40 protein-coding genes, 1 pseudogene and 1 riboswitch are annotated in these 46793 nt (G+C 72.1%); of the genes and pseudogenes, 19 read left to right on the forward strand and 22 right to left on the reverse strand.

Annotated elements, in window-relative coordinates; all coding sequences use genetic code 11:
- From F8A92_RS10970 to F8A92_RS10995, 6 genes and pseudogenes are all read left to right on the forward strand, one after another.
- The coding region (locus tag F8A92_RS10970; RefSeq protein WP_153505204.1) for an HAD-IC family P-type ATPase at positions 1-996 on the forward strand (996 nt) is incomplete at its 5' end.
- Complete coding sequence (locus F8A92_RS10975; RefSeq protein WP_153505205.1) at positions 993-3533, forward strand: cation-translocating P-type ATPase; 2541 nt, start codon at positions 993-995, stop codon at positions 3531-3533. The genes F8A92_RS10970 and F8A92_RS10975, both read left to right, overlap by 4 nt.
- A 111-nt stretch (positions 3534-3644) precedes the next feature.
- Complete coding sequence (locus tag F8A92_RS10980; RefSeq protein ID WP_153505206.1) at positions 3645-5225, forward strand: ABC transporter substrate-binding protein; 1581 nt, start codon at positions 3645-3647, stop codon at positions 5223-5225.
- A 31-nt stretch (positions 5226-5256) separates the two neighbouring features.
- Complete coding sequence (locus tag F8A92_RS10985; RefSeq protein ID WP_153505207.1) at positions 5257-6345, forward strand: branched-chain amino acid aminotransferase; 1089 nt, start codon at positions 5257-5259, stop codon at positions 6343-6345.
- 50 nt (positions 6346-6395) lie between these two features.
- Entirely contained in the window at positions 6396-7808 is a 1413-nt protein-coding gene (locus F8A92_RS10990) for an amidase (RefSeq protein ID WP_153505208.1), read from the forward strand.
- 65 nt (positions 7809-7873) lie between these two features.
- Positions 7874-8110: pseudogene (locus F8A92_RS10995) on the forward strand (transglutaminase-like domain-containing protein); the annotation flags it as partial.
- Positions 8111-8180: 70 nt separating this feature from the next.
- On the opposite strand, the gene F8A92_RS11000 reads toward F8A92_RS10995, so the two are convergent.
- Positions 8181-8384, reverse strand: a complete 204-nt coding sequence (locus tag F8A92_RS11000; RefSeq protein WP_153505209.1) for a cold-shock protein — start codon at positions 8382-8384, stop codon at positions 8181-8183.
- A 229-nt stretch (positions 8385-8613) separates the two neighbouring features.
- Positions 8614-8731, forward strand: a riboswitch (SAM riboswitch).
- A gap of 45 nt (positions 8732-8776) precedes the next feature.
- Between F8A92_RS11000 and F8A92_RS11005 the strand changes: the two genes are divergently transcribed.
- The 5 genes from F8A92_RS11005 (at position 8777) to F8A92_RS11025 (ending at position 14618) form a co-directional block, all read left to right on the forward strand.
- Positions 8777-10096, forward strand: a complete 1320-nt coding sequence (locus tag F8A92_RS11005; protein WP_153505210.1) for a bifunctional o-acetylhomoserine/o-acetylserine sulfhydrylase — start codon at positions 8777-8779, stop codon at positions 10094-10096.
- 95 nt (positions 10097-10191) lie between these two features.
- A complete protein-coding gene (locus F8A92_RS11010; protein ID WP_153505211.1) occupies positions 10192-10734 on the forward strand; it encodes a hypothetical protein in 543 nt (180 codons plus the stop codon).
- A gap of 19 nt (positions 10735-10753) precedes the next feature.
- Positions 10754-12259, forward strand: coding sequence for a flotillin family protein (locus F8A92_RS11015; RefSeq protein WP_153505212.1), 1506 nt, complete (start codon positions 10754-10756; stop codon positions 12257-12259).
- Between the two features lie 119 nt (positions 12260-12378).
- Positions 12379-12831 (forward strand): MarR family winged helix-turn-helix transcriptional regulator, encoded by a 453-nt coding sequence (locus F8A92_RS11020; protein WP_153505213.1) that lies wholly within the window; start codon positions 12379-12381, stop codon positions 12829-12831.
- Positions 12832-12896: 65 nt separating this feature from the next.
- The gene (locus F8A92_RS11025; protein WP_153505214.1) at positions 12897-14618 is read left to right on the forward strand and encodes a DHA2 family efflux MFS transporter permease subunit; all 1722 of its coding nucleotides are present in this window, start codon (positions 12897-12899) and stop codon (positions 14616-14618) included.
- 88 nt (positions 14619-14706) lie between these two features.
- Here F8A92_RS11025 and F8A92_RS11030 read toward each other — a convergent pair whose 3' ends face one another.
- The 5 genes from F8A92_RS11030 to F8A92_RS11050 form a co-directional block, all read right to left on the reverse strand.
- Positions 14707-15675, reverse strand: coding sequence for a PDDEXK family nuclease (locus tag F8A92_RS11030; RefSeq protein ID WP_153505215.1), 969 nt, complete (start codon positions 15673-15675; stop codon positions 14707-14709).
- 177 nt (positions 15676-15852) lie between these two features.
- Entirely contained in the window at positions 15853-16710 is an 858-nt protein-coding gene (locus F8A92_RS11035; protein WP_153505216.1) for an ABC transporter permease, read from the reverse strand.
- Positions 16707-19490, reverse strand: coding sequence for an alpha/beta fold hydrolase (locus tag F8A92_RS11040; protein ID WP_153505217.1), 2784 nt, complete (start codon positions 19488-19490; stop codon positions 16707-16709). Before F8A92_RS11040 ends, F8A92_RS11035 begins: the two co-directional genes overlap by 4 nt.
- 88 nt (positions 19491-19578) lie before the next feature.
- The gene (locus F8A92_RS11045; protein ID WP_153505218.1) at positions 19579-20232 is read right to left on the reverse strand and encodes an FMN reductase; all 654 of its coding nucleotides are present in this window, start codon (positions 20230-20232) and stop codon (positions 19579-19581) included.
- Positions 20232-21368 (reverse strand): LLM class flavin-dependent oxidoreductase, encoded by a 1137-nt coding sequence (locus tag F8A92_RS11050; RefSeq protein WP_153505219.1) that lies wholly within the window; start codon positions 21366-21368, stop codon positions 20232-20234. Before F8A92_RS11050 ends, F8A92_RS11045 begins: the two co-directional genes overlap by 1 nt.
- A gap of 154 nt (positions 21369-21522) precedes the next feature.
- Between F8A92_RS11050 and F8A92_RS11055 the strand changes: the two genes are divergently transcribed.
- Complete coding sequence (locus F8A92_RS11055) at positions 21523-22062, forward strand: NADPH-dependent FMN reductase (protein WP_153505220.1); 540 nt, start codon at positions 21523-21525, stop codon at positions 22060-22062.
- Positions 22063-22101: 39 nt separating this feature from the next.
- Positions 22102-24495 carry an AAA family ATPase gene (locus tag F8A92_RS11060; protein WP_228389378.1) on the forward strand — a complete coding sequence of 798 codons (2394 nt, stop codon included), beginning with the start codon at positions 22102-22104 and terminating at the stop codon, positions 24493-24495.
- A gap of 10 nt (positions 24496-24505) precedes the next feature.
- Here F8A92_RS11060 and F8A92_RS11065 read toward each other — a convergent pair whose 3' ends face one another.
- From F8A92_RS11065 to F8A92_RS11090, 6 genes are all read right to left on the reverse strand, one after another.
- A complete protein-coding gene (locus F8A92_RS11065; RefSeq protein WP_153505222.1) occupies positions 24506-25003 on the reverse strand; it encodes a LytR C-terminal domain-containing protein in 498 nt (165 codons plus the stop codon).
- Positions 25004-25008: 5 nt separating this feature from the next.
- Positions 25009-25314 (reverse strand): DUF3263 domain-containing protein, encoded by a 306-nt coding sequence (locus F8A92_RS11070; protein WP_153505223.1) that lies wholly within the window; start codon positions 25312-25314, stop codon positions 25009-25011.
- A 132-nt stretch (positions 25315-25446) separates the two neighbouring features.
- Entirely contained in the window at positions 25447-26370 is a 924-nt protein-coding gene (gene rarD, locus F8A92_RS11075; protein ID WP_153505224.1) for an EamA family transporter RarD, read from the reverse strand.
- Positions 26363-27469: a trans-sulfuration enzyme family protein gene (locus tag F8A92_RS11080; RefSeq protein ID WP_153505225.1), complete on the reverse strand. Its 1107-nt coding sequence runs from the start codon at positions 27467-27469 to the stop codon at positions 26363-26365. Before F8A92_RS11080 ends, rarD begins: the two co-directional genes overlap by 8 nt.
- 22 nt (positions 27470-27491) lie before the next feature.
- Positions 27492-29207: a GMC oxidoreductase gene (locus F8A92_RS11085; protein ID WP_153505226.1), complete on the reverse strand. Its 1716-nt coding sequence runs from the start codon at positions 29205-29207 to the stop codon at positions 27492-27494.
- Complete coding sequence (locus F8A92_RS11090) at positions 29208-29879, reverse strand: uracil-DNA glycosylase (protein ID WP_153505227.1); 672 nt, start codon at positions 29877-29879, stop codon at positions 29208-29210. It lies immediately after the preceding gene.
- 24 nt (positions 29880-29903) lie between these two features.
- Between F8A92_RS11090 and F8A92_RS11095 the strand changes: the two genes are divergently transcribed.
- Positions 29904-30800: an LLM class flavin-dependent oxidoreductase gene (locus tag F8A92_RS11095; RefSeq protein WP_153505228.1), complete on the forward strand. Its 897-nt coding sequence runs from the start codon at positions 29904-29906 to the stop codon at positions 30798-30800.
- A complete protein-coding gene (locus F8A92_RS11100; protein WP_153505229.1) occupies positions 30797-31294 on the forward strand; it encodes a flavin reductase family protein in 498 nt (165 codons plus the stop codon). Before F8A92_RS11095 ends, F8A92_RS11100 begins: the two co-directional genes overlap by 4 nt.
- Before the next feature lie 24 nt (positions 31295-31318).
- Here F8A92_RS11100 and F8A92_RS11105 read toward each other — a convergent pair whose 3' ends face one another.
- The 3 genes from F8A92_RS11105 to trxA form a co-directional block, all read right to left on the reverse strand.
- Positions 31319-32107, reverse strand: coding sequence for an enoyl-CoA hydratase-related protein (locus tag F8A92_RS11105; protein WP_153505230.1), 789 nt, complete (start codon positions 32105-32107; stop codon positions 31319-31321).
- Between the two features lie 104 nt (positions 32108-32211).
- Positions 32212-32682, reverse strand: a complete 471-nt coding sequence (locus tag F8A92_RS11110) for an OsmC family protein (protein WP_228389379.1) — start codon at positions 32680-32682, stop codon at positions 32212-32214.
- Positions 32679-33047, reverse strand: a complete 369-nt coding sequence (gene trxA / locus F8A92_RS11115) for a thioredoxin (protein WP_153505231.1) — start codon at positions 33045-33047, stop codon at positions 32679-32681. The genes F8A92_RS11110 and trxA overlap by 4 nt, the downstream gene beginning before the upstream one ends.
- Positions 33048-33162: 115 nt before the next feature.
- Between trxA and F8A92_RS11120 the strand changes: the two genes are divergently transcribed.
- Together F8A92_RS11120 and F8A92_RS11125 are read left to right on the forward strand one after the other, a co-directional pair.
- Positions 33163-36330 (forward strand): bifunctional cytochrome P450/NADPH--P450 reductase, encoded by a 3168-nt coding sequence (locus tag F8A92_RS11120; RefSeq protein WP_153505232.1) that lies wholly within the window; start codon positions 33163-33165, stop codon positions 36328-36330.
- Positions 36317-36946: a TetR/AcrR family transcriptional regulator gene (locus F8A92_RS11125; protein ID WP_153505233.1), complete on the forward strand. Its 630-nt coding sequence runs from the start codon at positions 36317-36319 to the stop codon at positions 36944-36946. Before F8A92_RS11120 ends, F8A92_RS11125 begins: the two co-directional genes overlap by 14 nt.
- A gap of 787 nt (positions 36947-37733) precedes the next feature.
- On the opposite strand, the gene F8A92_RS11130 is transcribed toward F8A92_RS11125, so the two are convergent.
- Genes F8A92_RS11130 through F8A92_RS11140 form a run of 3 tightly spaced genes read right to left on the reverse strand, consistent with a single transcriptional unit; the run spans position 37734 to position 41222 of the window.
- Positions 37734-39269, reverse strand: coding sequence for an acyl-CoA synthetase (locus F8A92_RS11130; protein ID WP_153505234.1), 1536 nt, complete (start codon positions 39267-39269; stop codon positions 37734-37736).
- Positions 39270-39283: 14 nt separating this feature from the next.
- Complete coding sequence (locus tag F8A92_RS11135) at positions 39284-40225, reverse strand: LLM class F420-dependent oxidoreductase (protein WP_153505235.1); 942 nt, start codon at positions 40223-40225, stop codon at positions 39284-39286.
- 40 nt (positions 40226-40265) lie between these two features.
- Positions 40266-41222 (reverse strand): cyclase family protein, encoded by a 957-nt coding sequence (locus F8A92_RS11140; protein ID WP_153505236.1) that lies wholly within the window; start codon positions 41220-41222, stop codon positions 40266-40268.
- An 87-nt stretch (positions 41223-41309) separates the two neighbouring features.
- On the opposite strand from F8A92_RS11140, the gene F8A92_RS11145 reads away from it, so the two are divergent.
- Positions 41310-42437, forward strand: coding sequence for an acyl-CoA dehydrogenase family protein (locus tag F8A92_RS11145; protein WP_153505237.1), 1128 nt, complete (start codon positions 41310-41312; stop codon positions 42435-42437).
- Between the two features lies 1 nt (position 42438).
- Here F8A92_RS11145 and F8A92_RS11150 read toward each other — a convergent pair whose 3' ends face one another.
- Both F8A92_RS11150 and F8A92_RS11155 read right to left on the reverse strand, forming a co-directional pair.
- Positions 42439-43485, reverse strand: coding sequence for a hypothetical protein (locus F8A92_RS11150; RefSeq protein WP_153505238.1), 1047 nt, complete (start codon positions 43483-43485; stop codon positions 42439-42441).
- On the reverse strand, positions 43482-43967 hold the full coding sequence (locus F8A92_RS11155; protein WP_228389380.1) for a SigE family RNA polymerase sigma factor: 486 nt from the start codon (positions 43965-43967) through the stop codon (positions 43482-43484). Before F8A92_RS11155 ends, F8A92_RS11150 begins: the two co-directional genes overlap by 4 nt.
- Before the next feature lie 195 nt (positions 43968-44162).
- On the opposite strand from F8A92_RS11155, the gene F8A92_RS11160 reads away from it, so the two are divergent.
- Positions 44163-44729: a DinB family protein gene (locus F8A92_RS11160; RefSeq protein WP_153505239.1), complete on the forward strand. Its 567-nt coding sequence runs from the start codon at positions 44163-44165 to the stop codon at positions 44727-44729.
- Here the strand turns inward: F8A92_RS11160 and F8A92_RS11165 are convergent.
- On the reverse strand, positions 44726-45352 hold the full coding sequence (locus tag F8A92_RS11165; RefSeq protein WP_153505240.1) for a response regulator: 627 nt from the start codon (positions 45350-45352) through the stop codon (positions 44726-44728). The genes F8A92_RS11160 and F8A92_RS11165 overlap by 4 nt on opposite strands.
- Positions 45349-46593: a sensor histidine kinase gene (locus F8A92_RS11170; RefSeq protein ID WP_153505241.1), complete on the reverse strand. Its 1245-nt coding sequence runs from the start codon at positions 46591-46593 to the stop codon at positions 45349-45351. The genes F8A92_RS11165 and F8A92_RS11170 overlap by 4 nt, the downstream gene beginning before the upstream one ends.
- Positions 46594-46793 lie beyond the last annotated feature (200 nt).

The raw sequence follows: 46793 nt of genomic DNA on the forward strand, positions 1-46793 counted from the left end.
GCCGTCCTGGACGGCCGGCGGCTGCCGGCGGACGACGCCACCCTCGCCGCGCAGCTGGACTGCCCCGACGGCGCGGTCGTCGCCCGGGTGTCGCCGGAGGGCAAGCTGCGCATCGCGCGGGCGCTGCGCTCGCGCGGCCACGTCGTCGCGATGACCGGCGACGGCGTCAACGACGCCCCCGCCCTGCGCGAGGCGGACGTGGGCGTGGCCATGGGCGCGTCCGGCAGCGACGTCGCCCGCGAGAGCGCGGACCTCGTGCTGCTGGACGACCACTTCGCCACCATCGTCGCCGCCATCGAGCTCGGCCGGGCGACCTTCCAGAACGTGCGCCGCTTCCTGACCTACCACCTGACCGACAACGTCGCCGAGCTGGCGCCGTTCGCCGCCTGGGCGCTGACCGGCGGCGCGTACCCGCTCGCGCTGAGCGTGCTGCAGGTGCTCGCGCTGGACATCGGCACCGACATGCTGCCGGCGCTCGCGCTCGGCGCCGAGCCGCCCCGACGTACCGTGCTCACCGCCCACCGGGGCCGCGCCCTCGTCGACCGGGCGCTGCTCGCGCGCGCGTTCGCGGTGCTCGGCCCGACCGAGGCGGTGCTGTCGCTGACCGCCTTCACCGCCGTCCTGGTCGCCGGCGGCTGGCGCTGGGGACGCACGCCGGACGCGGCGCTGCTCGCGGCCGCCTCCGGAGCCGCCTTCGCCGGCATCGCGATCGGCCAGATGGTCAACGCGTTCGCCTGCCGCAGCACCACGCTGCCGGTGTGGCGGCTGCGACCGACCGGCAACCCGCTGGTGCTCGCGGCGGTCGGCGCCGAGGTCGTGCTGCTGCTGGCCTTCCTCGGCATCGGGCCGCTCGCCGAGCTCCTGGGCGGCAGCTGGCCGCCGCTGCTCGGCTGGCTGCTGGCCGCCGCCACCGGCCCGGCGGTGGCCCTCGTCGACGGGCTGGTGAAGGGGCTGCGCCCGGTACGCCGGGCACCGGCAAGGCCACCGGCACCATGACCCGCCAGACCCACGACGGGCTCAGCACCGCCGAGGCGCGACGACGGCTCGCCGACGTCGGGCCCAACGAGGTGCGCAGCCGGGGGCGCCTCTCGACGACGTCGAGCGTCCTGAGCCAGCTGCGCGACCCGCTGATCCTGGTGCTGCTGGGCGCCCTGCTGCTCACCCTGCTCACCGGCGAGCTGACCGAGGCGATCGTGATCGCGCTCGTCGTGGTCGTGAACACGACGGTGGGCGTGGCCCAGGAGATCAAGGCCGACCGGGCCATCACGGCGCTTGCCGCGCTCAGCGCGCCCACGGTGCGGGTCCGCCGGGACGGCGCCGAGCACGCAGTGCTCTCCACGCAGCTGGTGCCCGGCGACGTCGTGGTGCTCGGCGAGGGCGACATCGTGCCGGCCGACTGCGCCGTGCTGGACGCCGCTGCCCTGCTGGTCGACGAGGCGGCGCTGACCGGCGAGTCGGTCCCCGTCGGCAAGGCCCCGGCGGGCGCGACGCGCGACGCCGACCCGCGGCTGCTGGCCGGCACCGTCGTGGTCAAGGGCCGCTGCGTCGCCCTGGTCGAGGCGACCGGCGGCACCAGCGCCCTCGGGCGGATCGCGGCCCTGCTGGACACCCGCGCCCAGATGACGCCGCTGCAGCAGCGGCTGGCCCGGCTGGGGCGCGCCCTCGCGCTCGGCGCGGTGGTCAGCTGCCTGCTCGTCCTGGTACTGGGGCTGGCGCGCGGGCAGGCGCTGGAGGAGATGCTGCTGACCGCGATCGGTCTCGCCGTCGCGGCGGTACCGGAATCGCTGCCCGCGGTCGTCACGCTCAGCCTCGCCCAGGGTGCCCGGCGGATGGCGGCCCGGAACGCCGTCGTGCGCCATCTGCCGGCCGTCGAGACCCTCGGGTCGGTCTCCGTGCTGGCCACCGACAAGACCGGCACGCTGACCGAGGGCGCGATGGCGGTGGAGGCGCTGTGGACGCCGCAGCGGTCGGTGCGGGTCGCGGCCGACGGCGGCTTCGTGTCCGCGGACGGGCATCGGCTGCGCGACGTCCCGCCGGACCTGCGCGACCTGCTGGCCGCCGGGGCGCTCTGCAACGACGCGCGGCTGGCCGGCACCGGCGGCCCGGGCGGGGTCGGCGACCCCACCGAGGTCGCCCTGCTCGTCGTCGCCGCGCGCGCCGGCCTCGGGCGGGAGGACCTCGAGACGCGCACCCCACGGCTCGCCGAGCGCCCCTTCGACAGCGTCGCGCAGTCGATGACCACCGCCCACCAGCGCGGCGGCGACCCCGACGTCCTGGTGGTGACCAAAGGCTCGGTCGAGGCGCTGCGCGCCCGGGCCGGCGACGACCGGGACGGCCGGTGGGCCGAGGCCGAGCGGCAGGCGGCGCAGCTCGCCGCCCGCGGCCTGCGGGTGCTCGCCCTGACCTCCGGGACGGCGCCGGCCGACGCCTGGGCAGACGCCGCGCAGCGGCTGCTGGGCCTGGTCGCGATGGCCGACCCGGCCAAGCCCAACGCGCGCAGCGTCATCATGCAGTGCCGAGCCGCGGGCATCGCGCCGGTGCTGATCACCGGTGACCACCCGGCCACCGCGCGGGCCATCGCCCTGCAGGTCGGCGTCCTGGACGCCGCCGCCGCCGACGATCCGGACGCCGTCGTCACCGGCGCGCAGCTGCAGGCCGACCCCGCGCTGGACCGCACGGCCGCCCGCGTGTTCGCCCGCGCCACCCCGGAGCAGAAGCTCGACATCGTCGAGGCGTGGCAGCGCCGCGGCGCGGTCGTGGCGATGACCGGCGACGGCGTGAACGACGGCCCGGCGCTGCACCGCGCGCATATCGGCGTCGCGATGGGCGGGCGGGGTACCGAGGTGGCCCGGCAGGCCGCGGACCTGGTGCTCGCCGACGACGAGCTCGCCACGGTGGTGGCCGCGGTGGAGGAGGGCCGCCGGGTCTACCACAACATCCGCAGCTTCCTGGTCTTCGGGCTCTCCGGGGGCCTGGCGGAGATCCTGGTGATGCTCGCCGGCCCGTTCGTGGGTCTGCTGACCCCGCTGCTGGCGACGCAGATCCTGTGGGTCAACCTGCTCACCCACGGGCTGACCGGCGTCGCGATGGGCGCCGAGCCCGCGGAGCCGGACGTGTTGCGCCGGCCACCGCGCCCGCTCGGGCAGAGCGTGCTGGCCGGCGGTCTGTGGCGGCGCGCGACCGCCATGGGGCTGCTGATCGCCGCGCTGTGCCTCGGGCTCGGGATCTGGGGGCAGGCGACCGGCCGCCCGTGGCAGAGCATGCTGTTCCTGGCCCTCACCTGCCTGCAGCTGGGCACCGCCCTGGGGTTGCGGCCCCGCCCGTTCAGCTCGCTGAACCCGTGGCTGCCGCTGGCGGTGGCCGGCTCGCTGGCGCTGGCGCTCGCCGGCGTCTACGCGCCCGCGCTGCAGGACCTGCTGCGCACCGTGCCGCTGCGTCCTGCCGACGCCCTGCTGGCGGCGGGGCTCGGGCTGCTCGCCTGGCCCGCCGTCCGCCTGCTCGGCGCCGCGACGAAGTGGCGGGGGTCACAATAATGTAACGAGTGCTCAGTCAATCGCCCGAGGCCGCGCTCAGTCGACATACTCCGATCAGGATTTCGACGACCGCCCGGCGGTTCGCGCCGGCCTCGCCACGAAGGAGCACCAATGAAGAGGTCCCTGCGGATGACGTCCGGCATGCTCGCCGTCGGCCTGCTGCTCGCCGGGTGCGGCGACGCGCCCAACAAGTCGAAGGCGGCGGACGACAGCAAGTACCCGAGCAACATCAAGCTCGCGAAGGACTTCGACGCGAACGGGCACTTCTCCTGGGCGTACACCGCGTTCGCGTCCAGCTGGGATCCGACCAAGAGCGTCACCGGCGGCGACATCAGCTTCTTCGAGCCGGTCTACGACCGGCTGCTGCAGGAGGACGACGAGGGCAAGATCGTCTCGATGCTCGCGGAGGAGTTCACGCCGTCCGCCGACAACAAGACGCTGACGCTGAAGCTGAAGAAGGGCCTGTCGTTCTCCGACGGCACGCCGTTCAACGCCGAGGCGGTCAAGTTCAACCTCGACCGCTCCCGCGCGGCGACCAGCCGGATCTCCGGCGAGGTCTACCAGATCCAGTCCATCGACGTGGTCGACGAGTACACCGTCAACCTCAACCTCTCCGGCGGCCTGGGCTCGCTGGTCAGCGGTCTCGCCGGCCGCGCCGGCATGATGGTCTCGCCGGCCGCCGCGCAGGCCGGGCAGCTGGAGTCCAAGCCGGTCGGCGTGGGCCCGTACACCGCCACCGCGATCGACCCCGGCAACAAGGTCGAGTACGCCAAGACCCCGAACTACTGGGATCCCGACGCCCAGCACGTCGCCACCCGCACGTACTACTACATGCCCGACGACCAGACGCGCTTCAACGCGCTGCAGTCCGGCGAGGTCGACGGCGCGGCCATCAACGCCGACATGCTGGACACGGTGTCCGCGGCCCACAAGAACGTCGTCACCGAGCCCAGCACGATCTATATCTACTTCATGGTCAACGCGGGCGTGAAGCCGTTCGACGACCCCGAGGTGCGCAAGGCGCTCAACATGGCGATCGACCGCAAGGCGATCTCCCAGGGTCTGTACGACGGGTACTGCGTGCCGCAGATCCAGCCGTTCCCCAAGAGCAGCCCCGGCTACAGCAAGAAGATCGGCGACGGGCTCGACATCTTCCCCTATGACCCGAAGGCCGCCAAGAAGATCCTCGAGAGCAAGGGCGTCACCAAGCTCGACGTGACGACCGCCGCCCCGAACGTCACGATCTACACCAAGTTCGCGGAGGTGCTGCAGAACCAGCTCGCCCAGGTCGGCATCAACCTCCAGATCCACTCGCTGCCGCCGGTGCCGCAGGTCCAGGAGTTCGCCATCGACAAGGTCACCCCCACGTTCTCGTCGGTCTACACCGGCATCAACGACCCCGATGCGATCATGAGCCGCTACCTCGCGCCCAAGGCACTGTTCAACCCCGGCGGCGCGCAGTACCCGGAGCTCGTCCAGTACGGCGCCGAGGGCGCCGCGCCGCTCGACCCGGCCAAGCGGGCCCCGGCGTACGAGAAGTTCATGGACGCGTGGGTGAAGAGCCCTCCGCACATGATCCCGGTCTGCATGACCTACCTCGCGGCCGGCTTCCAGGACGGCGTGTCCGGCGTCCGCCAGATGCCCAGCGGACGCACCAACCTGCGCGAGGTCGCGGTGCCGAAGAAGAAGTAGCCGCCTTGCCCCAGGTCCTAGGATCGAAGGCATGCTGAGCTTTCCGACCACCCGCAGCGACCACGCAGTACCCGACGCGCGGCGGGCGGAGATCCTGGCCGCCCCCGGCTTCGGCGTGCACTTCACCGATCACATGGCCGCGGCGACCTGGACGCCCGACGGCGGCTGGCGGGACGACGCGGTGCGCGCGCTGGAACCGTTCGTGCTGCACCCCGCCGCCGCCGTGCTGCACTATGCGCAGGAGATCTTCGAGGGCCTGAAGGCCTACCGCCGCGACGACGGATCGATCTGGCTGTTCCGGCCGGAGATGAACGCGGCGCGCTTCCAGCGCTCGGCGGCCCGCCTGTGCCTGCCGGCCATGGAGGCCGACGACTTCCTGCGGGCGGTCGAGGAGCTGGTGCGGGCGGACGCCGCCTGGGTGCCCACCGTGCACACCGAGGAGTCGCTCTACCTGCGCCCGTACATGGTGGCCGTCGAGCCGTTCCTCGGCGTCCGGCCGGCCCACGAGATCGCCTTCCGGGTGATCGCCTCACCGGCCGAGGCGTACTTCAAGAAGCAGGCCGGCGACGCGCCCGGCGTGCGGCTGTGGATCAGCGCGCAGTACACGCGGGCGGCGCGCGGCGGTACCGGCGCGGCGAAGTGCGGCGGCAACTACGCCGCGAGCCTGGCCGCCCAGGTGGAGGCCGCCGAGCACGGCTGCGACCAGGTGCTTTACCTCGATCCGGACGGCTCCTCACTGGAGGAGTCCGGGACGATGAACATCTGCCTGGTGACCGCGGACGGCGAGCTGATCACTCCGGGGCTGGGCACGATCCTCGAGGGGGTCACCCGCGACAGCGTGCTCGCGCTCGCCGCCGAGCACGGCCTGACGCCGATCGAGCGCACCGTCGGGCTGCGCGAGCTGATCGACGGCGCCCGCTCCGGGGCGATCACCGAGGTCTTCGCGTGCGGCACCGCGGCGGTCATCACGCCGATCGTGCACTTCGCCAGCGACACCGACTCGGCGGACATCGCCGGCGGGCAGGTCGGCGAGAAGACGATGGCGATGCGCCAGCACCTGCTCGACATCCAGCTCGGGCGCGCCGCCGACCCGCACGGCTGGTGCCGCCAGGTCTGCTAGCTCGGGGTGGCAGGTTGCGCCGGCGGCCCGTCGGCGGCAGGGTTGGCCGCATGACCGACCTCGTTCAGCTGACGGCCACCGAGCTTTCCGCGGCATACGCCTCGGGTGAGCTCTCGCCCGTGGAGGCGACCCGAGCCGTGCTCGAGCGCGCGCACGCCGTCGACGACCACATCAACGCGTTCACCACGCTCCTCGACGACGCCGCTCTCGAGCAGGCCGGTCGCGCCGAGCAGCGCTGGCGCGCCGGTGCCCCCTTGAGCCGCATCGACGGCGTCCCGACGTCCATCAAGGACAACGTGCCGATGGCCGCGCTGCCGTGCCGCAAGGGATCGGCCACCACCGACGCCGGGCCGGCCCCGGAGAACGGTCCGGCCGTCGACCGTCTACTGGAGGCGGGAGCGGTGCTGTTCGGCCGGACGACGCTGCCGGACAACGCGTGCAAGGGCGTCACCGACAGCCCGCTGACCGGCGTCACCCGCAACCCGTGGAACCTCGAGCGCACGCCGGGCGGCTCGAGCGGGGGCGCGGCCGCCGCGCTCGCCGCCTGGGCGGGGCCGCTCGCGCTCGGCTCGGACGGCGCCGGCTCGATCCGCATCCCGTGCGCGTTCTCCGGCCTGGCCGGCATCAAGCAGACCTACGGGCGCGTTGCGGCGTTGCCGGGCAGTCCGTTCGAGGGCATGTCGCACCAGGGCCCGATGGCCCGCTGCGTCGCGGACGTCGGCCTGCTGCTGACCGCGATCGCGCACCCCGACCCGCGCGACGGCACCAGCTGGCCCGGGCCGCCGGTGTACGACCCCACGGCCGACGTCGACGGGCTCGCGGGCGTGCGCATCGCCTTCACGCCGGACTTCGGCCTGCCGGTGCCGATCGAGCCGGGGGTCGCCCGCAGCGTCGCCGCCGCCGCCGACGTGCTGCGCTCGCTCGGCGCGGACGTCGTCGAGGACTGCCCGGACCTCTCCGGGGTCGCGGGCGCGCTGTCCGTGCTGTGGCACGGCGGCCTCGCGAAGGTCTACCAGTCGGTGCCGGAGGACCGTCGCGGCCTCTTCGACCCGGCGCTGGTCGAGATGGCCCGGCGGGGGGAGACGCTGTCCGCCGCGCAGCTGGTGGCGGCGTCCACCTTCAAGGCAGAGCTCGGATCGGCGATGGGCCGCTTCCACCAGGGCTACGACCTGCTCGTGGGCCCCACCCTGCCGCTGGTCGCCTTCGAGGCCGGGGTCCTCGCGCCGCCGGCGTACGCCGCCGAGGACTGGATGTCCTGGAGCCCTTACGTCGCGGCGTTCAACATGACCCAGCAGCCCGCGGCCTCGATCCCCTGCGGACTCAGCGACGGGCTGCCGGTCGGTCTGCAGATCGTCGGCCGGCGCAACGACGACGCCCTCGTGCTGCGCGCGGCGGCGGCCTTCGAGCGCGCCGCCGGCGGGTTCGCCGAGCTGTCGGAGAATGGGACGCGGCTCGCCGTCTGAGGCGGCCCGGAAGGATCGCATGAAACGCACGGAGCAGGTGTACCTCCGGCCCAGCCGGTACAGCGAGTGGACGTGCTGTTCCACGTCGCGCAGTCCGAGTTCGGCAGCGCCAGGGGGTGTGCCGCGACTTCGCGCACCTCGTCATCGCCCTGCTGCGGGGGATGTCGGTCCCCGCACGGCTGGCCGCGGTCTACGCGCCGGGGCTGGACCCGATGGACTTCCATGCCGTCGCCGAGGCGTTCGTCGACGGCCAGTGGTGGCTGCCCGTCGAGGACCGCACCGCCCTGATCCCGCTGCTCTGACCCGGACCGCCGAAGGGCCCGCACCGAGACTCGGTGCGGGCCCTTCGGGCAGATCAGAGGGTGATGCGGGTCAGCCGACGATGCGGACCTGGTCGGCCTGCGGGCCCTTGTCGCTCTGGGTGACCTCGAACTCGACGCGCTGGCCCTCGTCGAGGGCGCGGTAGCCGTCCATGACGATCGCCGAGTGGTGGACGAAGACGTCCTGGCCGCCGTCGACAGCGATGAAGCCGAAGCCCTTTTCGGCGTTGAACCACTTCACGGTTCCCTGTGCCACGTGCACTCCTGATGTGATGCTGGGTTCAGGCCCCACGGTTGCCGGGCCCGGGTCTTGCTCCCCGCACACACACTGCAGGTGCTGAACGACGACCGGCGCTCACGTTACCGGGAGCGCGCTGGCCGGTGCGATTGACAACGGGTAACAAAACCACAACGTCATCGGGACCTTCCGGCGAACGACGCCCCGGCTGCCGGGCCCCGATCCGGTGTCGTATAAATTTGAACCAGGTCACGAGATCCAGCGACAAGCCCCGGCTGGCTGGACGGCAACCCTCCACCTGCGGTGGGGTGCTCCGGGTGAGGACCGGGCAGGCGATCAGGTCCGATCGCCTGCAAGCGCGGGTTCTTTCGGCATCGAAGGACCCCTGACCTCCACGGGAGAGAACTGTCATGAGCACCGCCCCTGAGAACTGGTCGTTCGAGACCAAGCAGATCCACGCCGGCCAGACCGCCGACGAGGTGACCGGCTCGCGCGCGCTGCCGATCTACCAGACGACGTCGTTCGTGTTCAAGGACGCCGAGCAGGCCGCGGCCCGCTTCGCCCTCAGCGACCTCGGCCCCATCTACACCCGCATCACCAACCCCACCCAGGAGGCGGTCGAGGGACGGATCGCCGCCCTGGAGGGCGGCGTGGGCGCGCTGCTGCTCGCCTCCGGGCAGTCGGCGGAGACGCTGGCGATCATCAACGTCGCCGAGGCCGGCGACCACGTCGTCGCCTCGCCGTCGCTGTACGGCGGCACCTACAACCTGCTCAAGCACACGCTGCGCAAGCTCGGCATCGAGACGACCTTCGTCACCGACCCGACCGATCCGCAGTCCTGGAAGGACGCCGTCCGCGACAACACCAAGCTGTTCTTCGGCGAGACCATCGCCAACCCGTCCGGCCAGATCCTCGACATCGAGGCGATCGCCGCCGTCGCGCACGACGCCGGCGTCCCGCTCATCGTCGACAACACGATCGCCACGCCGTACGTACTCAACCCGCTCTCGCACGGCGCCGACGTCGTCATCCACTCCGCGACGAAGTACCTCGGTGGCCATGGGACGTCGATCGCCGGCGTGATCGTAGACGGCGGCAGCTTCGACTTCGCGCAGCACCCGGAGCGCTTCCCGAACTACAACCAGCCCGACCCGTCGTACAACGGGCTGACCTACGCCAAGGACCTCGGCGTCGGCTCGGCGTTCGGGGCGAACCTGTCGTTCATCCTCAAGGCCCGCGTGCAGCTGCTGCGCGACCTGGGGCCGGCGATCTCGCCGTTCAACGCGTTCCTCGTCTCGCAGGGCATCGAGACCCTCAGCCTGCGGATGGACCGGCACCTGGAGAACACCCGCAAGGTCGCGGAGTTCCTGCAGGGGCACCCGCAGGTCGAGAAGGTCATCTGGTCCTCGCTCGAGGGCTCGCCGTACTACGACCTCGCGCAGAAGTACACGCCCAAGGGCGCCGGCGCGGTGCTGTCCTTCGAGATCGCCGGCGGCAAGGAGGCGGGCGCGAGGTTCGTCGACGCGCTGACGCTGCACAGCCACGTCGCCAACATCGGCGACGTGCGCTCGCTGGTCATCCACCCGGCCACCACGACGCACAGCCAGCTCTCCGGTGACGACCTCACCGCGGCCGGTGTCACGCCCGGCCTCGTGCGGCTGGCCGTCGGCATCGAGGGCATCGAGGACATCCTCGCCGACCTCGAGACCGGCTTCGAGGCCGCCAGGTAGCCACCGTCCCGCACGTCCCGCGACCGCCGCGCATCGCCTTCCTCGGGTGCGCGGCGGTTCGCTATTCTGTTAAGACTTCGTGAGAGGAAGCAGACGTGGACCCGGTGACGCTGGGCTTCTTGACGGCCGGCGCGCTCGGCGCAGGCCTGCTGCTGCTGGCCCTGGTCGTCGGCGACCTCCTGCACCTCGGCGGCCTGGACGCCGACGGGCCCTTCTCGTTCCCGGCCGTCGCCGCGTTCATCGGCGGTGTCGGCTTCGCCGGAGCGGCCGCGAGCGCCCTGCTGCCGATCCCCGGTGACGCGGTCCGCGCGGTGCTCAGCGCCGGCATCGGCCTGCTGGGCGCGCTCCCGCTGGCCTGGTTCGCCGTCCGGCTGTCCCGGGGGCTGATGAACATGCGCACCGACCGCACCCTCTCCGACGACGACGTCGCCGGGGCGCTCGGCGTCGTCATCACGCGCATCCCGGCGACCGGGTACGGCGAGGTGCGGGTGCGGCTCGCCGGCCAGGACCTGAAGTACTCCGCCCGCAGCGACGTCGCCCTGGAACGCGGCGCCCAGATCCTCGTCGTACGAGCGCTCTCCTCGACCGCCGTCGAGGTCGTCGGCCTCGACGAGCACCCGCTACCCCCACCCGACTAGCCCCCCAAGGAGCTCACCCATGTCGCCAGTCCTCATCGCCGTCGCCGGCGGTGTCGTGCTCATCATCCTGCTGGTGCTGCTGGTGCTCTCCCGCATCAAGGTCGCCGGTCCGAACCAGGCGTTCCTGGTGACCGGGCGGCGCGGGCGCGCGGTCACCGGGGCCGACGGCAGCATCAGCACCGACATGTCCGGACAGAAGGTGGTCATGGGCGCGTCGGTGTTCGTGCTGCCGATCGTGCAGAAGCTGCACTCGATCGACCTCTCCAGCCGGCGCATCCCGGTCGGCATCCGGGGCGCGGTCTCCAAGCAGGGCGTCAAGTGCGACCTCGAGGGCGTGGCGATCGTGAAGGTCGGCGGCAACGAGAGCGCCATCCGCGCCGCCGCGCAGCGCTTCCTCAACCAGCAGGACGGCATCGAGATCTTCACCTCCGAGGTGCTGGCCGGCGCGTTGCGCTCGATCGTCGGGCGGCTGACGATCGAGGAGATCATCCGCGACCGCGCGGCGTTCGCCTCGGCGGTCGCCGAGGAGGCCGAGGCGTCGCTGACCGGCCAGGGTCTGGTGCTGGACACCTTCCAGCTGCAGGACATCCAGGCCGAGGGCACCTACCTGGCCGACCTCGGCCGGCCGGAGGCGGCCCGGGTGATCAAGGAGGCGGCGATCGCCGAGGCCCGGGCCCGGCAGGCCGCCGAGCAGGAGCAGCTGCTCGCCGCCGAGGCGATCGCGGTCGCCAACCGGCAGCTCGAGCTCAAGCGCGCCGAGATCAGCGCGCAGATCGACGCGGCCAAGGCCGAGGCGGCGTCCGCCGGCCCCCTCGCCCAGGCCGCGCAGGACCAGCGCATCCTCACCGAGAAGGAGAAGGTGGCCGAGCGCACCGCCGCGCTCACCGAGCGCCAGCTCGACACCGAGGTGCGCAAGCCCGCCGACGCCGAGCGGTACCGCGTCGAGCAGCAGGCCGAGGCGAACAAGAACGCCGCGATCGCCAAGGCCGAGGCGGACCGGCAGTCCACCATCGCCGCCGCGATGGCGCAGGCCGAGCAGGCCCGGCTCTCCGGCGAGGGCGAGCAGGCGCGGCGTACCGCGCTGGCGAACGCCGAGGCCATCGAGGGCGCCAAGCGCGGCGAGGCGGAGAAGCTGCGCCGTGCGGCCATCGCCCAGGCCGTCGAGGCCGAGGGCCGCGCGGAGGCCAGCGCCATCCTCGCCAAGGGGCAGGCGGAGGCCGAGGCGATGGACAAGCGCGCCTCGGCGTTCGCGACGTACGGCGAGGCGGCGATCCTCGATCTGCTGGTGAAGGTGCTGCCCGAGGTCGTCGCGCAGGCGAGCGCGCCGATGGCGGGCGTGGAGAAGATGACGGTGATCAGCGCGGACGGCGCCGGCGCGCTGTCGAAGTCGGTCGCCTCCAATGTGGCCGCGGGCATCCAGCTCTCGAAGGACCTCACCGGCGTCGACCTCGCCCGCCTGCTGGGCCGGCTGTCCGGCGACGTGAAGGAGGACGGCGACGAGGGGCAGCGGATCGAGCTCTCCTGACGCGCGGTTCTCAGCCGCCGCTCAGCGGCGTACGGCGGTCGTGATGATGATTGCTAGGTCACACCAATTCGTCGGTATTTTGCTTGCATCGTGCATCTATCGAGGCGTTTACTGATCGCGTGAGCACGGACGACCAGATGGACAAGATCATGGCGTCGCTGTTCTCCGTCGTCCGGGCGGTGAACCACGGCGCACAGACGATGGGGCTCGACAAGAGCGCCATCGTCGCGATGTACGTCATCCGTCAGCTCACCACCGCGCGCTCGTCGGCGGTCGCCGGCGCGTGCGCTCTCGATCAGTCCACGATCAGCCGTCACCTGCGGTCCCTCGAGGAGCGCGGCCTCGTGGAACGCTCCCCCGACCCGGCCGACCGGCGCGCGCAGCTGCTGTCGTTGACCGACGACGGCGAGCAGCTGCTGGCCGATCAGGACGCCCTGCGCCGGGAACGGCTCGAGGCGGCCCTCGCCGACTGGAGCGACGACGATCGCGACCGACTGGACACCGTGCTGAGCCGGCTCGCCGACTCGCTCGTGGTCGCGAACGCCCGCCGCATGGCCGGCTTCGGTCCCTGACCGACGCCGGGTCCGCCGACTCGTCTCGCCCGCTTCATCATCCACTAGCTTCCAGGAGCGCATCCGTGTCTTCCACGACCTCCGACGCGACCGCCGGGTCCGTCGACGCCCGCAGCGGCGAGCTGCCGCACAAGGAGATCATGGCGATCATGTTCGGCCTGCTGGCCGGCATGTTCCTCGCCGCTCTCGACCAGACCATCGTCTCGACCGCGCTGAAGACGATCGCCGGGGAGTTCCGGGCGTTCGACGAGATCCCCTGGGTCGTCACGTCGTACATGCTGTTCGCAACGGCGTCCACCCCTCTGTACGGGAAGATCTCCGACCTGCTCGGCCGGCGTCCGGTCTTCCTGTTCTCGATCGGCGTCTTCCTCGTCGGCTCGGTGCTCGCCGGGCTGAGCCAGAGCATGACGCAGCTGATCATCTTCCGCGGCGTCCAAGGCCTCGGCGCCGGCGGTCTGATGCCGCTGGCGTTCACCATCATCAGCGACATCGTGCCCCCGCGGCAGCGCGGCAAGTACCAGGGCTACTTCGGCGCGGTATTCGGGCTGTCCTCGGTCGTCGGCCCGCTGCTCGGCGGCTGGTTCACTGACTCGATCGACTGGCGCTGGTGCTTCTGGATCAACATCCCGGTCGGCATCGTCGCGATCTACCTCGTCGTCAAGCACTTCCACATCCCGCACATCAAGCGGAAGGTCAAGATCGACTACTTCGGCGCCGCGCTGCTGGTCCTCGCCGTCTCGACGCTGCTGCTCGCGCTCGAGTTCGGCAACACCGACGGCTGGACCTCGGGCAAGATCATCAGCTACTTCGTCGTCGCCGCGGTCGCCACGGTCGTCTTCGTGTGGTGGGAGTCGCGGGTCGACGAGCCGATCCTGCCGCTGTCGATCTTCCGCAACGGGGTCATCTCCACGACCACCGCAGTGGGCTTCGTCGTCGGCTTCGGCATGTTCGGCGCGATCATCTACGTCTCGCAGTACCTGCAGATCATCCAGGGCCTGAGCGCCACCGAGGCCGGTCTGGCGATCATCCCGATGGTGGCCGGCATCATGAGCGCCTCGATCATCTCCGGCCAGCTGATCAGCAAGCTCGGCAAGTACAAGGTGTTCATCCTCGCCGGCACCCTCGTGCTGACGGCGGCGATGTTCCTGCTGGGCACCGTCGACCGCGACACCTCGATGTGGATCTTCAGCCTCTACATGCTCGTGCTGGGCATCGGTCTCGGCCTGTGCATGCAGAACCTGGTGCTCGCCGGGCAGAACGGCGCGTCGGTCGAGCAGCTCGGCGTGGTGACCTCCACGCAGACGTTCATCCGGCAGCTCGGCGGCACGATCGGCATCGCGATCTTCGGATCGATCCTCAACGGGCAGTTCATCAAGTCGATCAAGGAGCCGCTGGCCTCGGCCAAGCCGGACATCGAGGCGCTGCGCGCCCAGGCCCAGCAGCTCGTGGACGCGGCGTCGTCCGGCCAGCTGCCGCCGGGGGTCACCGAGGCCCAGGTCGGCGCCGCGAAGCAGCTGCTCGCGATGCCCGACCTCACGCCGCAGCTGCTGCAGAAGATGCTCGCCGACTCGGCGGCCGTCAAGCAGATCGGCCAGCTGAGCAAGCCGCTGCAGAACGGCATCTACGACTCGTTCGTCGACGCGATGCAGATGGTCTACCACTTCGCGCTGCCGATCATGGTCGTCGGCTTCCTGATCGCGCTGCTGATCAAGCAGCTGCCGATGCGCTCCGGCTCGGCGCACGCCGAGCGGATGAAGGCGGCGCAGGCCGAGTCGATGGCCGGCTAGCTGCTGCGCCGCCCTACCCAGGCGGACGAAAGCGGGCTTTGGCGGCGAGAGCGGGGAAACTTCCCCGCTCTCGCCCTCGAAGCCCGCTTCAGCTTTCGGCCCGCAGCCGGGCCACCACAGCGGCCGGGTCGGCGAGGTCGGCCCACACGAACCGCAGGACGCGCCAGCCGAGCCGTCGGAGGGCGTCCTCGCGCTGCTTCTCCGCGAACAACGGGTTCCCCGCGGCGTGCTTCACGGTGCGGTCGCCGTCCATCGGCCCCTGGTACTTCACCTTGCCGTCGAACTCCACCACGACCGGCGCGCCCACGACCCTGAAGTCGCAGCGCGCGACGAACTTCCCGGTCGCATCGTGGACGACGTGCTGCGGCTCCAGGTCGATCTCGTGGCGGACGGCGATGAGCCGCAGCAACGACTCCCCCGGCGACTCCGAGCGGCCGTCCATCAGCTCGACGGCCCGCATCGGACGTCCCCCATGGCGGATCAGGCCGAGCAGCTGCGCCCCGGCGACCAGCGCCTCGCGATCGACGATCCCAGAGCGCAACGCGGCATCGCCGGAGACGACGGCGGCCTCGATCCCACTCTCCACAGCGACCTGCGCGATCGCGACCGCTTCGTGCACCCGGCGTACGCCTCTGTCGACGTGCGCCACGAAGTCGACCCGCGACCGGCTGAACCGAACGCCGGGCGTGGTGAGGGAGTCCCCGCGGTTGCGGCGGAGCATCCGGACGGTCGACAGGTCCACGCCGTACGTCGGGAGACCCGCGACGATCAGCGCGGAGTGGTGGCTGATCACGGCCCGTTCGCCGTACGCGTGCGACAGCGCAACCGCGCGCTCGGCGTGGCGGCCCACCTCGTCGTCCGGCACCGGTCCGGTGCCGAAGATGCCGCGCCAGATCGGTCGCAGCTCACCGTCGGCATGCCACCGGCCGATGTCGTCCGGCGAGTAGCCGGCGGCCAGGATCTCCCGCCGGATCAGCACGCCGTCGCGAACCGCGGCCAAGGACGTGAGGCTCGAAGGCAGCACCATGACCCCGAGGATGCCGCCGACCCGGGACATCCGGGCTCCGACGGCGGGGTGGCTGTGCAGATCTCGTCGCCTGTGGACAGGCGCGCGGCCAGACGCCGAGCGGGGTTGGTCGGCAGAAGCGGGGAAGCTTCCCCGCTTTCGGCGGCGAAGCCCGCTTTCGGGGGCGGCGGTCCGGCAGCCGGGTGCTGGGCCGCTTTCGGCTTCGGGCTAGGAGGTGACGTCCTTGCGGCGGAACTGCCAGAAGGCCAGGGCGGTGAGGACGGCGGCGTACGCGAGCGACCAGCCGATGCCGCTGGCCATGTCGGCGGTGTCCGGCGGGTCGCCGAGCATGCCGATCCACGCGAAGTTGTACGACGTGGGCAGCGCGTTGCGCAGGTTCCCCAGGGCGTCGATCTGCCCGAGGATCGAGGAGACGATCACGATGAAGACCGTGCCGCCGACCGCGGCGAGCGGCGCGTCGGTGCGCACCGAGAGGTAGAACGCCAGCGAGCCGACCATCAGCAGGTTCACGATGAGGTAGCCGACGATCGCCGCCAGCCGCCACCACATGTCGCCGGTGGCGATCTCGATGCCGACCGGTGTGGAGACCGGCTTCCAGCCGTACGCGATCCAGCCGGCCAGCAGGGCGAGGCCGACGAGGGCGAGGATCGCGGCGACGGAAAGCATCAGGGCCACGACGAGCTTGCGGCGCAGCAGCACCATGCGCGGGACCGGAGCGGCCAGCAGATACCGCAGGCTCCCCCACTGCGCCTCCGACGCCACCGTGTCACCGAAGAACAGCGCGAACACCACGACGAGGAAGAAGCCGGTGGTCACGAAGAACACGAACAGCACGAAGTTGAACGCGCTGCTCGTGGCGACGTCGATGAGGTTGACCCGCCCGTCGGGGCCGCTGTTCTGGGCGTCGCCCAGCGCGAACGCGCCGATGAGGATCAGCGGCAGCACCCCCATGAAGGCGAAGACGGCGAGGGTACGCCGGCGGCTGAGCTGCCGGCGCAGCTCCACCCGGTAGGGCAGGGTGCGCCCGGCCCGGTAGCCGTGCGCGGTGACGGTCTCGGCGCTCATGCCCCTCCTCCGACCAGTGCCAGGAAGGCGTCCTCGAGATGGCGCCGTGGCACGACCTGCTCGACGGCGACGCCGGCGGCGACGAGTGCGCCGACGACCTCGCTCGGCCGCGCGTCGGTGAGCTCGACGGCCAGCCGGGTGCCCTTCGCCTCGGTCACCCGGACGCCGGGCAGGTCCGCGATCACCGCGGCCGCGCGGACGCCGTCGTCGACGTCGAGGTCGATCTCCCCGCCGACGCCGACGACCTCGGCGACGGTGCCGCCGGCGATCACCTCGCCGGTGTTGATGACCACCACGTGCGAGCAGGTCTGCTCCACCTCGGCGAGCTGGTGGCTGGAGACGAGCACCGAGCGGCCGTCCACGGCGTACGACTGCAGCACCTTGCGCATCTCGGCGATCTGCGGCGGGTCCAGCCCGTTCGTCGGCTCGTCCAGGATGAGCAGCTCCGGCAGGCCGAGCATCGCCTGCGCGATGGCCACCCGCTGGCGCATGCCTTGGGAGTAGGTGCGCACCTTGCGGTCCACGGCCGCGCCCAGACCGGCGATCTCGAGCACCTCGTCGAACCGCGCGTCGGACTCCGGCCGCCCGGTCGCCGCCCAGTACAGCCGCAGGTTGTCGCGCCCGCTCAGGTGCGGCATGAGGCCGACCCCCTCGACGAAGCACCCCAGCCGGCTCAGCACGGGCGCGCCCGGCCGGACCCGGTGCCCGAACACCCGCAGCTCGCCGTCGGTGGGGTGGATCAGGCCCATGAGCATCCGCAGCGTGGTCGTCTTGCCTGCGCCGTTCGGCCCGAGCAGCCCGACGACCTGCTCACGCTCGACCCGGAAGGACACGTCGCGGACGGCGACGAACCCGTCGTGGTACGCCTTGCGCAGCCCGGTGACGACGAGCGGGACGTCGTCGAGCTCGGGATCGTGGTCGACCGCCTCGGCCTTGCGGCTGCGGGCCCGGACGATGAGCCAGCCGAGCAGCCCGATCGCCGCGGCGGCGGCGATGCCGACGACGACCTTCGTCCAGACCGAGTCCGCGACGGACAGCGCCCGGGTCGCGACGGTCGGGTACTGCAGGCCCGTGCCGGCCAGCCGAACGGAGAACGCCTGCTGGCCGAGCGGCGTGCTGTACGCCCGGTCGGTCGAGGCGAGGGCGACGACGACCCGGTGCCCGGTCTCGAAGCGGTGCGCGATCGCCGGGAGGGTGACGGGGACGGTGACGCTGCCTTCGTTGGGCGGGACGACGACCGGGGCGACCTGTCCGCCGGGCAGCGCGGGCAGGCCCGATCCGCCGGCGTCGTACACCTTCGCGAACACCGCCCCGCCGGCCGGCAGCCCGCTGATGGTGACGTCGATCGTGGGGCTGCCGACGATGCTCAGCGGCGCCTCGAGCGCGGCGGAGGTGAAGTACGCGGCCTGCCCGGGCGGGTCGAAGGCGACGCCGAGCGCGCCCAGGCCGGGCAGCGACGACAGCGATCCGGGAGTGCCGCCGGGGGGACGCACGACCGTCTGTGCAGGCCCGACCAGGGCCAGGTCGCGCCGGTCGGCGGTCGCGGGGTACGCGTCGGCGACCTCCGTGCGGGCGGTCGGCCGGCCGCTGCCGGCCCGGGTGGTGAGGCCGGTCTGCTGGGCGAGCTCGAAGTCGGCGGGGGGCTTGCTGCCGCTACCGGCGAGGTAGTAGTCGAACCAGTCTCCGGTGAGCTGGCGGACCCGCGCGAGCTCGGCGTCCGACGACGCCACGCCGCCGCTGTCGTGCCCGCCGCCGGTCCACACCACGCGCACCGTGGTGCCCGCCGCGCGGAGCTGGTCGGCGGTGGCGTCGGCCTCGCTCAACGGGAACAGCGAGTCGTTCTGGCCCTGCACGAGCATCGTGGGCGCCGTGATCTTGCCGGCCACGGAGTACGGCGAGGACGCGTCGAGCAGCGCGACGCCTTGCGCGTCGAGCGTGCCGGACTCCGCGCCGGCCGCGTAGACGGCGCAGATGTCGGCGGCGAACCGCCCGCAGACCGGGTCCGCCTCGGCCGCCGCGCCGTCCGTGGGCCGCGGACCACCGGCCGCGCCACCGGGCGCGCCGTCGCCGGCCCCCGTCAGCAGGCTGGTCAGGCTGGTGCCCTTGCCGAACCCGAAGAAGGTGCCCGCCCACTCGCGCTTGAACACCCCGGGCGCCGGATCGGCGCCGCCGTCGAGGGCCGGACCGGCCAGGCCCTGCGGGCTGCCGGCCGCGTTCGGGAAGAACACCCGCGACAACCGGTTCCAGGTGATCATCGGGACGATCGCGTCGACCCGCTGGTCGTGTCCCGCCGCGAGCAGCGCGAGCGCCCCGCCGTACGACGCTCCGGTGATCCCGACCCGCGGGTCGCCGGGCCCGTCGGACCGGACGTCGTCCCGGGTCGCGAGGTAGTCGATGAGGTGCTGGGCGTCGGCGACCTCGGCGTCCGGCGCGTCCAGGGAGATCCGGCCGGTGCTCGCGCCGAACCCGCGCGCGCTGTAGGTCAGGACGACGAACCCGCGCTGCGCGAGATCGATCGCGTCGGAGCGCACCGAGTCCTTCGTCCCGCCGAAGCCGTGCGCGACGATGACCGCCGGCGCCGGGTCGGCAGACGTGGCGGAGTCCGGGACGAACAGCGTCACGTCGAGCTTGACCGGCTCGGCGGTGGCACTGTCGAGCCGCATCGACTCCTCGCGGTACGACGGCGCTCCGGCGACCTGCCGCCATACGACGAAGCCCGCGACGACCAGGACGACGGCGACGAGCCCGACCAGCCGCCTGCCCTTGAGCCATCTCGCCACGGTGCTGCCGCCGTTCGTCGGGGATCTCGTCCAAGGGTCAACTTACGCCGGGCCTGCGGAGTTCCGGCCGGACGGCGGCGGCGGCCGATCAGCCCGCGTGGCCGCGCAGCAGCTCGGCGAAATCGGTGACCTCGCCGAGGGTGTTGCCGGACTGCCGCGGCCGGGCCGCGGTCGGCGCGAACCCTTCGACAGCGCCGGTCTCGGCGACGACGAGCGCGGCGAGCTCCCCGGCCGCGCGGACGATCCGCGCGGAGAGATCCGAGCCGCCGTCCGCGCCGAAGTCGTCGGTGGCCGCGAACACCCCGGTGGGCACCACGACCGCGCGCAGGTAGCTCAGCAGCGGCCGCAGGGCGTGGTCGAGCACCAGCGAGTGCCGCGGGGTGCCGGCGGTGGCGGCGATGATCGTCGGCATGCCGTTGATGGAGTCGACGTCCAGCAGGTCGAAGAACATCTTCAGCAGCCCGTTGTAGCTGGCGGTGAACACCGGCGTGACGACGATCAGGCCGTCGGCGGCGCTCACCCGGTCCCGGGCCTCGGCGACCCGGCCGGTCGGCATTCCGCCGGTGATCATCGACTGGGCGAGGTCGACGGCGAGCTCGCGCAGCTCGATCACCTCGACGTCGACCGCCTCGCCGCGCGCCGTGACCGCAGCGGTCACGGCGTCGGCGATGCGGTCGGTCAGCAGCCGGGTGGACGACGGCTGGGAGAGGCCGGCCGTCACCGCCACGATCGTGCGGGGCATCAGACCGTCTCCTCCACCTTCTGGTGCGCGGCCGCGCTGATCACCTTGCGGTGGTCGGAGTCCGCGCCCTCGGCGCGCAGCGACTCGTGGGTGGGCGGGTCGCTCGGGACGTGCGCCGGACGACGCCGCTCGAACTCGGCGCGCAGCGTCGGCACGACCTCCGTGCCCAGCATCTCGATCTGCTCGAGCACCATCTCCAGCGGCAGGCCGGCGTGGTCCATCAGGAACAGCTGGCGCTGGTAGTCGCCGGCGTAGTCGGCGAAGGACAGCGTGCGCTCGATGACCTGCTCCGGCGTGCCGACCGTCAGCGGCGTCTGGCGGGTGAACGACTCCAGAGAGGGGCCGTAGCCGTAGACCGGCGCGACGTCGAAGTACGGCCGGAAGAGCCGCTTGGCCTCGGCCTCGGTCGAGGCCATGAACGCCTGGCCGCCGAGCCCGACGATGGCCTGGTCGGCCGCGCCGTGCCCGTGGTGCTCGAAGCGCCGCCGGTAGAGGTCGATCATCTGCCTGGTGTGCTCGGCGTTCCAGAAGATGTTGTTGTGGAAGAAGCCGTCACCGTAGAAGGCGGCCTGCTCGGCGATCTCCGGCGTGCGGATCGAGCCGTGCCAGACGAACGGCGGGACGTCGTCCAGGGGCCGCGGCGTCGCGGTGAACCCGTGCAGCGGCGTGCGGAACTCGCCCTCCCAGTCCACGACGCGCTCGCGCCACAGCCGGCGCAGCAGGTGGTAGTTCTCCACCGCCATCGGGACGCCCTTGCGGATGTCCTTGCCGAACCACGGGTAGACCGGGCCGGTGTTCCCGCGCCCCATCATCAGGTCGACGCGGCCGCCGGAGAGATGCTGCAGGAAGGCGTAGTCCTCGGCCAGCTTCACCGGGTCGTTCGTGGTGATGAGGGTCGTCGCCGTGCTGAGTCGCAGGCGCTCGGTCTTCGCCGCGATGTACGCCAGGTGGGTCGTCGGCGAGGACGGCACGAACGGCGGGTTGTGGTGCTCGCCGGTCGCGAACACGTCGAGCCCGACCTCCTCCGCCTTCAGGGCGATCTGGGTGATGGCCGCGATGCGCTCGCCCTCGCTGGGGGTCCGCCCGGTCGTCGGGTCGCGGGTTACGTCGCCGACGCTGAAGATGCCGAACTGCATGTCCACTCCTTTGGTTGAATGTTCAACATATTAGTCAATGCGCGAAAGGCGCCGAACATTCCCGACCGCTGCCGGGTAACGATCGCCACACGCACGCCGGCGCAGATGCGCGCATAATGGTTGAGTTTTAAACGATCGATCCTCTGGAGCCCCCGTGAACGTTCTCGTCCTCGTCGGAAGCCTGCGCGAAGAGTCCACCAACCGCCGCCTCGCCGAGACTGTGGGCAGCCACCTGCCGGAGGGCGTCGCCGCGACCGTCTACGGCTCGCTGGACGCGCTGCCGTTCTACTCCGAGGACGTCGACGGCGACGCGGCGCCCACCACCGTCACCGAGTTCCGGGCCGCCGTCTCCGGCGCCGACGCGCTCGTCGTGGTCACCCCCGAGTACAACGGCACGATGTCCGGCGTCATCAAGAACGCGATCGACTGGGCCTCCCGGCCGTTCGGCGCCGGGGCGATCGCCGGCAAGCCGGTCGCCGTGCTCGCCGCCAGCGGATCCGCCCGCGGCGCTCAGTGGGCCCGCGAGGACGCCGTGAAGGTCCTGCGGATCGCCGGCGCCGCCCCGCTGGAGCGCACCTTCGGCCTCGGCGCCGCGCATTCCGCCTTCACCGACGCCGGCCTCGCAAACGACGCGATCGCCGCCGAGCTGCGCGCCCTGCTGGGCGAGCTGCACCGCGAGCTGGTCTCGGCCTAGCCACGGCGGCGGCCCGCCCGGAGCCCTAAAGTCATGGGCGTGGCCGACCAGACTCTCACCCTCACCGCCCGCCTGACCGCAGCCGTGCTGGACGCCCGGCGCGGCATCGTCCGGATGCACCGCGACGTCATGGCCGCGCTCGACCTGGCGCCGTGGGATCCGGTGCTGCTCGAGGGCAGCCGCGCCACCGGCGCGATCGTCGCCGAGGGCGGCCCCGACGTCCCGCCCGGCATCCTGCTGTGCGACGACCTCGCCCTGGGCAACGCCGGCCTGCAGGACGGCACCGCGATCCGGGTCAGCAAGCTGCCGCTGGTCGAGGCCCGCTCGGTCGAGCTGATCGGCAGCGAGAACGTCACCCGCATCATCTCCCCCGACCTGCTGCGGCGCGCCCTGCTGGGCAAGATGGTGACGACCGGCGACGACATCTCCCTGCTGCCGCTGGACGGTGCCGCGCACGAGGGCACCGACGGCGGCGACCTCGCCTCCGCGCGCCGCCGCCTGCAGGTTGCGATGGGCATGCAGTGGACGACCACCCTGGTCGAGGTCGCCGACACCGGCAGCCCGACGCCGGTGCTGGTGACCGGTGCGACGACCGTCGCCTGGCGAGGCGGCGCGGCCGCCCCCGGCTGGCAGCACAGCGCCACCACACCTCCGACGTCGCGCACCCCGCAGCCGCACAGCGACCTGTTCGCGGTGACGCCCGCGCCGGCCCGGCCGATGCCGCCCACCACCGCCGACCGGATGCTCGGCGGCGGCCAGGCGACCACGACCAAGCCTCCCGAGGCGCCGTCCGCGACGAAGCCCGCCGCCCAGGCGCTCACCAGCCAGAGCGCGCAGCCCGCCCGCGACGTCGCCGCGCACGCGACGCCGACCCTCGACGAGCTGCCGGGGTTCAAGGCGCAGGCCGACTCGCTCACCGAGTGGTTCGACCTGGGGTTCCATCACCGCGACGTCCTCGATCTGCTCGGCAGCCGCGCGCAGCTCGGCGTGCTGGTGAGCGGTCCTCCGGGGGTCGGCAAGGCGACGCTGGTCCGCGCCGTCGCCGCGCACGTCGGCGCGGGGGTCGTCGAGCTGTCGGCGCCGACGATCGCCGCCATCGAGGCGGCCGCGGCCGCCGACACGCTGCGTGCGGCGGTCGCGCAGGCCGAGAGCCAGGCACCCACGATCCTGCTGGTGCAGGACGTCGAGGCGCTGGCGCCCCGGGAGGACGCCGACCCGATCTCGCGGACCTTCATCGACCTGATCGCCAAGACCGTCGAGGCCGGCTCGGTGGCGGTGGTGTGCACCACGGCGCGGCCGGAGGAGGTCTCCACCGAGCTGTCCCGCCCAGGCCTCCTGGACCACCAGCTCAGCCTCCCGTTGCCGGACCGGCCGACCCGCAAGGCGATCCTGGAGGCGATCCTGCGGCCGGTGCCGCTGGCCGAGGACGTCAGCCTCGACGACATCGCCGGCCGCACGCCGGGGTTCGTGGCCGCCGACCTGCTCGCGCTGCGCCGGGAGGCGTCGGTGCGCGCGGCGCTGCGCCAGAAGGGCGCCGACAAGCCGACGCTCGGGCAGGGCGACCTGCTCGGCGCACTCGACGTCGTCCGGCCGACGGCGATGGCCGACTCGACCCTCGAGGTCGCGCGAGTCACCCTCGACGACGTCGGCGACATGGCCGAGACCAAGAAGGCGCTCACCGAGGCGGTGCTGTGGCCACTGCAGTACCCCGACACCTACCAGCGGCTCGGCATCAGCCCGCCGCGCGGCGTCCTGCTCTACGGGCCACCCGGCTGCGGCAAGACGTTCCTCGTCAAGGCGATCGCCGGCTCCGGGCAGACCAACGTGATGAGCGTGAAGGGCGCCGAGCTGCTCAACAAGTGGGTCGGTGAGTCCGAGCGGGCCGTCCGCGAGCTGTTCCGCCGCGCCCGGCAGGCCGCGCCGACGCTGATCTTCATGGACGAGGTCGACGCGCTCGCCCCGCCGCGCGGCCAGGGCACCGACGGCGGCACCACCGACCGCGTCGTCGCCTCGCTGCTCACCGAGCTCGACGGTGTCGAGGCGCTCAACAACGTGTTCGTCATCGGCGCCACCAACCGGCCCGACCTGGTCGACCCGGCGATGCTGCGCCCCGGTCGCCTCGACAAGATGATCTACGTCCCGCCGCCGGACGCCGAGGCGCGGGCGGCCATCCTCAAGGCCTCCGCGCGGCACACGCCGGTCACCGCCGGCGTCGACTTCGACGCGCTGGCGCAGCGCCTCGACGGGTACTCCTCGGCCGACTGCGCCGCGCTGGTCCGCGAGGCCGCGCTGGTGGCGATGCGCCGCGACCTGGACGCGCCGAAGGTGACGAAGGCCGACTTCGAGCAGGCCACCAAGAACGTCAAGGCCTCCCTGGATCCCGAGCAGGTGGCGTGGCTCGAGCGGTTCGCCGACCAGCGGGAGCTGACCTAGCCGATCAGGCTCAGGGCGTCCAGTCTCCGGTCATGACGACGACGACCCCGCTGTACTTGAACCCAGCGGGCGCCTCCGCGGCGGTGAGCTTGGGGAACGCCTTCACGAGGTCCTGGGCGGCGGCGTGCGCCGCCTCGTCACCGGCCGGGTAGTACACGGTGGAGCTCTTCGGGGCGTCCGAGCCCGACAGGTTGCCGGTCTGGGTGACCTGCCAGCCCTCCTTCTCGAACGCGGCCTTGCCCTTGGCCGCCAGGCCGCCGGTGCTGCTGGCGTTGAGCACGGTCAGCGGCGCCTTGGCATCGGCCGGCTTCGAGGCGCCCGAGGAGCCGCTCGCGCTGCCGGACGTCGCGCCGGCGGACTGGGCCGCGTCGGAGGCGCCCTTGCTCGGGCCGGTGGCGCCGAGCTTGCCGGTCAGCGCGAGCACCGCGAGGACGATCAGCACGATCCCGATGACGGCGGCGACGGCGCCGCCGATGCGGCGACGCCGGACGTCGGCAGCGGTCAGCATCGGCGCTACTGCGGTTCGATGCCGAGGCGGCGGGCCGAGCGGGCTCGCTGGCGGGTGGCGCGCAGCCGGCGCAGCCGCTTGACCAGCATCGGGTCGGCGGCGAGCGCCTCCGGCCGGTCGATGAGCGCGTTCAGCACCTGGTAGTAGCGCGTGCCGGAGAGCCCGAACAGCTCCTTGACGGCCTGCTCCTTGGCGCCGGCGTACTTCCACCACTGCCGCTCGAAGGCGAGGATGTCGCGCTCGCGCCGGGTCAGCCCGTCGACGACCTCGTCGGAGTCGTCGCCCGTCTGCAGAGCCTGCGCGATGTCCATGCCTCGTCCTTGCCTCGGGAGCGTCACGCGGTAAACGACACGCGTGTGATTCCGGGCTTCATTGTGCCATGCGCGGCCGCGGCGGGCGGCACGCCACCGGGGCGTTGCGGCCGATTTCCGGCGCCCCGCCCGCTAGATCGCCTCAGGCGTCACAGCCATCTCATCGGCCCGGGTGCGGCGCTCCCGATGGGCGTTGTGCAGCGCGTCGACGGAGAACACGATCAGCGCCGCCCACACGATCGCGAACCCGGTCCAGCGGGCCGCGGACATCGGCTCGCCGAACACCACCACGCCCAGCAGGAACTGCATCGTCGGGGTGATGTACTGCATCAGACCGAGGGTCGACAGCGGGATGGACTGCGCCGAGACCGCGAACAGCACGAGCGGGACGGCGGTGACGAGCCCCATCAGCACGATGAGCACGACGTGCAGCGCACCGTGGTGGCCGAACGTCGACGTGCCGGTGCTCATCAGGTACGCGAGGAACGCGACCGACGCGGGGAGCAGGATCAGCGCCTCGACCATCAGCCCGGACAGCGGCGGGGTCGGGCTGATCTTCTTCAGCAGGCCGTAGACGCCGAAGGAGGCCGCGAGCGACAGGCCGAGCCACGGGAACTGCCCGACCTCGATGGTCAGCACGATGACGGCCACGGCGGCGATGGCGATCGCCGCCCACTGCAGCGGTCGCAGCCGCTCGGAGAAGAACCACACCCCGAGCAGCACGCTGACCAGCGGGTTGACGTAGTAGCCGAGAGACACCTCGACCGTGCGTCCGACGTTCACCCCGTAGATGAACATCCCCCAGTTCACGCCGATCGCGATCGACGCGGCGACCAGCACCAGGGCGGTCCGCCGGTCGCGGAAGGCGGCGAGCACCTCGTGCCAGCGCCGGATGACCAGCAGCACCAGCGCCACCCACACGACCGCCCACACGACGCGGTGCGCCAGCAGCTCGAACGGCGTGGAGGGCGCCAGCGACCGCCAGTACAGCGGGAACAGCCCCCAGATGACCCAGGCCGCGAGGCCGGCGAGCAGCCCCCGCCGTTCCTCAGTCATCCAGCGCGTCCAGCGCGGTGCGCAGGTCGGCCCAGATGTCCTCGACGTCCTCGATGCCGACGCTCACCCGGATCAGCCCGGTGAGCGTGCCCTCGTTCCAGCGGTTGCGCCGCTCGGCGGTGGTCTCGACGCCGCCGAGGCTGGTGGCCATCACGACGAGCCGGGTGCCGGCGAGCACCCGGTCGGCGGCGTCCTCGCTCGCCACGCAGAACGACAGCATCGCGCCGTACCCGCTCATCTGCCGCGTCGCGAGGTCGTGCCCCGGATCGTCGGGCAGGCCGGGGTAGCAGACCCGCGTCACGGCCGGATGCTGCGCGAGCCGCTCCGCGAGCACGCCGGCGGACGCCTCCGCCCGGTCCAGGCGCACCGCGAGGGTGCGCAGGCCGCGCAGCGCGAGAAAGCTCTCGAGTGCGCCCGGCACCGCGCCGTGCAGCTGCCGCCGGCGCGCGACCGGCGCCAGCGCGGCCTCGTCGCGCCCGACGACGACGCCCATCAGCAGGTCGGAGTGCCCGCCGATGTACTTGGTCGCCGAGTGCACGACGTACGTCGCGCCCAGCTCCAGCGGCCGCAGCCGCAGCGGCGTGGCGAACGTCGAGTCGACGACCATCGGGACGCCGTGCCGCTGTGCGAGCCGGCCCAGCTCCTCGACGTCGAGGACCTGGATCAGCGGGTTGCTGGGCGTCTCGATCCACAGCAGGTCCGCGCCCGGCAGCGCCGCCTCGACGGCCGCCGGATCGAGCGCGTCGACGCGCACGTCACGCAGCCGGCCGGCCTGCTGCAGGTCGCCGAGCAGCGACCGTACGCCGTGGTAGAGGTTGTCGGCGGTCAGCACGGTGCCCCCGAGCGGCACGGTCTCCACGATCGCCGCCGCGGCCGCCATGCCGCTGGCGAAGGACAGCGCGGCGCCGCCCTCCAGCGCGCCGATCGCGACCTCGAAGGCGTGGTGGGAGCCGGTGCCGAACCGCGCGTAGTCGGTGCCGCCCTCCCGGAACGTCGAGGCCAGCACCGGCGGCTGGTTCAGCGGCGCGCCCGGGCCCTCGGGGCGGCCGAGCGCGACGGCGCGGGTCTGCAGCGTCCAGTTCACGGAAGAGTCGGTCACCGGGCCACGATATTCCTCCGGCTCAGACGATCGGCAGCCGCAGCGCCCCGACCGCGCCCTCCGGCACGACGGGGTGCCGCGGCGGCACCGGTGGCAGTGGGCGGTACGCCGAGCCGAGCGGTGGCCGGGTGTCGCGCTCGCCGTTGTTCGGCCACAGCGCGCACGCCCGCTCGGCCTGCGCGGTGATGGTCAGCGACGGGTTCACCCCGAGATTGGCCGACACGGTCGAGCCGTCCACGACGTGCAGGCCCGGGACGCCGTACGCGCGGTGGTATGGATCGACGACCCCCGTACGGGGCGAGTCGCCGATCACCGCCCCGCCCAGGAAGTGGGCGGTGAGCGGCCGTCCGAGGACCTCGCCCCAGTTGCCGCCGGCGTCGCCGCCCATCTTCCGGGCGAGGATCCGCGCGGCGGTGTTGCCCTCGGGGATCCAGTCGGGGTTGGGCTCGCCGTGCCCCTGGGTGGAGCGCAGCCGGAAGCGGCTGAAGCGGTCTCGCTCGCCGCGCACGGTGATCGAGTTGTCCAGGCTCTGCATGACCAGCGCGATGACGGTGCGCTGCGACCAGCCGCGACCGCGCAGCAGCCGGCCCGCGAGCCGCGGGTCGGCGGCGAGGGCGCGCAGGACCTTCCGGACCCGGCTCCCGGGTCCGCCGTCGGTGAGCGCGGTCTGCAGCAACCGCATCGCGTTGCTGCCCCGGCCGTATCGAACGGGTTCGATATGCGTGTGCTCGTTGGGGTGGATCGACGACGTGATCGCGACGCCCTCGGTGTAGTCCACGTCGTCGCCGCGGCTCGTGGCGCCCAGCAACGCCTCCGAGTTGGTGCGGGTGAGCTCGCCGAGCCGGTCGGAGAGCCCCGGCAGCAGGCCGTCGTGCTTCATCCGGTGCAGCAGCGACTGGGTGCCGTACGTGCCTGCGGCGAGGATCACCTCGCGGGCGGTGAGCCGGTGGACGGCGTCCGCCCGTCGGCCGGTGCGCACGACGTCCACCGCGAACCCGTCGCCGAGCGGCCGGATCGTCCTCACCGTGGACATGGGCAGCACTCGCGCCCCCGCCTTCTCGGCGAGGTGGAGGTAGTTCTTAACGAGGGTGTTCTTGGCGTTGTGCCGGCAGCCGGTCATGCACTCGCCGCAGTGCGTGCAGGCCCGGCGGGCCGGTCCGGCGCCGCCGAAGTAGGGATCGTCGGCCAGCTCGCCGGGCCCCACGCCGGGTCCGCCGAAGAACACTCCCACCGGCGCCTGCTGGAAGGTGTCGCCGACGCCCAGCTCGTCGGCGACCTCCTTCATCCGCTCGTCGGCGGGGGTCATCCGCGCGTACCGCACCACCCCGAGCATCCGCTTGGCCTGGTCGTAGTACGGCGCGAGCTCGGCCTTCCAATCGGTGATGTGCGCCCACTGCGGGTCGCGGTAGAACGCCTCGAGCGGCTCGTAGAGGGTGTTCGCGTAGACCAGCGACCCGCCGCCGACGCCCGCGCCGGCCAGGATCAGCACGTTGTCCAGCGCGTGGATCCGCTGGATGCCGTAGCAGCCGAGCCGGGGCGCCCACAGGAACCGGCGGGCCTGCCACGAGGTCTCGGCGTACGGCGAGGTGTCGGCGTCGCGCGCGTCGGCCGGGTCGTCGACGAACCGCTTGCCGGCCTCCAGGACGGCGACCCGGTAGCCCTTCTCGGTCAGCCGCAGGGCGCTGACGCTGCCGCCGAAGCCGGACCCGACCACCAGGACGTCGTAGTCGACGATCACCTACAGCCTCCAGTCGACGGGTTCGCCGCCCTGCTCGACGAGCAGCTCGTTGACGCGGCTGAACGGCCGGGAGCCGAAGAAGCCCCGGTCGGCGCTCATCGGCGACGGGTGCGCGGAGGCCACGACCGGGACGTCGCCGAGCCGCGGGGCCAGCGACTGCGCGTCGCGTCCCCACAGCAGCGCCACCAGCGGCCCGCCGCGCGCGACCAGCCCGTCGATGGCGGCATCGGTGACCGCCTCCCAGCCCTTGCCGCGGTGCGCGGCCGGCCGGCCCGGCTCCACGGTCAGGCAGCGGTTGAGCAGCAGCACGCCGTGCCGCTCCCACGGCGAGAGGTCCCCGTCGGCGGGCATCGCGTGGCCGAGGTCGGCGACGTACTCCCGGTAGATGTTCTGCAGCGAGCGGGGGATCGGACGGACATGCGGCTCGACGCTGAAGCTCAACCCGACCGCGTGGCCGGGCGTCGGGTACGGGTCCTGGCCGACGACGAGCACCTTGACGGCCGACAGCGGCTGCCCGAACGCCCGCAGGATCCGGTCGCCCGCGGGCAGGTACTGCCGCCCGGCGGCGACCTCGCCGCGCAGGAACTCCCCCATCCGGGCGATGACCGGTTCCACCGGCGCCAGCACCGGCAGCCATTCCGGATGGACGAGCTCGGCGAGGGGCGTGGGCATGCTGGCAGGCTATAGGGTCAGGCCATGCGCTTCAGTCTGTGGCTGCCGGCCGCCTTGCCCTGGGACGATCTGCACCGCCTCGCGGCGGACGCCGAACGGGCCGGATGGTCGGGCCTGTGGCTGGCCGACCACTTCATGCCGAACACCCCCGAGCCGAACGCCGAGCCGATGGGCGAGAGCCTCGCCCAGCTCGCCGCGCTCGCCGCCACGGTCCCGCGGGTGCGGATCGGGCCGCTGGTCGCCGCGAACACCTTCCGCCACCCGGCCGTGATGGCCAAGACCGCGACGCAGATCGACCTGATCAGCGGTGGGCGGTTCGTGCTGGGCCTCGGCGCCGGCTGGCAGGTCAACGAGCACGCGGCGTACGGCCTGGAGCTCGGCACCACGAAGGAGCGGCTGGCCTGGTTCCGGGAGGCGTGCGAGGTCATCACCTCGCTGCGCGACAACGAGCGGACGACGTTCGACGGCACCCACTACCGGCTGCGCGACGCCGCCCTGTCGCCGGCGCCGGCCGGGCGGCTCCCGCTGCTGATCGGGGCGAGCGGCGAGAAGGTGATGCCGAGGATCGTCGCGCAGTACGCCGACGAGTGGAACTGCTGGTCGACCCCGGACGTGTTCGCGCACAAGTCGGCGATCATGAGCGCGGCCTGCGAGGACCGCGAGCGCGACCCCGCCTCGCTGCACCGCTCGACCCAGGCGCTGGTGTTCCTCGGCGACGGCGGCGCAGAGAAGGCCGCCGAGGTGCGCGCCACCCGCCCGGCGATCGGCGGCACCCCCGACCAGCTGCGCGAGACGCTGGCCCAGTACGCCGACGCCGGGGTCGACGAGTTCATCCTGCCGACGTTCGGCCACCGCGATCCCGGCGAGATCGCCGAGTTCGCCGACCGTTTCCTGACCGAGGTGGCAGGGACGGCATCGTGAGCGAGATCGACCCCGACCTCTTCCGGGCGGTGCTCGGCAACTTCGCCAGCGGCGTCGCGGTCGTCACCGCCTCCGACGACGGCGTCCCGGTCGGGCTGACGGCGCAGTCGTTCATGTCCCTGTCGCTGGACCCGCCGCTGGTGATGTTCTGCCCGAACCGGACGTCGACGTCCTGGCCGCGCATCCAGCACGCCAAGCACTTCGCGGCGAACATCCTGGCCGAGGGCCAAGACGACCTGGGCCTGAAGTTCGCGCGCTCCGGCGGCGACAAGTTCGCCGGCGTGCCGTGGAGCCCCGGGCCGTCGGGCGCGCCACTGCTGGAGGGCGTGCTCGCGCACATCGACTGCACGATCGAGGCGGTGCATGCCGGCGGCGACCACCTGATCGTGGTGGGCCGGGTGCTGCACCTGGCGGCGGCGACCGAGCTCAAGCCGCTGGTCTACTTCCGCAGCAGCTTCGAGTCGCTGGCGGCCAGGCCGCCCGCGGCACCCTAGCCGCCGGGCGCCCCGGTACGCCCCTCAGACCTGCTCGGCGACACCCTCGAAGCGCGGCGCCCGCTTCTCGGTGAAGGCGCGCACGCCCTCGCCCAGCTCCGGCCCGGCCAGCGCCTCGCTCATCAGGTCGTTGGAGTCGGCGAGCGCCGCCTCGAGGTCGCTGCTCCAGTGCGAGTAGACCTGGCGCTTCATGACCGCGATGGCCTTGGGCGACACGGTCGAGGCGACCTGCTCGGCGTACGCCAGCGCGTCGTCGAGGACGGCGCCCTCGTCGCTCACGTGGTTGACCAGCCCGATCCGGTGCGCCTCCTCGGCGGTGATGATCCGGCTGCTCATCAGCAGATCGAGCGCGTTGCTGGTGCCGACCACGCGCGGAAGCAGCCAGGAGACACCGTGCTCGGCGATCAGGCCGAGCTTCGCGAACGCGGTGGTGAACTTCGCCGACGGGGCCGCGAACCGGACGTCGAGCATCAGCGCCTCGACGAGACCGAGCCCCGCGCACGCGCCGTTGATCGCGCCGACGACGGGCTTGGGGATGCTCAGCGGGAAGGTCTTCTTGCGGCCCGTCGAGGGTGCCGCGCCGGACTCGCTGATGCCGCTGAGCCGCTGCATGTCCGCGCCCGCGCAGAACCCCTTGCCCGCGCCGGTGACGACGATCGCCTTCACCTCGGCATCGGCGGCACCCGCGGCGAGCGCGTCGAAGTAGGCGTTCTCCAGCCCGTCGGTCCACGCGTTGAGCCGGTCGGGCCGGTTCAGGGTGATCAGCAGTACCGCGCCTCGGCGCTCGCTCAGGACCGGGTTCTCGTCACTCACTGGTTGCGCTCCCTCATCGACTGGCCTTTCGGCCAACCTATTCCCCGGGAGCGCGGCGCGTCGATCGGGGTGCCGGCGCTAAGGAATCCCGGTGGGTACGCGACCTACCGGTTCGAGGCCTGCTGATCGGTGATGACGTCGCTGATCGGGGTGCCGACCTCGACGGTGCGACCGACCGTGCACAGCTTCTCGCGGGAGCGGGCGACGATCTTCGGCACCATCGCGCGGGCCTCGTCACCGTCCGAGCCCTCGGGAAACTCGCCGTCGTAGGTGACGACGATGTCGGTGAGCCGGCTGCCGAGCTCGTCGCGCACCTTCGTCGCGCCGACTTCGATGCGCAGCGCGAGCGGCTCGGCCCGGCGCGAGACCAGGATGTCCAGGTCGACACCGGTACACGCGCCGATCGCGGCCAGCAGCAGCTCGCCCGGCATGAAGTCCGCGTCGGAGCCGGAGCCGGTGGTGATCTGGCCACCCCGCTCGTTGGTCACCGTGAACTTCGTGGGCGCGACCCGCTCCATGGTCACCGACCGAGCCCCCGCGTCCGACGGGGGCGCCTGGCGCGACTCGTCGCTCACTTGCCGGTCTCCTGCTTGGCGATCTCGGCGCGGACCTCGTCCATGTCCAGGCCCTTGACGGCGTCCACCAGCCCGGCGAAGTCCTTCTCGCCCAGCGCGCCCGCCTGACGGAACACCATGATGCCCTCGCGGAAGGCCATCAGGGTCGGGATCGAGGAGATCTGGGCGGCCGCGGCGATGGCCTGCTCCGCCTCGGTGTCGACCTTGCCGAACACGACGTCCTCGTGCTGCGCGGACACCTTGTCGTACACCGGCGCAAACATCCGGCAGGGGCCGCACCAGGACGCCCAGAAGTCGACGAACACGATGTCGTTGTCCGTGACGGTCTTCTCGAAGCTCTCGGTGGTCAGGTTGGTGGTGCTCATCAGTCCTCCAGTAGTGGGTGTGCCGTGGTAACGCCTGCTCGCCCGCCAGCATTCCACGAGCTAGGTTTCTGATGAGCAATTCACTTCTGAGCGTTTGTTCAGTTAGTCTGGTCGCATGACCAACACCGAACTGACCATCCCCGGCCCGCGGCAGTGGCCGGTCGTCGGCGCCCTGCCGGAGCTGCTGAGCGACGAGCGCCAGGTCAAGGTGATGGACACCCTGGCCACGCGGTACGGGCCGATCTTCCGGGTCGGCTTCGGCGGCACCGAGATGGTCGTCGTCAGCGGCCATGAGTACGTCCGGCAGATCTGCGGCGACCCCCGGTGGCGCAAGGTCGTGCACAGCGTGCTGCGCCCGATCCGGGCGTTCGGCGGCGACGGCCTGTTCACGGCGTACAACTCCGAGCCCAACTGGGCCAAGGCGCACCGGCTGCTGATGCCCGCGTTCGGGCCGATGGCCATCCGCGACTACTTCCCCCAGATGCTCGACATCGCCGACCAGATGCTCACCCGCTGGGAGCGCTTCGGCGAGGACCACGTCATCGACGTCACCGACGACATGACCCGGCTGACCCTCGACACGATCGCGCTGTGCGCCTTCGACTACCGGTTCAACTCCTTCTACGCCGACGACCTGCACCCCTTCGTCGGGGCGATGGTGCGCTCTCTCGTGGAGGCCGGCGACCGCTCCCGGCGGCTCCCCCAGGTTCAGCCGCTGCTGCGCCGCAAGAACAAGCAGTGGGACGCCGACGTCGCCTACCTGAAGACGGTCACCCGCGAGATCGTCGCCGCCCGCCGTAAGGTCCCGGCGGCGGACGCCCCGCACGACCTGCTGCAGCGGATGCTCACCGCGGTCGACCCGCTCACCGGCGAGAAGCTCTCCGCGGAGAACGTCGAGTACCAGCTCACGACGTTCCTCATCGCCGGCCACGAGACGACGTCGGGCCTGCTGTCGTTCGCCGTGTACCAGCTGCTGGCCAACCGTCAGGTCCTGGCGAAGGCACGGGTCGTCGTGGACGACGTGCTGGGCGACCGGCTGCCGCGCTTCGAGGACCTCGCCGAGCTCGGCTACGTCGGCCAGATCCTGCGCGAGACGCTGCGGCTGCACCCCACCGCGCCGGCGTTCGGCCTGAAGGCGCCCGAGGACGTCGTGCTGTCGGGCCGCTACCGGGTGCGCGCCGGGCAGACCGTCATGGTGATGCTGCCCAACCTGCACCGGGACGCCTCGGTGTGGGACCGGCCGGAGACGTTCGACCCCGAGCGGTTCGCGCCCGGGCGGCTCGAGTCCATCCCGGACTACGCCTGGATGCCGTTCGGCCACGGCGAGCGCGCGTGCATCGGACGGCCGTTCGCGCTGCAGGAGGCGACCCTCGTCCTCGCCATGCTGCTGCAGCGCTTCGACTTCGACTTCGCCGGTCCCTACGAGTACGACTTCAAGGAGACGCTGACGATCAAGCCGGCGGACCTGCAGATCGTCGCGCGGCCGCGCCGCGTCATCGACCGGTCCGGCACCGCCACGGCCGCCTCGGCCCCGTCGCCGACCGCCGCCGGGGACGCCGCCGGCCCGCCGCTGCTGGTGCTGTACGGGTCCAACTCCGGGAGCGCGGAGGGGTTCGCGCGGACGGTGGCCGGGGACGGCGCGGACCGCGGCTGGCGGGTGACGGTCGGCGCCCTCGACGACTACGTGAACCACCTGCCTGTCGACGGCGCGGTGCTGATCGTGACCGCCTCGTACAACGGTCTCCCGCCGGACAACGCGGGCCGCTTCATGTCGTGGCTCGACGGGCTCGAGCCCGGCGCCCTGGACGGCGTGCGGTACGCCGTGATGGGCGTCGGCAACCGCGACTGGCCGGCCACCTACCAGCGGATCCCGACCCTCGTGGACGAGCAGATGGCGGCCGCGGGCGCCACCCGGCTGCGATCCCGCGGCGAGGCCGACGGCCAGGGCGACTTCTTCGGCGACTGGGAACGCTGGTACCGCGGCCTGTGGCCGGAGCTCGAGACCGCGCTTCAGGTGACGGCCGCCGCGGTCGCGGACGGCCCGGCGTACGCCGTCGCGCGCGTCGACGAGCCGGCGCCGCACCCGCTCGCGGCCAAGCTGCGGATGCGGCCCGCGACCGTGCTGCACAACCGCGAGCTGGTCAACATGCGCTCCGAGCACGGCCGCTCGAAGCGGCACCTGGAGCTCGCGCTGCCGGAGGGGATGACGTACCGCACCGGCGACTACCTCTCGGTGCTGCCGGCCAACCACCCTGCGCTGGTCGCTCGCGCGGCACGCGCGGTCGGGATCGACCCGCAGAGCACGGTCACGCTGACCTCGCGGCGGGCGGCGGCCAACGCGTCGTTCCCTCTGGAGACTCCCGTGCCGGTGGCGACGCTGCTCGGCCAGTACGTCGACCTCACCCTCCCGGCGACCCGCGGGGCCCTGAAGAAGCTCGCCGCGGCGTGCCCGTGCCCTCCCGAGCGCCGGCAGATCGAGGCGCTGATCGAGGACGACGACCGCTACACCGCCGAGGTGCTGGGCAAGCACGTCGGCGTCGTCGATCTTCTCGAGCTGTTCCCGTCGTGCACGATCGATCTGCCCGCGCTGCTGGACATGCTGCGTCCGATGCGCGCCCGTCAGTACTCGATCTCGTCCAGCGACCTCGAGCAGCCGACGGTCGCCGCGCTGACGGTCGCCGTCCTCGAGGCGGACGCCCGCAGCGGGCTCGGGACGTACCACGGCACCGGATCGACCTACCTGCAGGCGATCCAGCCCGGCACGCAGATCGCGGTCGCGGTCACCAGTCCCAACGAGCACTTCCGCATGCCGGAGGACAACGCGCAGCCGGTCGTGCTGATCGGGGCGGGCAGCGGGATGGCGCCGTTCCGCGGCTTCATCCGCGAACGCGCCGCGCGAGCGCGCGCCGGTGAGCCGGCGGGACCGCTCGCGCTGTTCTTCGGCTGCGACGGGCCGGACATCGACGACCTGTACGCCGAGGAGTACGCCGCGGTGGCCGCGGAGGCGAACCTGCGCACCTACAAGGCGTATACCTTCGCGCCGGACGGTGAGATCATGTTCGTCCAGCACCGGCTGTGGGCCGAACGGCAGGCGGTGGCGACGCTGCTCGATTCGGATGCGAAGGTCATGGTGTGCGGGGACGGGGAACGCATGGCGCCGGCGGTGCATGACGCGCTCGTGCGCATCCACGCCGAGGCGACCGGCGGCAGCGTCGCGGAGTCCACCGCCTGGCTCGAGGCGCAACGCGCGACGGGACGGTACGCGACCGATGTCTTCTCCTGACGCGCAGTCGGTCGCGCGCAGCGACCGGCGCCGGGCCCGCACCCGTCAGAAGCTGATCGACGCGGCCCGCGGGTTCCTGCGCTCACCCGACTACGGCGAGCGGTCGATCGCCGAGATCACCGAGGCGGCGGACGTCGGGCTGGGCTCCTTCTACAACCACTTCTCGGGCAAGGAGGAGCTGTTCGCGGCCGCGGTGCACGAGGTCCTCGACGAGCACGGCGTCCTGCTGGATGCGACGGCGCCCAGCGCCGACCCCGACCCGGCCGAGCGCGTGGCGGTCGCGATCCGCTCGACGGCGCGGCTGGTCATCACGAACGTCGAGATGGCGCACATCCTGGCCGCGCAGGGCATGGCGATCCTGGACTCCGACACCGGCCTGATGCCGCGGGCGCGGCGCGTGCTCGGCGCGGGTATCGCGTCGGGCCGGTTCACCAGCGCGGATCCCGAGCTGCTGCTGACCGCGATCGTCGGCGCGCTGATGGCGGCGCTCCACCAGTGGGTGCGCACCCCGTCGCGCGTCGACGAGTCGTGGTGCGACGAGCTGGCCGAGCGGCTGCTCGTGCTGTGCGGCGTCCCCGCCGGCGAGGCCGCGGCCCTCGCCCACGCTCCCTTGTAGGCGCGGGTCGCCGCACCCAACCACCGGTCGTCGACCCCTCCACGGTCGCGGACCCCTCACGGTCGTCGCGTGCCTTCCACGGTCGTCGAGCGAGGGCGAGGAACGAGCCCGACGTCGAGACGCCGCACCATGACAACGCCCCCAACCACCAGGGCGACTCACCACGTCTCGACGTCGCTCGCCCCAGGGGGCTCGCTCGCTCGACGACCGTGATCCGGGCCCCTCCGACGTCGAGCCGCCACACCCGCCACGGTCGCGGACCCCTCAGGGTCGTCGCCCCCCTCACGGTCGTCGAGTGCCCTCACGGTCGTCGCCCCCCTCAACGGTCGTCGAGCGAGGGCGAGGAACGAGCCCGACGTCGAGACGCCGCACCACAAAAACGCCCCCAACCACCAGGGCGACTCACCACGTCTCGACGTCGCTCGCCCCAGGGGGCTCGCTCGCTAGACGACCGCGATCCGGGCCCTCCGACGTCGAGCCGCCACACCCGCCACGGTCGCGGACCCCTCACGGTCGTCGAGTCCCTCACCATCGTCGCCCCCTCACGCTCGTCGTCCCCCTTCACGGTCGTCGAGCGAGGGCGAGGAACGAGCCCGACGTCGAGACGCCGAACCACCACAATGCCCGGCACCACCAGGGCGACTCACCACGTCTCGACGTCGCTCGCCCCAGGGGGCTCGCTCGCTCGACGATCGTGGTGAGGGCGACCTGGACCGACGACGGTGGTTGGGGGCCCGCGCGCCAACGGCGAACGCGCGTGGGCGCGTGGGCGCCTGTTCGGGTGCGGTTACGACTCGTAGGTGGCGCGGATCTGGTGCTTGCGCAACTTGCCGGTGGGCGTGCGCGGCAGCTCGTCGACGAAGTCGATCGAGCGCGGCAGCTTGTACTTGGCGAGCTGCCCCCGCAGGTGCTCCATCAGCTGCTCACGGGTCTCCTCGGTCGCGGGAACCCCGGGAGCGAGCTGGACGACGGCCTTGACCTCCTCGCCCATCTCGGGGTGGTTGACGCCGATCACGGCGACGTCCTGCACGAGCGGGTGCATCGTGATGGCGTCCTCGACCTCCTGCGGGTAGATGTTCACCCCGCCGGAGATGATCACGAAGCTCTGCCGCTCGGCGAGGAACAGGTAGCCGTCCTCGTCGAGGTACCCCAGATCGCCGATCGCCGACCAGTTCGCGTGCTGCGGGTGCCGCGATGCGGCGGTCTTCTCCGGGTCGCCGTAGTACTCGAACGGCATCCCGCTCTGCTGCTCGAAGTAGACCTTCCCGACCTCGCCGGGCGGCAGCTCGTTGCCGTCCTCGTCGCACACGTGCAGCACGCCGACCGCGGCCTTGCCGACCGATCCGGGCTTGGCGAGCCACTGCTCGGTGTTGATCAGCGCCGATCCGTTGGACTCCGAGCCCGCGTAGTACTCCCAGATGACCGGACCCCACCAGTCGATCATCGCCCGCTTCACGTCGACCGGGCACGGCGCGGCGGCGTGGATCGCGGTCTGCATCGACGACACGTCGTACTTCGCGCGCACGTCGGGATCGAGCTTGAGCATCCGCACGAACATCGTGGGCACCCACTGGCTGTGGGTGATCTTGTGCTCGTCGATGAGCCGCAACGCCTCCTCGGCGTCGAACTTCGGCATCGCGTAGACGGTTCCGCCCTGCACCTGGATCTGCGCGGTGTAGCGCAGCGGTGCGGCGTGGTACAGCGGCGCCGGCGAGAGGTAGCGGGTGTTCTCGTCGAAGCCGTAGATCGGCGAGAGGTTCTTCAGCGAGCCGTCGCCGTCGGTCTTGACCGACTCCTCGCTGAGCGGGTGCCGCACGCCCTTCGGCCGGCCGGTGGTGCCCGAGGAGTAGAGCATCGTGCGGCCGGCGCGGTCGTCTGCCGGCGGGTCGTTCTCGCTCGCCGCGATGACCGCGTGCAGGTCCTCGAAGCCCTCGATGGACCCCTTGTACGCCAGGGCCTTCTGCACCGCGGGCGCCTGCGCGAGCGCCTCGGTCGCGAGGTCGGCCAGGTCGGCCGACGCGACGAGGATCTTCGCCCCGCAGTCCTTCAGGATGTACGAGACCTCGGCCGGCAGCAGGTGGAAGTTGATCGCGGTCAGGTACAGCCCCGACCGCATGACGGCCCAGTAGACCACGTAGTGCTCGACCGAGTTGGTCGCCAGCAGCGCGACGGTGTCCCCGCGCCGCAGCCCCTGCTCGTGCAACCAGGTCGCGAAGCGGGCCGACTGCTCCTCCAGCTCGGCATAGGTCAGCCGGTCACCGGAGTCGGTCATGATGATCGCCGGACGCTCCGGTGCGATCGCGGCCCACTTGCCTGGGTACATCAGGACACCTCAAACTAGTTCGCAGAGTTAACTATCTGCATTACATCAGACGCGATGAGCTCGAGGTGGTCCAGGTCCGAGAGGTCCAGGATCTGGAAGTACAGCCGCTGGGCACCGGCCTCCTGCAGCCGGCCGACCTTGTCGACGACCTCCTGCGGCGTCCCGGCGAAGCCGTTCTCGCGCAGCTCGTCGACGTCCCGGCCGATGGCGTCCGCGCGCCGCCGGATCTCCGCCTCGTCGCGGCCGACGCACGCCACCAGGCCGGCGGAGAGGGTCAGCGTCGAGCGGTCGCGGCCGATCGCATCGCACGCCTCGCCCACCCGGGCGAACTGCTGCGCGATCTCGTCGATCGGCACGAACACCCGGTTGAACTCCGCGGCGTACTGCGCGGCCAGCCGCGGCGTGCGCTTGGGGCCGCCGCCTCCGACGACGATCGGGACGCCGCCGTCCTGCGCCGGCTTCGGCAGCGCCGGCGACTCGGCGAGGGTGTAGTGCGCACCGTCGTGCGAGAACGTCTCGCCGACCGGCGTGCGCCACAACCCCGTCAGGATCGCCAGCTGCTCCTCGAGGACGTCGAAGCGCTCACCGAGCGACGGGAAGGGCAGCCCGTACGCGGTGTGCTCCCGCTCGTACCAGCCGGTCCCGAGACCCAGCTCGAGACGCCCACCTGACATCTGGTCGATCTGCGCGGCACTGATCGCGAGCACGCCGGGGTGGCGGAACGTCGCCGAGCAGACCAGCGTGCCGAGCCGGATGCGCTCGGTCTCGCGGGCCAGCCCGGCCAGCGTGACCAGGGCGTCGGTCGGGCCGGGGAGCCCGTCGCCGCCGCCCATCACCAGATAGTGGTCGGAGCGGAAGAAGGCGTCGAAGCCGAGGCTCTCGGTGGCGCGCGCGACGGTCAGCAGGTCGTCGTACGACGCACCCTGCTGCGGCTCGGTGAAGATACGGAAGTCCATGGGGCCATCCTTCACCATGCGCCGCGCGGCCCACCGGCGGCTACTTCAGGACGACCGCGTTCGCCGTGGAGCCGACCCCTCGCGGCGCCATCATCGGGCTGCTGACGAGCATGCCCTCGTACACGCCGGTCTCCCGGCAGTCCGCGACGAGGTCGCTGAGGTGCCACAGCTCGCCGAGTGCCATCCCGAAGCTGCCGATCAGCATCTGGTGCAGGAACCCGAACGGCGCGGTGCCCTCCCCGAACGTGGCCGGCCACGACTCGACGGAGTAGTTGTCCGACACCACGGCGGCGCAGTGGATGTCCCACAGGTAGCGGGCCATGTCCTCGCTGTTCTCGATCCCCGGGGAGACGAGGTCGTTCGGCAGGTCGTCGCGCGCCGCCTGGTCGAGGCCGGCGTACCACTGCTCGAAGCCGGTGTAGAGGACGACGATGTCACCGGTGCGGTGCTCGAGGCCGGCGTGCTCGACGGCCGCCTTGAGGTCCTCGACGGTGATCTTGGTGTTCGTGCCCGCGTCGTAGGACTTGCCCTGCTTCTCCATGGTGGCGGGGATGTCGAGGACGACCGCGCGTCCGGCGATGCCGTGCCGCGACCAGTTGATGATCATGTTCCGTTCAGCGGCGCGGATCTGGTCGATCGTCGCGCCGTTGTAGAACGTCCCGAGGTCGTACGCCACGTGCGCGAGCGAGTCCCACTGGCTGCCGCCCTGCGGGAAGAACGCGTCGTAGAAGTCGTCGCACGCGAGGTCGTTGCGGGTGACGAGCAGGTTGTGCTTCGGGTTGCCGCGCTTGGTGTTCGGCGCCGGGTCGTAGTTCGCGTAGGCGTGCTCCAGCGGGAACGCCGCGCCGCGCTTGACCAGCGCCGTCGCCTCGGCGACCCGCTCCTCGGTCAGCAGGTTGATCAGTCCGAGCTGGTCGTCCGCGCCGAAGATGTGCCAGCCGAGGCGTCCGCCGTTCGGGCCCTCGGGAAGTTCGTCGTACGAAGGAATTTGGGTCATGTCGGCAACCTACCGGCCGAAGCACGGCAGCGGAACCTGCCGGTGGAATACTGCAGGAACAAGCCTCGCCACCTGGTTGGGAGCGTCATGGACACCCAGTACTTCGCAGACCCGCATCTCGCCGAGCTGCACGGCGCGGGGGCCGCGCTCGCGAAATCCGCGTTCGTCGGCGCCGACCTCGACCAGCCGCTCTCAGCCGACCAGCTGCGGGTGGTCTTCGCGTCCCTGGCGCCCACCGGCTACCTCGGCGGCCGGGTCGACGAGGCGGACGGCGGCAGCGGGTTCACCGCCGAGGAGTTCGGCGCCCTCCTGGAGGGCGTCGCCGAGGTGGCGCCGTACCTGTCCAACCACAACGTGCAGCGGGAGATCGCCCGCCTCGGCTCGCCGGCGGCCAAGGACCGCTGGATGCCGCGGTTGCTGCGCGGCGACCTGATCGGCACGATCGCCGTCACCGAGACCCAGGCCGGCACGGACCTCAGCGGCGTCGAGGCGACGCTGAGCCCGGCGGACGACGGCTACACGCTCACCGGCCAGAAGCTGTGGGCGGTGCACACCATGACGGCCGACGTGGCCATCGTGCTGGCCCGCGACGCCGACGGCGACCTGGTCCGCGCGATCGTCGACCTCGACCAGCCGTCGGTGCAGCGGCAGGCCATCCCGACCGCCGGGCTGCGCTTCCTCACCTTCGGCCTGCTGGAGTTCCACCGCACGCCGGTCGCCCGCGACGATCTGCTGGACGTCGGCGGCGACGAGGGAGTCGCGCGGATGCTGGCCGCCGACCGCGCGCTCAGCGCCATCCAGGCCACCTCGGTCGCGCAGCGCGCGATCCACGCGACCATCAAGCAGCTGTCGACGCGGCGGATCGCCGGCGAGCCGGTGACCGACCGTGACGCCATCCGGCTCGAGGTGGGCCGGATGAGCGCGAGCGTCGAGGCCGCCCGCGCCTACGCGTATCAGGCGCTGCGCTTCCTGGACGCCGATCAGCGCGGCGTCGACGCGCTGGCCGCGGGAGCGAAGGCGCACGCGACGGAGGTCTGCTCGCAGGTGTGCGCGCGCGCCGTCGAGCTGTGCTCGGCCGAGGGGCTGATCGTCGGCAGCGAGGTGCTGCGGCTGCGCGACGACCTGGAGATGCTGGCCACCGCGCACGGCACCTCGCTCGTCAACGCCCTCGACTGGGGCGAGTACGTCATCGAGCAGTCCCAGATCCGTCGCTGACTCAGCGCCCCAAGACCAAGCAGTCGGTGACCGTCTCGCCGTCCGTGTACAGCTTGACCGTGTCGCCGACCGTCGGCCGTGTCGTCGTCGCCGGGATCCGGTAGTCGTACGTCGCCGGATTGTTGTTGACCGGCCCGTCCCCGCCGCTCGGGACGGCGCGATCCAGCGCGATCGTCACCGACCCGTCCGCGCTCGGCGTCACGGCGGTGACGATGCCGTAGTCGTAGGTTCGCAGGTCGCCCTGGCGGGCGGGCAGCTTCGCCTGCTGCAGCGCCTCCTTCATCGCGGCCACCACTGCCGGCGTGGCGTGCTCGCTGAACAGCACGTAGGTCGGCTTCCCCACGGTCACGAACGTCGCGGTGTCGACCGACGTCCCGTCGGCACACACCCAGTGGTAGCCCCGGTACTCGACCGGGTGCCCATCGGACTGGAAGCTCTCGTACCCGCTCAGCGATCTGCTCCCACCCGACGCCGGCGGGCAGTACTGCGGGTCGCTCGCGTACCCACCGTCGGTGTCGGCGTCGACCGTCTCCTGGCGGCTCACCACCTCGATCGTGCAGGTGCTCCCGTCGTCGCCGAGACAGACGCGCGCCGGATCACCGGTCGGCGATTTGGCCACCTGGAACCCCGGTGGGATCGGGATCTGGGCTCCGCCGTACACACCGGGCACGTACTGGACCGCGGCCGCCGTGCTCGACGCCGAGCTCGCCGTCGCGGTGCTCGGCTGGGTGGACTGCGTGGTCTCCCTCGGCGCGGACGACTGGCTGACGCCACCGGGGCCGGACGACCGGCTGACGCCGCCGGGGCCGGCCGGCCGGGTCTCGCGGTGCTGCGCCGCGAAGGTCCCGACCCCGACCGCGATGCCGATGACGGCCGCGCCGGCCAGCAGCGCGATCCGAGACCTGCGCCATCCACCGTCCGAGCCTGGCGCGCCTACCGGGTCCCCCGGCCGGCCCAGGTCGAGAGGGGGTACCGGTCGATCGTCCGGAAAGGCGTCGCGCGCGTGGCGGGCGAGCGTGGCGCGCAGGTCGTCCTCGAGCTCGCTCATCGGGCACCTCCGAGTGCTTCCTTGAGGGCAGTCATTCCGCGGCTCGTCGACGACTTGACGGTCCCCGCCGAGATGCCCAGGGCACCGGCGATCTCCGCTTCCGACAGGCCGCTCCAGTAGCGCAGCACCAGCACCTCGCGTTGCCGGTCCGGCAGCGCGCGGAGCGCCTCGATCAGCCGGCTCTGCTCGGCCTCCCGCATGAGTCTCGTGTCTGCGGGCGGTCCCTCCTTCTCACCGGCGAGCGCGTGCAGGTGCTTGCGGGCGACGACGGTGTGCCGCACGGCGGAACGAGACCGATTGAGGATCGCCCTTCGCACGTACGCCAGCGCCGCCTCGGGGCGGTGCAGACGGTGCTCGGCCCGATGCAGGGCGAGGAAGGCGTCCTGCACCAGGTCCTCCGCGGCGTCCGCGCTGCCGGTCAGCAGATATGCCAGCCGCACCATTTGGTGCCAGTTGTCCGCGTACAGCGCCTGTACGTCCACGGTGCCTCCCTTCGCCTTGCATCCAGTCGCACGGAGGCGTCGGAAGGTTGTCGGCGCGCCCCATCCGTGTCCCTATCGTGACCTGGGCCTACGGTGTCCCATCTCAGCAGCGAGACGATCTCGGCAGCCGATCGGCAGCCGTTCACCGTGCCGGAATGTCTCATTTCTGTCGGCCACAGGTGGCAGGCTCAGCCCATGAGCGACATCCAGCTGAACGAGTCACTCGTCATGCAGCTCGACGTGCACTGGACGGGGCAGCTACGGCCGCGCCTGCAGGGGCTCACCGACGACGAGTACTTCTGGGAGCCGGTCGACGGCTGCTGGAACGTGCGGCGGCGCGGTACGTCCACGGCGCCCATCGCGGCCGGCTCGGGCGACTGGGTCGTCGAGTTCGAGATGCCCGAGCCCGTGCCGGCGCCGGTGACCACGATCGCGTGGCGGCTGGCGCACATCGTCGTCGGCGTGCTCGGCAGCCGGGTGGCGAGCCATTTCGGGGGCCCGGTGTGCGAGTACGAGACCTGGTCGTACGCCGGCGGCGCCGACGAGGCGCTGCGCCAGCTCGACGAGCAGTACGCCGCGTGGGTCGCCGGCGTCCGCACGCTCGGCGAGGACCGGCTGGCGGAGCCGTGCGGACCGGCGGAGGGTCCGTACGCCGACTACCCGATGCTCGACCTGGTGCTGCACATCAACCGCGAGGTGATCCACCACGGTGCCGAGATCGCCCTGCTGCGCGATCTGTACCGCGCCAGGGGCATCGGCTAGCGAAGCATCCCCAGCTCGCGGGCGCGGGCGAGCGCCGCCGTGCGGCTGGAGACCCCGAGCTTGCCGTAGACGTGCGCGAGGTGGCTCTTGATGGTCGGCTGGCTCAGGTGCAGCTGGGCGCCGATCTCGCGATTCGACAGACCCGCAGCGACGAGCGCCAGCACCTCACGCTCTCTTTCGGTGAGCGCGACGTCGGGCCTGCTTTGCCGCTGCTTGAGGCGATCGGCAACGATCGGCGCGAGAACGACACGGCCCTGAGCCGCCGCGTGAACGGCTTCGGTCAGCGCGGCCGGCGGCGCGTCCTTCAGCAGATAGCCGCTCGCGCCGGCCTCGATCGCCTCGAGGATGTCGACGTCGTTGTCGTAGTTCGTGAGCACCAGGACCGCGGGCGGCCTCGGCAGCCGCCGCAGCCGCCGGGTCGCCTCCGCACCCGAGATGCCTTCCGCGAACCGCAGGTCCATGGTGACGACGTCGACGGGCGGCCTCGCGGTCTGCACCTGGACGATCGCATCGAGCGCGAGTCCGACCTCGCCGGTGATCTCGATGTCCGGGTCACCGGCGAGTACGGCGCGGAGCCCGGACCGCACGATCGGGTGGTCGTCGGCGATCAGCACGCGGATCATGACCGCAGTCCTCGTCCCGGATCGCCGGGCGGCACCGGGACCTGCACGGAGACGAGCGTGCCCTCCCCCGGCTCGCCGACCACGGCGAGGTAGCCGCCGAGCTCGGCGGCGCGAGCGCGCATCCCCGATATGCCGAAGGACCCGTCCGGCATTCCGCCCGGCGCGAGGACGCGGTCGCTGTCGAACCCGCGCCCGTCGTCGCCGATCTCGAGCAGGACGTCGTCCTCGCCGTATTGCAGGACGACGGTCGCCGTGCTCGCCTCGGCATGCTTGGCGACGTTGGCCAGCGACTCCTGCGCGATGCGCAGCAGCGTCGCCTCGATCGCGGTAGGCAGGGTGCGAGGGTGTCCGGCGATCCGGGTGGTCACTCGCAGGCCGCCGCGCGGCTGAGCCGCGACGCGCTCGAGCGCGGTGACGAGCGATCGTCCGGCCAGCGGCGCCGGGGTGAGATCGGCGATGAACGCTCGCGTCTCGCCGAGCGCCGAGGAGGCGGCGTCCCGCGCCGCCTGCAGATGCTGCTCGCGAGCGGCGGGATCGGCGTCGCGTTCGGCCGCGTGCACGAGCAGCTGGATGCTGGAGAGGTGCTGGGCGACGGTGTCGTGGAGCTCGCGGCCCAGCCGCGCGCGTTCCGCGAGCCGCCCGGTGCTGCGCTCGGACTCGACCAGGCGCGCCTGGGCGCTCTCGAGCGCCTCGATGAGCTCGGCGCGCGCGGTGGACTGCGCGATCACGGCACGTAGCCCGATCATCACCGCGACGAGGATCCCGGCGCTCGCGATCGGCCCGATGAACGCGGCCGACGTCCACCCGTGGTGCACGCTCTGGCCGAGCCCGGTCAGCACCGCGAGCGTGATCGCGGTCGCCGTCCCGATCGCCGGCGGCAGCAACCACAGCGAGAGGAAGTAGAGGACGAAGCCGAGGTACGCCGCCTGCCGCGTCAGCACGATCAACCCCGCCCAAGGCAGGCAGAGCGCGATCAGCCAGAGCGCCGATCGCCACCGCAGCGCGGAAGCCGGCCGATCGACCAGCTCGCCGTGGCGGTGCAGGACGACGGCGCCGCCGATGCCGATCAGCACTTCGACGACGGCGAGGGTGACGACGGGGGCCGCGGATTCGTCGCGTGCCAGCAGCGCCTCGACGACCGGGAACGCGAGCAGCAGGGCGAGCACCAGGGCGATCGCGACGAGCATCGCGCGCGACACCGCCAGCACCTCGTCGGTCGCGGTCCTCAGGCTCTTCAGCACGGCACCGATGGTAGGCGGCCGTGCGAGACCGTCGACGCGATCGGGTTTTCCACAGGTGCGCGGTGGCCGGAAAGTTGTCGGGCTTGGCACCTATGTTCTAGTCATGGGCAGCGAGGCGACGAGCGGGGTCATGGCCGACCCGGGCGATGTCGCGCTGGCCGAGATCATCGAGGTGCGCAAGCAGCAGGCCGCGCTGCACC

The sequence above is a fragment of the Cumulibacter manganitolerans genome (genome assembly GCF_009602465.1).
GTDB lineage: Bacteria > Actinomycetota > Actinomycetes > Mycobacteriales > Antricoccaceae > Cumulibacter > Cumulibacter manganitolerans.

Coding starts and splice junctions, on each gene's coding strand:
- F8A92_RS10975 (WP_153505205.1), top strand. CDS start 993: ATGACCCGCCAGACCCACGACGGGCTCAGCACCGCCGAGGCGCGACGA.
- F8A92_RS11015 (WP_153505212.1), top strand. CDS start 10,754: ATGTCGCCAGTCCTCATCGCCGTCGCCGGCGGTGTCGTGCTCATCATC.
- trxA (WP_153505231.1), bottom strand. CDS start 33,047: ATGAGCACCACCAACCTGACCACCGAGAGCTTCGAGAAGACCGTCACG.
- F8A92_RS11160 (WP_153505239.1), top strand. CDS start 44,163: ATGAGCGACATCCAGCTGAACGAGTCACTCGTCATGCAGCTCGACGTG.
- F8A92_RS11095 (WP_153505228.1), top strand. CDS start 29,904: ATGCGCTTCAGTCTGTGGCTGCCGGCCGCCTTGCCCTGGGACGATCTG.
- F8A92_RS11135 (WP_153505235.1), bottom strand. CDS start 40,225: ATGGACTTCCGTATCTTCACCGAGCCGCAGCAGGGTGCGTCGTACGAC.
- F8A92_RS11120 (WP_153505232.1), top strand. CDS start 33,163: ATGACCAACACCGAACTGACCATCCCCGGCCCGCGGCAGTGGCCGGTC.
- F8A92_RS10980 (WP_153505206.1), top strand. CDS start 3,645: ATGAAGAGGTCCCTGCGGATGACGTCCGGCATGCTCGCCGTCGGCCTG.
- F8A92_RS11125 (WP_153505233.1), top strand. CDS start 36,317: ATGTCTTCTCCTGACGCGCAGTCGGTCGCGCGCAGCGACCGGCGCCGG.
- F8A92_RS10985 (WP_153505207.1), top strand. CDS start 5,257: ATGCTGAGCTTTCCGACCACCCGCAGCGACCACGCAGTACCCGACGCG.
- F8A92_RS11030 (WP_153505215.1), bottom strand. CDS start 15,675: ATGTCCCGGGTCGGCGGCATCCTCGGGGTCATGGTGCTGCCTTCGAGC.
- F8A92_RS11005 (WP_153505210.1), top strand. CDS start 8,777: ATGAGCACCGCCCCTGAGAACTGGTCGTTCGAGACCAAGCAGATCCAC.
- F8A92_RS11035 (WP_153505216.1), bottom strand. CDS start 16,710: ATGAGCGCCGAGACCGTCACCGCGCACGGCTACCGGGCCGGGCGCACC.
- F8A92_RS10990 (WP_153505208.1), top strand. CDS start 6,396: ATGACCGACCTCGTTCAGCTGACGGCCACCGAGCTTTCCGCGGCATAC.
- F8A92_RS11065 (WP_153505222.1), bottom strand. CDS start 25,003: ATGCTGACCGCTGCCGACGTCCGGCGTCGCCGCATCGGCGGCGCCGTC.
- F8A92_RS11130 (WP_153505234.1), bottom strand. CDS start 39,269: ATGTACCCAGGCAAGTGGGCCGCGATCGCACCGGAGCGTCCGGCGATC.
- F8A92_RS11045 (WP_153505218.1), bottom strand. CDS start 20,232: ATGCCCCGCACGATCGTGGCGGTGACGGCCGGCCTCTCCCAGCCGTCG.
- F8A92_RS11090 (WP_153505227.1), bottom strand. CDS start 29,879: ATGCCCACGCCCCTCGCCGAGCTCGTCCATCCGGAATGGCTGCCGGTG.
- F8A92_RS11140 (WP_153505236.1), bottom strand. CDS start 41,222: ATGACCCAAATTCCTTCGTACGACGAACTTCCCGAGGGCCCGAACGGC.
- F8A92_RS11165 (WP_153505240.1), bottom strand. CDS start 45,352: ATGATCCGCGTGCTGATCGCCGACGACCACCCGATCGTGCGGTCCGGG.
- rarD (WP_153505224.1), bottom strand. CDS start 26,370: ATGACTGAGGAACGGCGGGGGCTGCTCGCCGGCCTCGCGGCCTGGGTC.
- F8A92_RS11050 (WP_153505219.1), bottom strand. CDS start 21,368: ATGCAGTTCGGCATCTTCAGCGTCGGCGACGTAACCCGCGACCCGACG.
- F8A92_RS11070 (WP_153505223.1), bottom strand. CDS start 25,314: ATGGACATCGCGCAGGCTCTGCAGACGGGCGACGACTCCGACGAGGTC.
- F8A92_RS11150 (WP_153505238.1), bottom strand. CDS start 43,485: ATGAGCGAGCTCGAGGACGACCTGCGCGCCACGCTCGCCCGCCACGCG.
- F8A92_RS11145 (WP_153505237.1), top strand. CDS start 41,310: ATGGACACCCAGTACTTCGCAGACCCGCATCTCGCCGAGCTGCACGGC.